At 63.1% G+C, this 57,671-nt stretch carries 42 protein-coding genes, 1 tRNA gene and 1 pseudogene (1 of these 44 running past the window's edge); 21 read left to right on the top strand and 23 right to left on the bottom strand.

The features are described 5' to 3' along the window. Window positions 1–922 carry the final stretch of a TonB-dependent receptor gene (locus B215_RS0101020; RefSeq protein ID WP_019367759.1) on the top strand. 1,259 nt of this gene lie to the left of the window's left edge, so 922 of the gene's 2,181 nt are visible here — the last part of the coding sequence; its start codon lies off the left edge, out of view; the stop codon is at window positions 920–922. Then, on the top strand, window positions 909–2,375 hold the full coding sequence (locus B215_RS0101015; protein ID WP_152997883.1) for a PepSY domain-containing protein: 1,467 nt from the start codon (window positions 909–911) through the stop codon (window positions 2,373–2,375). Before B215_RS0101020 ends, B215_RS0101015 begins: the two co-directional genes overlap by 14 nt. On the opposite strand, the gene dmeF is transcribed toward B215_RS0101015, so the two are convergent. Continuing rightward, the gene (gene dmeF / locus B215_RS0101010; protein WP_026008813.1) at window positions 2,356–3,279 is read right to left on the bottom strand and encodes a CDF family Co(II)/Ni(II) efflux transporter DmeF; all 924 of its coding nucleotides are present in this window, start codon (window positions 3,277–3,279) and stop codon (window positions 2,356–2,358) included. The two genes, B215_RS0101015 and dmeF, sit on opposite strands and share 20 nt — an antisense overlap. A gap of 9 nt (window positions 3,280–3,288) precedes the next feature. After that, on the bottom strand, window positions 3,289–3,564 hold the full coding sequence (locus tag B215_RS0101005) for a metal/formaldehyde-sensitive transcriptional repressor (protein WP_019367756.1): 276 nt from the start codon (window positions 3,562–3,564) through the stop codon (window positions 3,289–3,291). Between the two features lie 138 nt (window positions 3,565–3,702). On the opposite strand from B215_RS0101005, the gene B215_RS0101000 reads away from it, so the two are divergent. Continuing rightward, complete coding sequence (locus tag B215_RS0101000) at window positions 3,703–5,643, top strand: M1 family metallopeptidase (protein WP_019367755.1); 1,941 nt, start codon at window positions 3,703–3,705, stop codon at window positions 5,641–5,643. 21 nt (window positions 5,644–5,664) lie between these two features. Here the strand turns inward: B215_RS0101000 and B215_RS0100995 are convergent, their stop codons facing one another. From B215_RS0100995 to B215_RS0100975, 5 genes are all read right to left on the bottom strand, one after another. After that, window positions 5,665–6,822: a CobW family GTP-binding protein gene (locus tag B215_RS0100995; protein ID WP_037512706.1), complete on the bottom strand. Its 1,158-nt coding sequence runs from the start codon at window positions 6,820–6,822 to the stop codon at window positions 5,665–5,667. Window positions 6,823–7,347: 525 nt separating this feature from the next. Next, on the bottom strand, window positions 7,348–9,513 hold the full coding sequence (locus B215_RS19365) for a CocE/NonD family hydrolase (RefSeq protein ID WP_160327963.1): 2,166 nt from the start codon (window positions 9,511–9,513) through the stop codon (window positions 7,348–7,350). A gap of 138 nt (window positions 9,514–9,651) precedes the next feature. Beyond that, a complete protein-coding gene (locus B215_RS0100985; RefSeq protein ID WP_019367753.1) occupies window positions 9,652–10,407 on the bottom strand; it encodes a LytTR family DNA-binding domain-containing protein in 756 nt (251 codons plus the stop codon). A gap of 707 nt (window positions 10,408–11,114) precedes the next feature. Next, window positions 11,115–12,437, bottom strand: a complete 1,323-nt coding sequence (locus tag B215_RS19360; protein ID WP_082664485.1) for an MFS transporter — start codon at window positions 12,435–12,437, stop codon at window positions 11,115–11,117. 183 nt (window positions 12,438–12,620) lie between these two features. Next, complete coding sequence (locus B215_RS0100975; RefSeq protein WP_037512705.1) at window positions 12,621–13,460, bottom strand: helix-turn-helix transcriptional regulator; 840 nt, start codon at window positions 13,458–13,460, stop codon at window positions 12,621–12,623. Window positions 13,461–13,554: 94 nt separating this feature from the next. On the opposite strand from B215_RS0100975, the gene B215_RS0100970 reads away from it, so the two are divergent. Then, a complete protein-coding gene (locus B215_RS0100970) occupies window positions 13,555–14,460 on the top strand; it encodes an SDR family oxidoreductase (protein ID WP_019367750.1) in 906 nt (301 codons plus the stop codon). Window positions 14,461–14,888: 428 nt separating this feature from the next. Here B215_RS0100970 and B215_RS0100960 read toward each other — a convergent pair whose 3' ends face one another. Next, on the bottom strand, window positions 14,889–15,680 hold the full coding sequence (locus tag B215_RS0100960) for a MipA/OmpV family protein (protein ID WP_019367748.1): 792 nt from the start codon (window positions 15,678–15,680) through the stop codon (window positions 14,889–14,891). 469 nt (window positions 15,681–16,149) lie between these two features. Between B215_RS0100960 and B215_RS0100955 the strand changes: the two genes are divergently transcribed. The 6 genes from B215_RS0100955 (at window position 16,150) to B215_RS0100930 (ending at window position 22,964) form a co-directional block, all read left to right on the top strand. Beyond that, on the top strand, window positions 16,150–17,142 hold the full coding sequence (locus B215_RS0100955; RefSeq protein ID WP_236704513.1) for an AraC family transcriptional regulator: 993 nt from the start codon (window positions 16,150–16,152) through the stop codon (window positions 17,140–17,142). A 133-nt stretch (window positions 17,143–17,275) separates the two neighbouring features. Continuing rightward, window positions 17,276–18,253 carry an SDR family oxidoreductase gene (locus tag B215_RS0100950; protein ID WP_019367746.1) on the top strand — a complete coding sequence of 326 codons (978 nt, stop codon included), beginning with the start codon at window positions 17,276–17,278 and terminating at the stop codon, window positions 18,251–18,253. A gap of 40 nt (window positions 18,254–18,293) precedes the next feature. Further along, on the top strand, window positions 18,294–18,755 hold the full coding sequence (locus B215_RS0100945; protein ID WP_037512691.1) for a DUF2147 domain-containing protein: 462 nt from the start codon (window positions 18,294–18,296) through the stop codon (window positions 18,753–18,755). 60 nt (window positions 18,756–18,815) lie between these two features. Then, window positions 18,816–19,286: a (2Fe-2S)-binding protein gene (locus B215_RS0100940; RefSeq protein ID WP_019367744.1), complete on the top strand. Its 471-nt coding sequence runs from the start codon at window positions 18,816–18,818 to the stop codon at window positions 19,284–19,286. A gap of 51 nt (window positions 19,287–19,337) precedes the next feature. Beyond that, window positions 19,338–21,518, top strand: coding sequence for a xanthine dehydrogenase family protein molybdopterin-binding subunit (locus B215_RS0100935; protein WP_019367743.1), 2,181 nt, complete (start codon window positions 19,338–19,340; stop codon window positions 21,516–21,518). 222 nt (window positions 21,519–21,740) lie between these two features. After that, the gene (locus tag B215_RS0100930) at window positions 21,741–22,964 is read left to right on the top strand and encodes a Gfo/Idh/MocA family protein (RefSeq protein ID WP_019367742.1); all 1,224 of its coding nucleotides are present in this window, start codon (window positions 21,741–21,743) and stop codon (window positions 22,962–22,964) included. Window positions 22,965–23,277: 313 nt separating this feature from the next. On the opposite strand, the gene B215_RS0100925 is transcribed toward B215_RS0100930, so the two are convergent. The 3 genes from B215_RS0100925 to B215_RS21135 form a co-directional block, all read right to left on the bottom strand. Beyond that, the gene (locus tag B215_RS0100925; RefSeq protein ID WP_019367741.1) at window positions 23,278–24,495 is read right to left on the bottom strand and encodes a tyrosine-type recombinase/integrase; all 1,218 of its coding nucleotides are present in this window, start codon (window positions 24,493–24,495) and stop codon (window positions 23,278–23,280) included. Between the two features lie 327 nt (window positions 24,496–24,822). Further along, window positions 24,823–25,701 (bottom strand): hypothetical protein, encoded by an 879-nt coding sequence (locus B215_RS21140; RefSeq protein ID WP_152997699.1) that lies wholly within the window; start codon window positions 25,699–25,701, stop codon window positions 24,823–24,825. A gap of 87 nt (window positions 25,702–25,788) precedes the next feature. Beyond that, a complete protein-coding gene (locus B215_RS21135) occupies window positions 25,789–26,133 on the bottom strand; it encodes a hypothetical protein (RefSeq protein WP_152997700.1) in 345 nt (114 codons plus the stop codon). A gap of 80 nt (window positions 26,134–26,213) precedes the next feature. Here B215_RS21135 and B215_RS0100905 point away from each other — a divergent pair, with 80 nt between their 5' ends. From B215_RS0100905 to B215_RS21710, 7 genes and pseudogenes are all read left to right on the top strand, one after another. Continuing rightward, complete coding sequence (locus B215_RS0100905; RefSeq protein ID WP_019367737.1) at window positions 26,214–27,068, top strand: hypothetical protein; 855 nt, start codon at window positions 26,214–26,216, stop codon at window positions 27,066–27,068. A gap of 190 nt (window positions 27,069–27,258) precedes the next feature. After that, window positions 27,259–27,432 carry a helix-turn-helix domain-containing protein gene (locus tag B215_RS21715; protein WP_019367736.1) on the top strand — a complete coding sequence of 58 codons (174 nt, stop codon included), beginning with the start codon at window positions 27,259–27,261 and terminating at the stop codon, window positions 27,430–27,432. Between the two features lie 44 nt (window positions 27,433–27,476). Next, window positions 27,477–28,004, top strand: coding sequence for a hypothetical protein (locus B215_RS21130; protein ID WP_236704375.1), 528 nt, complete (start codon window positions 27,477–27,479; stop codon window positions 28,002–28,004). 204 nt (window positions 28,005–28,208) lie between these two features. Beyond that, complete coding sequence (locus tag B215_RS0100890; protein WP_019367734.1) at window positions 28,209–28,583, top strand: hypothetical protein; 375 nt, start codon at window positions 28,209–28,211, stop codon at window positions 28,581–28,583. Next, window positions 28,580–30,400 (top strand): type IV secretion system DNA-binding domain-containing protein, encoded by a 1,821-nt coding sequence (locus B215_RS19355; protein WP_019367733.1) that lies wholly within the window; start codon window positions 28,580–28,582, stop codon window positions 30,398–30,400. Before B215_RS0100890 ends, B215_RS19355 begins: the two co-directional genes overlap by 4 nt. Next, window positions 30,400–33,147 carry a MobF family relaxase gene (mobF, locus tag B215_RS0100880; RefSeq protein ID WP_019367732.1) on the top strand — a complete coding sequence of 916 codons (2,748 nt, stop codon included), beginning with the start codon at window positions 30,400–30,402 and terminating at the stop codon, window positions 33,145–33,147. The genes B215_RS19355 and mobF overlap by 1 nt, the downstream gene beginning before the upstream one ends. Before the next feature lie 219 nt (window positions 33,148–33,366). After that, window positions 33,367–34,247: pseudogene (locus B215_RS21710) on the top strand (ArdC family protein). 54 nt (window positions 34,248–34,301) lie between these two features. On the opposite strand, the gene B215_RS0100870 reads toward B215_RS21710, so the two are convergent. From B215_RS0100870 to B215_RS0100845, 6 genes are all read right to left on the bottom strand, one after another. Next, window positions 34,302–34,610: a hypothetical protein gene (locus B215_RS0100870; RefSeq protein WP_026008811.1), complete on the bottom strand. Its 309-nt coding sequence runs from the start codon at window positions 34,608–34,610 to the stop codon at window positions 34,302–34,304. Window positions 34,611–34,621: 11 nt separating this feature from the next. Beyond that, on the bottom strand, window positions 34,622–35,977 hold the full coding sequence (locus tag B215_RS0100865) for a hypothetical protein (protein ID WP_019367730.1): 1,356 nt from the start codon (window positions 35,975–35,977) through the stop codon (window positions 34,622–34,624). Between the two features lie 381 nt (window positions 35,978–36,358). Further along, window positions 36,359–37,069 carry a hypothetical protein gene (locus tag B215_RS21125; protein ID WP_152997701.1) on the bottom strand — a complete coding sequence of 237 codons (711 nt, stop codon included), beginning with the start codon at window positions 37,067–37,069 and terminating at the stop codon, window positions 36,359–36,361. 30 nt (window positions 37,070–37,099) lie between these two features. Further along, the gene (locus tag B215_RS0100855) at window positions 37,100–38,107 is read right to left on the bottom strand and encodes a hypothetical protein (protein ID WP_152997702.1); all 1,008 of its coding nucleotides are present in this window, start codon (window positions 38,105–38,107) and stop codon (window positions 37,100–37,102) included. 4 nt (window positions 38,108–38,111) lie between these two features. After that, on the bottom strand, window positions 38,112–40,001 hold the full coding sequence (locus B215_RS22090; RefSeq protein WP_443209596.1) for a type ISP restriction/modification enzyme: 1,890 nt from the start codon (window positions 39,999–40,001) through the stop codon (window positions 38,112–38,114). A 1,634-nt stretch (window positions 40,002–41,635) separates the two neighbouring features. Then, on the bottom strand, window positions 41,636–44,761 hold the full coding sequence (locus B215_RS0100845; RefSeq protein ID WP_082664384.1) for a helicase-related protein: 3,126 nt from the start codon (window positions 44,759–44,761) through the stop codon (window positions 41,636–41,638). 535 nt (window positions 44,762–45,296) lie between these two features. On the opposite strand from B215_RS0100845, the gene B215_RS0100840 reads away from it, so the two are divergent. After that, a complete protein-coding gene (locus B215_RS0100840) occupies window positions 45,297–45,485 on the top strand; it encodes a hypothetical protein (RefSeq protein ID WP_019367725.1) in 189 nt (62 codons plus the stop codon). A gap of 37 nt (window positions 45,486–45,522) precedes the next feature. Here B215_RS0100840 and B215_RS0100835 read toward each other — a convergent pair whose 3' ends face one another. Further along, complete coding sequence (locus tag B215_RS0100835) at window positions 45,523–46,338, bottom strand: HNH endonuclease (RefSeq protein WP_019367724.1); 816 nt, start codon at window positions 46,336–46,338, stop codon at window positions 45,523–45,525. 250 nt (window positions 46,339–46,588) lie between these two features. On the opposite strand from B215_RS0100835, the gene B215_RS0100830 reads away from it, so the two are divergent. Continuing rightward, window positions 46,589–46,816 carry a hypothetical protein gene (locus B215_RS0100830; protein WP_019367723.1) on the top strand — a complete coding sequence of 76 codons (228 nt, stop codon included), beginning with the start codon at window positions 46,589–46,591 and terminating at the stop codon, window positions 46,814–46,816. Between the two features lie 93 nt (window positions 46,817–46,909). On the opposite strand, the gene B215_RS0100820 is transcribed toward B215_RS0100830, so the two are convergent. The 4 genes from B215_RS0100820 to B215_RS0100805 all read right to left on the bottom strand — a co-directional run bounded on the left by B215_RS0100820 (window position 46,910) and on the right by B215_RS0100805 (window position 49,558). Then, window positions 46,910–47,503, bottom strand: a complete 594-nt coding sequence (locus B215_RS0100820; protein WP_019367722.1) for a mobile mystery protein B — start codon at window positions 47,501–47,503, stop codon at window positions 46,910–46,912. Next, the gene (locus B215_RS0100815; protein WP_019367721.1) at window positions 47,500–47,967 is read right to left on the bottom strand and encodes a mobile mystery protein A; all 468 of its coding nucleotides are present in this window, start codon (window positions 47,965–47,967) and stop codon (window positions 47,500–47,502) included. The genes B215_RS0100820 and B215_RS0100815 overlap by 4 nt, the downstream gene beginning before the upstream one ends. A 150-nt stretch (window positions 47,968–48,117) precedes the next feature. Continuing rightward, window positions 48,118–49,317, bottom strand: coding sequence for a tyrosine-type recombinase/integrase (locus tag B215_RS0100810; RefSeq protein WP_019367720.1), 1,200 nt, complete (start codon window positions 49,315–49,317; stop codon window positions 48,118–48,120). Window positions 49,318–49,482: 165 nt separating this feature from the next. Next, window positions 49,483–49,558: transfer RNA gene (locus tag B215_RS0100805), tRNA-Thr, on the bottom strand. Between the two features lie 210 nt (window positions 49,559–49,768). Here B215_RS0100805 and B215_RS0100800 point away from each other — a divergent pair. Both B215_RS0100800 and B215_RS0100795 read left to right on the top strand, forming a co-directional pair. Further along, on the top strand, window positions 49,769–51,031 hold the full coding sequence (locus B215_RS0100800) for a PAS domain-containing protein (RefSeq protein WP_026008807.1): 1,263 nt from the start codon (window positions 49,769–49,771) through the stop codon (window positions 51,029–51,031). Window positions 51,032–51,122: 91 nt separating this feature from the next. Then, window positions 51,123–55,745 carry an NAD-glutamate dehydrogenase gene (locus B215_RS0100795; protein WP_019367718.1) on the top strand — a complete coding sequence of 1,541 codons (4,623 nt, stop codon included), beginning with the start codon at window positions 51,123–51,125 and terminating at the stop codon, window positions 55,743–55,745. 57 nt (window positions 55,746–55,802) lie between these two features. Here B215_RS0100795 and B215_RS0100790 read toward each other — a convergent pair whose 3' ends face one another. Continuing rightward, window positions 55,803–57,581: an IlvD/Edd family dehydratase gene (locus B215_RS0100790; protein ID WP_269083827.1), complete on the bottom strand. Its 1,779-nt coding sequence runs from the start codon at window positions 57,579–57,581 to the stop codon at window positions 55,803–55,805. Between the last annotated feature and the right edge of the window lie 90 nt (window positions 57,582–57,671).

Here is a 57,671-nt window from a genome sequence, read left to right as displayed (position 1 = left end):
CGCGCTCGATCGGCGGGTGAGCCCGACACGGTGGGACCAGATCGCGCTGTTCGCCGAGGATGCGCTCGATCTCACCGCCAAACTCAAGCTGGTCACCGGCCTGCGGGCCGAGCGGCTGTACCTGACGCGCGAAAACTATAATCTGGATGGCAGCTTCAACGCCGGCTCCAGCTTCCGCCGCGTGTACAAGCCGTTCAACTGGCGCGCCGGCCTCGTCTATGATGTGACGCCCGCGATCACCACCTATGCGTCGTTCAGCACCGGGCAGGATCCGGTCGGCTCCAACATCTTCCTGGTCAATGCCGGCCAGAATTTCGCGCTATCGAACTCGCGGCAAGTCGAAGCCGGGGTGAAGGCGGCGCTGCTGAACGGGCGGGCGTCGCTGACAGCGGCGGTCTATGACATCGAACGGCGCAATATCCTGACCCAGGTGGCGATCGATACGGTCAGCAATATCGGCAGCCAGCGATCGCGCGGGATCGAACTGTCGGGCGAGGCGCGGTTGACACCGCATTGGGCCGTCACCGCCAGCGGCACCTATGTCGATGCCGCCTATGGCAGCTTCACCGATCCGAACTACGGCGTGGCGGCCTCGGGCAACCGGCCGCCGAACGTGCCGGACTGGACGGCCAATGTCTGGACCAGCGTCCAGCAGATCGCGGGCCTGCCGCTGGAGGCGGGCGGGGGCGTGAAATATGTCGACCAGCGCTATGGCAACACCGCCGACACGCTGGTGCTGCGCCCCTATGCGACCGGCGTCGTCTACGCCACCTGGGCGGTGAACCCGCGGCTTTCGCTGACCGGGCGGGTCAACAATGTGTGGAACAAGACATTCGTGCAATGGGCCGACATCTATTATCCGGCGCAGGTGATGCTGGGTGAGCCGCGGCGTGCCGAGGTGAGCCTGCTTGCCCGCTTCTAAGGCGCGCCGGGTGCTGGGCGCGCTGGTCTGGTTCCACCGCTGGCTGGGCGTGGCCACCTGCCTGATCTTCGCTGCCTGGTTTGCCAGCGGCGCGGTGATGCTGTTCCAGCCTTTCCCGTCGCTGCCCCATGCCGCGCAGATGACGTTGCAAGCGCCGGTGCGGGGTGCCGACGTGACGGTCGCACCGGGCCGCGCCGCGGCGGCAGTGCCCGGCGCGGAGACGCTGCGGCTGGTCCAGCGGGCAGGACGTCCGGCCTATCTGGTCGGCGGGGGCGAAGCCCTGCACGCCATCGATTCGCAGACGGGCGCGCCGCTCCCGCCGCTGACGCCCGCACAGGCGCTGGCCGAAGCCCGGCGCGTGTTCGGTCCCGCCGCGACCGTGGCCGGGCCGTTCGACTATGACCAATGGGTGGTCCACAACCGATTCGATTCGGCCCGCCCCTTCTACCGCCTCGATGCGAACGATGCGGAGGGGACCCAACTCTATTTGTCCGCGCGTTCGGGTGAACTGCTCCAGCGCACGACCTGGAGCGCTAGGGCGTGGAACTGGCCGGGAGCGGTGCTCCACTGGGTCTATATGACGCCGCTGCGGAAGGACTGGCGCGCCTGGGATTCCAGCGTCTGGTGGCTGTCGCTGGTCTGCATGCTGGTGGCGATCGCGGGCACGATCCTGGGCGTGGTGCGGATGCTGGCGGCGCGGCGCCTACGCCCGCCGCGTATCAGTTTCTATCGGCGGCGCTGGCTGCGCTGGCACCACCTGCTTGGGCTGGGCAGCGCGGTGTTCGTACTGGGCTGGATCTTCAGCGGGTGGCTGTCGATGGACCATGGCCGTCTGTTTTCGCGCGGCACGGCGACAGACGCGCAGGCGCGGCATTATGCGGGCTGTTCGCTGGCGGATGCCCTGCAGCGTGTGAATCCCACGATATTGGCCGGAGCAAATCTCCGGGAGATCGGGTTCACGCCGCTTGCCTGCACGCCAGTGCTGACCCGCTATTCTGGGGATGGCCGCGCCGATCGCGTCGACGGCGCAGGGCACATCATCGACGAGGCAGCAATGCGCGGGCTGGTACAGTGCGCGGCGCTCGCCGGTTGGCCGGGCGCAGCGCATGGGCGCATCGACCCGATCGAGCCCAGCGCAACCGATGCGCTGGCCGAAGGCTGGCCCGCTTCGGCCTGGCGGGTTCGGCTGGATGCGCGGGGCCGGCCCGATCTGGTTGTGGACGGCGATACCGGCCGGCTGCTGACGGTGATGGATAGCAGCCGGGCCGCCTATGCCTGGGTCTATTACGCGCTGCACACCGGCAATGTGCCCGGCCTGACGACGCGCCCGGTGCTGCGCCGTACACTCTTGCTGCTGCCCCTGACGGCGGGCTTCCTGTTCAGCATCACCGGCGTGGTGCTCGGCTGGCAGCGACTGCGCCGCGCGGGCGGGATTACCGCGTCTCGATCGTGAGATGCGCAAGTTCGTGAACGGCGTTGAGACGCTCTCGGATCAGTTCGCCATCGCGAACCCCGGTGACGCTCACGATCGCGGCGCGCGCCTCCGGCCCCACCCGCCAGACGTGGAGATCGGTGATCCGTGCATCGCCGGCAGTTTCCACCAAAGCGCGCACTTCCTGCGCAACAGAATCGTCTGTGGCGTCCAGCAGGACCGCAGCCGTATCGCGCATCAGGCTCCACGACCACCGCGCAATCACCACCGCACCGACGATCCCCATCGCCGCATCCATCCACAACCAGCCAAGATAGCGCCCCGCCAGCAGGGCCGCGATCGCGAGGACGGAGGTCAGCGCGTCAGCCATGACATGCATATAAGCCGAACGCAGATTATTGTCGTGGTGGTGCCCGTGCGCCCCATGGCCATGGTGCGCCCCGTGATCATGGTGGTGATGGTGATGCCCTCCGCTCAGCAGAATCGCGCTGACGAGGTTCACCACGAGGCCGAGCGCTGCAATCCAGGTGGCGGCGCCGAAATCGACGTCGGTGGGTTCGAACAATCGCCAGACCGATTCGGCGCCGATCGCGGCCGCGACCAAGCCCAGAACCAGCGCCGAGGCGAAACCGGCGAGGTCGCCAACCTTGCCCGTCCCGAAGCTGAATCGCCGGCTGGCGGCATGTTGCCTTGCATAGGCATAGGCCGCCGCCGCGATCGCCAGCGCGCCGGCATGGGTCGCCATATGAAACCCGTCGGCGAGCAGCGCCATCGAGCCGGTAATATAGCCTGCCGCGATCTCGCCCACCATCATCACGGCGGTGAGGGCGACCACCCACAGCGTGCGGCGCGCATTCGCCTCATGCGCCGCGCCGAGGAAATTGTGCGCGTGGGTCAGCGCCATAGCGTTGGAAGCCTGGGGCATCGAAAGATCCTATTTGGAATAGCGGCGGATCACCGCCAACAGTTCGTCAGCACCCTGCGCGCGCGCTTCATCGGTCAGGCCGGCGCGCGCAACATGCGCTTCAAGATGGCCTGCGATGATCTCGTCGACCAGTCCGTTCACCGCGCCTCGCACCGCAGCGACAAGGTGCAGCACCTTCGTGCACGAAGCGTCTGCGGCGAGTTCCCGCTCCACCGCCGCAACCTGGCCGGCGATGCGGCGCACGCGCGCAATCAGCTCGGGTTTACTATCGCTCACATGACTCATAGGGATACCCCCTACCCCTATGTGCTTATGCCTGGCAAGTGTGGTACGAACCTATGCCCTGCGGCACCAACCGGTAGACGGTCCGGCGGATCTTCCTATGCTAACCCTCGAGACAAACGGAGCTGTCCCCTGAAACGCTTGGCCTTCCCTATCGCCGGGGCCGTCGCCCTGCTTGCCCCCGGCGCCGCGCCGGCCGGTGCCCAGACGCGCTACGACCCGGCTGTCACCTTTGCGCCGCTCACCCTTCCCACCACTGCCAACACGATCCGCAGCGCGAACGGCATGCCGGGGCCTGGCTATTGGCAGAACCGGGCGGACTATCAGATCCGGGCGACGCTCGATCCCGGCGCAAAGCGAATCAGCGGCACCGCGACGATCGCCTATACCAACAACAGCCCCGACCGGCTCGACACTCTCTGGCTCCAGCTCGACCAGAATCTCTACCGGCCCGGATCGCGCGGCGGCATGGCGAGCGGGCATGCGCCCGGCGGCACCACCGACGGCATGGTGATCGAGGCGGTCGAGCTGCTGTCCGGCGGCAAGACGATCGCGGTGACGCCGGTGATTTCGGACACGCGCATGCAGGTGCCCTTGCCGGCGGCATTGCCATCGCACGGCAAGCTTTCCCTGCGCATCCGCTATCACTTCACCATTCCCGGCGAATGGGGCGGACGCATGGCCTGGGGCAAGGCCCGCGACGGCGAGGTCTACAACATCGCCCAATGGTATCCGCGCATGGCGGTGTATGACGATCTGCGCGGCTGGGATCCGCTCCCCTATCTCGCCCAGGAATTCTATCTCGACTATGGTGACTTCGACTATTGGGTGACGCTGCCCGCCGGCATGATCGTTGCCGGATCGGGCGAGCTGCAGAATCCGCAGGAGGTGCTGACCGCCGCCCAGCGGGCGCGGCTGGCGGAGGCGCGGACCAGCGATGCTACCGTGGAGGTGATCGCCCCTGGCGAAATCGGCACCCCCGGCTCGCGACCCCAGCAGGGCGGCACGCTCACCTGGCATTTCCGCATGGAGAACAGCCGCGACGTCGCCTTCGCCGCGTCATCGGCCTTCGCCTGGGATGCCGCGCGGATGAACCTGCCCGGCGGTAAGACCGGGCTCGCGATGTCGGTCTATCCGGCGGAAAGTCAGGGCCGCGACAGATGGGGCCGCTCGACCGAATATCTCAAGCATGCGGTCGAGGAATTCTCGCGCCGCTGGTATCCCTATCCCTGGCCCAACGCGGTCAATGTCGCCGGTATCGCGACGGGGATGGAGTATCCCGGCATCGTGTTCGACGGGATCGAGGATATCGGCAAGGAGCTGTTCTGGATCACCGCGCACGAGATCGGCCATAGCTGGTTCCCGATGATCGTCGGCTTCGACGAGCGCCGCGATGCCTGGATGGACGAAGGCTTCAACACCTTCATCGACGTGTACGAATCCGACGCGTTCAACCACGGCGAATATGGCCCCAAGCGCGACAGCGAATATGCCGAAGGCGGCGGCAACCCGGTCGACGAGATCCTGCCGGTCCTCGCCGATCCCAACGCGCCGCCGATCCTGTCGCGCGCCGATACGGTGACGGAAAAGTACCGGCACGCCGTAACCTATTTCAAATCGGCGCTGGGCCTCGTTCTGCTGCGCGAACAGATCCTTGGCCCCGATCGGTTCGATCCGGCCTTCCGCAAGTTCATCGCCGCCTGGGCATTCAAGCATCCCAAGCCCGCCGACTTCTTCCGCGCGATGGAAGATGCCAGCGGCGAGGATCTCAGCTGGTGGTGGCGCGGCTGGTATGTCCACAACTGGACGCTCGACCAGGCGGTCACCCGGATCGGTCCCGCACGGAACGGTGCAGGCTCGCTGGTGACGGTCGAGAATCGCGATCCGATGGTGATGCCGGCGACGCTGCGCGTCACCTTCGCCGACGGATCGAAGCGCGACATCGCGCTACCGGTCGAGACCTGGATCCGCACGGCCAGCACCGACATCTATGTGCCCGGCCCACAACGCGTCGTGCGCGCGGAGATCGATCCCGACCACAAGCTGCCCGACCGCGACCGGAGCAACAACACGGCACGATAGCAGGCCGGGCGGCGGCTGGCGTCAGGCCCAGCCGCCGCCCACCGCCCCACCCGGCACGCCCGGCGCCGGGATGCTCTCCACCAGCCCCTGCAGGCCGAAGCGCTCAAGGCCGATCGTCATCAGCGACAACGTCCCGCGCAGCTGATCGGCGGTAATGTCGCGGGTGATGAACACCAGCCGCGTCCGCCGGTCGCCCGACGGCCACTCGTCCAGCTCCACGGGCCGGTGGAACAGGTGCTGCACGCCATGCACCACCACCGGCTTCGGATGATCGAGCAGATGCACGATCCCCTTCACGCGCAGGATATCTGCGCCCTTCAGGCTGGTGAGGATATCGATCCAGCGCTCGAACGCCTCGGCCCGCAGCGGCGCGCCGAAGGTGAGGCAGGTCGCGCGGATATGGTCGTCGTGACGATCGACGTCGTGGTGATGGTGGTCGTGATCGTGGTGGTGATGCGCGCCATGGCCATGGCCATGGCCGTCCGCATAGGCCTCGGCGTTCAGCCAGCGGCGTACGTCGTTGCTCTTGGTTTCGGGATTGTACAAGCCGGCATCGAACAGCCGATCCGGCTCGATCACGCCCTGGAGCACCGGCAGGATCGGCGCCGCCGGATTGATCGTGCGCAGCCGCGCCGCAATCTCGTGCTGGGCGTCGGTGGAAAGCAGATCGGTCTTGGTCAGCACGATGCGGTCCGCCACCGCCGCCTGGCGCACCGCCTCCTCCTGGGTATCCAGCGTCGCCATGCCGTTGGCCGCGTCTACCGTGGTGATCACGCCGTCCAGCCGATACAGCGTCCGCAGTTGCGGATCGGTCATCAGCGTGTGCAGGATCGGCGCCGGGTCAGCCAGCCCGGTGGTTTCGATCACGACGCGGTCGAACCAGCAGCTGCCCTCCCGCGCGAAGCGCCAGGGGGCGTCGCGCAACGTGGCGCGCAGATCGCCGCGGATGGTGCAGCACAGGCAGCCGCCCATCATCTCCACCACCATGTCCTCGTTCGAACGCGCGATCAGATCATGGTCGAGCCCGACCGCGCCGAACTCGTTGATGATCACCAAGGCGCGGCGCAGCTCCGGCATCCGCACCAGATGGTTGAGCAGCGTGGTCTTGCCGCTGCCCAGAAAGCCCGTGAGCACGCTGACCGGGATCAGCGCCTGCTCTCCCCCAATCAGCGGACTCATTGCGGCGCCCATTCGCTGGGGAGCATGATCGCGGAGAGGGGCGTGCCACGTCGTGACGCAAGGAACATCGGCGCTTCCAATAGGAATGATATGTTGTATCATTTCTATTCGTGCGAGCCACCACGCGCAAGCCGCGTTGCCGGTGCGGACGCATTTTCTACCTCAATCAGGTTGTGCGACGGAGAGGCGCATTGCGAGCGCTTGATGGATGTGCCACTTCTTAAAGCCGCTGATCACACCCGGCTTGTCTAGGTCCGTTCACAACCACATCCCGCCCAGGGACGGCACCAGTCAGGCACCGGTCGACAACAACCGCTTTTGGGAAGCGCATCAATGCTCCGAAGCGGTAGAAAGTCAGCGCGCGGCCGACGGACAAATGCCCGTAGCCCAGCGGCAGGTTTCAGCGGAAGCTGCCGTTCAACAAACGGCGACGAACGACTGAACCTGGTCGGCAGGCGCCGCGGGGCATCCCTGCTTAGGGGAGGTTGGTGATCGGCACCCGGACGAAGCTGTCCGTCAGCCACTCTATTTCCAGCGGCGTAGCGGCGTCGGAGATCGATTCGGCAGCAACATCGACCCCCGTGCGTAGTTGATCTCATGGAAATTATTCTTGAGTACGTCGACAACCAAACGCAGACGGCTGCCTGCCGCCACGCGGCGACTGACGATGCGCGTTCGGTCGAACGGGATGATATTCACCGCGCCAGGAGTCAGTAATTGCCGGGATGAAATGTCGCGAGCAAAGCTCGAGCGCCCGACGTAATAAGACAGGGCGAAGCTGCTGCCGTCGGCGCGAACTTCATACAGCGCAGCCATGAAATCGAAGTCGCGCCTGTTCGTGCGGATGTGGAATTCTCCCGAGAGTCCGCCGTTCACCTCAATAGCGTGGGTTAGCGGACTGGTCTGGAAGACGAGACCGGCTGAGACGTCCGGTCGCGGATCTAAAACCGGGAATGGATAATAGCCAGCACTGCTCGTCGTGCGATCCGCGAAATCGACCTTTTGCGAGATCACACCCACCGTGTCCGGGCGTTTTTCTGACAGTCGATAGCGGCCTTCCGACCGGGAGTCGGTCAGAAAGAAGCGCTGGGAAGTGTCGGCCATCGCGCTGAGCGACGCGGTGTGGCGCCAGACATTGGCACCCATGACCTCGAAGTTGATCCGGTTCGCCAGAATTGGCGGGCGCGGCCGCCCGCGGAAAATGTGGTCGAACCAGGCAAAGGTCAGCGCACTCGTATCGAATTGCGCGACCGGATCGATTGGATAGCCGCGCAAATCCTCGGGTTTGAACGATTGCTGGGTCCCAAAATGGTCATAGGGGCCGACGACGAGATAATGTTCGGCATCCGGCCGGTACCGATAATGTTCCTTTAAATAATGCAGCGCAGAAATCTGGCCGTCGTCATAATAGCCGGTGATTGTGAGGGCCGGGATGTCAATGTGCCGGAAATCTTCGCCATAGGGGACCATCGCCTGCCAATAGGCGTCATAGGACGGGTGCTTGAGCCAGCGTTGAAGCCAAGGGTTCGGGGTCCCGTCGATCTGGTCGATATCGCGATAGGGCCGTCCGCTCTGATACCATTTCTCGTTCAGCGACGACCATCGATCTGGGTCTTTATAGGTCACGCGATCAAGCGTCCGATTGTTCGTGACGTAGAAGATCCAGCCGTAATTGGCGTTCAGGAAGACGTTGTTCTCCATCGGCAGGCCCTGCCCCGGCACGGCAGCGACATACGGGACGATCGTCTTCAGCGCTTTGGGAAGATGTTTCGTCGCCGCCCAGGCCGCGAACCCCGAATAGCTGCCGCCATACATGCCCACCCGGCCGTCGCTCCAGGGCTGGGTGCTCGCCCAGTCGATCGCGGCGGCGGTGTCGTCGACTTCGACTTCGAACGGGCGGACGACGTCCTTGCTGCCGAGCTTGCCGCGCGCATTGACGACCAGTCCGGCATAGCCGTGCGCGGCCGCCTCTGCGGCAATCTCCAAATTGCGTTCGGGATCGGAGTAGATCGTGAACCACATCGTCGTCGGCAACGGCTGCGAAGCAGCGCGCGGACGAACCAGTGTCGCCGATAGCGTCGCGCCTTGGGGCGTGTGGATCACAATCGTCTGATCGATCCGGTAGAGGCGCTCGCGCTGCTGTGCGACGAGAGCGTCGATGGCGTCTCCCCCAGCCCGGGATGCGACCCCGACGAGTGCGGCCATGACGATCTGCACCGCATCGTCGGCGCCGATTGTTTTCGCACCTGCGTACCGCGCCAGCAAGCGATCAAGTCTGAGCCGATCCGCACTGCGCCCGCGCAGCCATGCGAAGATGCGTTCCCTCGCAACTGGCTTCAGCGGTGACAATATCTCGTTCAGCTGATGATGCAGGGCATCGCTGCGCCGCCCGCTCCCGGCCCAAGCGCCCAGAAAGCAGCTACGGCTGCTCGCGGGATCGGCGCCGGGATGGCAGCCCTTCGCCTGGTAGGCGCGTCGTGCGGCGGTATCGTCGCGGGCGGCGAGCAGCAGCGCGGCGCGCTCGGCAGGCAGGTATGGCTTCGCTGGCCTATGGGTGAGAATGCGCGCTGCCAGACCGGCGAGCGCGGTGTCGTCGAGCGACTGGCCGTTGCTCGCGGTCAAACCATAGGGGATAGACTGCGCCGCAGCCCGCGTTGCGCTGATCGAGAGACTGCCGACAACGGCCGCCATGATCATCGCCATCCTCGAAATCGCCACTACCTACCTCGCATCGGATTGCCTTGGCGGCACATCTAGCTTCGGCGTGAGCGGGCTGAGATAAATTCGGCCAATCGCCGCGATAGCCGGCGAGCGGCCGATTGCTTGCGGTCAGAGGATGCGTTCGCGCAGCAGAACCGATCCGGCGCGGCTGGCACTGATCGTGTCGCCATCGTCCATATGGATGAGGAGACGCCCGCTTCCCGCCGGTTCGATGCGCGCGACATGATCGAGATTCACAATTCGCGAGCGATGCACGCGGACGAAGCGCGCAGGATCGAGCAGTTCTTCGAATCTCGCCAGCGTCATGCGCGCCAGATGCTGGCCACCCGCTGTCTTGATTTCGGCATAGTCGTCGGCTCCGGAGATCGAGACGATTGATTCGATTTCGACCGGGACCGCATCGTCGCCGCTGCGGATGAAATAGCGGGACAGCGTCTCGCGCGCCTCGTCCCGACCGGCCACGGCAACGGGAGTCTCGTCCTCCCGGCTGGGCCGATTATGAGCCCATAAAGCGATCATGCCATAGACGGCCACATTCAGGAGCGTCTGCCAAGCCATGGCTCGGCTGACGAACGGCCGGACCTCGAATTGCGTGGCCGAGACGCCGCCGGCCAGCCCGAGCAGTACCAACAGCAGCCAATAGGACAAAAACGCGAAGCAGGTGCAAAGGATCAGATGCGCCGCGACCTGAAAAGCTGGTCCCTTGCGGGCGATGCTCGCGACGAGGATCCAACATGCGGCTGTGCCGAACAGGACGGTCGGAACGGTATTCGCCGCGCCCGCGATCATCGCATCCGGCAGCGAAAGCGTGTTCGCAACGCAAAGCGTGGCGGAATAGGCAACGAAGACGATCCCCGCAGCCAAGCCGAAACGCCGAACGTCGGTCCAACCTTGCTCGCTTGTGGCTTCGGGGCGGGGCTGGCGACTGTCGGGATTGCGCCCGGCCCTCCATCGGACGCGAGACGTGGCGAAAGCGAGTCCCATTCATTTCGTTCCAGATTGCGCTTCATAATCGGTTGCGTGCTCCGGGATTTTGCCCGACCTGGATCAGATCTGCAACGGCAGCTCCTCGCGGGCAGTATTCCATTTGGGCGCTGTTTCATCGTTGCCCGAATGATCGGCCGATGGCCGATGGCCGATGGCAAAACGGGAATGGCAGATACTGTTACGAGCGGACGTTCCGACCGGGTTATCGAACGACTGGAGGTGGTCGACTGTCGCCGCAAGCGAATGCCGGATCGTGGGACTTTGCGGTCGTTTCAACGCAATTTTCGAATGGCAGGTCTCGCCAAAAGCCGACTTCCGGCGCTTTCTCGCTTCTCGGACTAGCGATCGGAGTACGACCGGAGATGGGCCCTCATTTCAGTTGCCTGTAGGTTTCGAACCCCGGCTGCCACAACCGTTCTTCGGTCAGCGTTTGTGCCGATACTATAGCGTCTTGTACGGAACACTGCTCATGGTTCAGAAAGAAATCACCCTCACATCAACGGGGTGGATGAATTACATTTCTCACGCCGCAGGGAATCCCGTTTATGGGTCGCAACCCTAAGATGGACGATACACGACAAGATTTATTGGGAGCCGGCATCCGGCGGCCTTTGGGCCGGCAATGGAGCACGTCGCGAAATGCGCCTGTCCGCCTGGAGACATGTGAGCGCAGCGCCCACATTCGCCATCGGAACGATCAAGAGGCCGATGCCGAGGCCGTTGGGAAGGCCAGCCCGCGTCGCCCAGTCGCTGACAATGCCAACAATCAGCGGGCCGAACGCCGGCCCGATCAAACTGGTACCCATCAGGACGAGGCTGGAAGCCATTGCCTCATTCCCGCTTCTCGCGACGAGGTGTGCGCTGCCGAACGCATTGGGCACTACAAAGGCGAACGCGAACATTGCCGGTGCCATCAGCGTCACGGCGACCCACCCGGTGGGGACCATCAGCGCCCCCAGCATGGTCGCGCTGGCGAGCAGGAACAGTGCGGCGGGCAAGCGCAGATATCCCGTTCCCGCCCTTGCTGCCCGGTCGAAGCTACGCCCCCCGAGCAGGGTGCCCACGATACCCGTCAGGCCCTGCAGCAACCCGAACGCCATCCCTGCTTCAGTGGCGGAGAAGCCATGGGTGCGGATCAGATACGGCGCAGCGAAAGCGTAGAATGGCGCCGCAGCGAGACCCGTCATTACAGCGCCGGCGAACAGCCACCGAAAGGCCGGACACGCGAGCAGGCGCATGCTCGCTGACAGATACGCCGGTGCGCGGGCCGATCCCGCGCCGCGAACGGGCGTGGACCCCACCGCGACCAGCGGGATCAGTCCCACCAGGCCGCCCAGCGCGCCGGCGCCGAGCATGGCAACCCTCCAGCCGAACGCGTCGTTCACGGCTCCCCCGATCCCGAACCCGGCCATCGCGCCCAGCGGGATGCCCAAGGCGAAGATGCCGATCGCCGTTCCCCGCCGCTCCGTCCTGATGCGCCGTGCGATCAGAGCATGGGCCGCAGGCACCGCTCCTGCCTCGCCTATGGCGACGCCCAGCCGAGTCATCGCCAGAACCAGGAAGCCGGTCGCGAGGCCGCCAAGCGCCGTCATCGCGCTCCACAGGAGCGTACAGGCGACCAGTAGCCGACGCGGCGAGCCGCGGTCGGCGACGCGCGCCAGCGGCAGCGAAAGCAGCGCGTAGCAGACCGCGAAAGCAATGCCGGTGACGAGCCCCAGCTGGGTGTCGGAGAGCGACAGTTCGGCCTTGATCGATTCTGCCAGGATGAATGGCAGGATGCGATCGATTTGCGCGAAGACGCTGACCAGGAACAGCGAAGCGAGCAACAGGCCGGCACGCCTTCCGGTGAAGGTGCCGGCCCCTGCCTCCGGCACCGCATTCACCCTCGTCTGCGCGGATGGGGACATTTCACTCGACTCCGGAATCTGAAGACGGCAGCAGCCGAGGCGATGCTAAACGTGGCGCGCGATTGTTGCACAGGACAGCGCCACATCATCCGCATCCTTCGGGTCCGATGGACAAGTTTCGACGTCGATGGAAGCAGGGGCCGACAAGTTCAGACGATCAGACAACAAATTTGGAGGAACCGGCTAGACTGACAATGATCGGTTAGCCTCCGTCATAAGCACGTCGATACGCCGGGCGGACTCCGCGGAGGCGGGATTGTAGACCAGCATCCCCAGATCAGGACGGCCGTCGACGCCGAACATGGAGAATTCGAGCTCGATTAACCCGTGCTCCGGGTGTCGCAGGCGCTTCAATCCGTCCGCATGACCCGCGACATCGTTTTCGCGCCACAACGCTTCGAACTCGGGGCTCAGCCGCGACAGTTCCTCGACGAGCCGCGTGATTTCATTGCCTGCGCCCGCGCGCGCGGCGTCGGCCCGAAACGCACTCACGACATAGCGGGCGACAGTGCGCCAATCGTCCTGCGCTGCTCTGGTGCGTGTGTTGGTGAACATCAGCCGGAGGACGTTTCGCTCCTCGGGCGGGAGCTTGGCATAATCGGTGAGAAGCGCGGCCGCCGCAGCGTTCCACGCCACAACGTCCCACGTCGCCGTCTTGATGATCGCCGGGCTGCGTGGCAACGCGTCCAGCACACGCTGTAGGCGCGGGGTCACGCCGTCGGAGCGCGCATAATGCGTCGCCGGCGGTCGTCCCAGGCCTAGGATGAACAAGTGCTCGCGCTCGGGACCAGTCAGCATGAGGCCCTTGGCAAGCCGGTCGAGTACATCGGCAGAAGGCGCGCCGCCGCGGCCCTGTTCCAGCCAGCTATACCAGGTCGGGGAGATGTTGGCGCGTTGCGCGACTTCCTCGCGACGCAGCCCGGGCGTGCGCCGTCGCCCGCCGCCAAGCCCGAACGCGGCCGGATCCATGCGCGATCGTCTGTCGCGGAGAAAGGCCCCAAGAGGACTGGTCACACCGTTTATCCTGTTGAAGATTATATCAGTATAAGACAACTACTTTAACAGAATAGCAGGTGCAGCGACAAGGTGTCCCCCGAACAACTGTGGAGACACTTTGATGCGTGTATTTCTCACCGGCGCGACTGGCTTTGTCGGCTCGCATATCCTTCCCGAACTGCTGGCAGCGGGCCATCAGGTGCTTGGCCTTACCCGTTCCGATGCCGGCGCGCGAATGCTCGCCGAGCTTGGTGCCGACGCCCATCGCGGCACGCTTGGGGATCTCGATAGCCTGCGTGCCGGCGCCGAGCAGGCCGATGCCGTGATCCACACGGCCTTTGACCATGATTTCGCAAGATACCTGGCAAACTGCGAAGCCGATCGCGGCGTGATCGCAGCCCTCGGCTCCGTGCTGCAAGGGTCGGACCGCCCGCTCTTGATCACCTCGGCGACTGCGATGGGGGAGGCGCGCCCCGGTGATGTCGCCGTGGAGGCGGTGTTCAACGCAGATCACCCCATCCCGCGGGTTGCCACGGAACAGGCGGGCGAGGCGCTGCTGCAGGCGGGGGTGGATGTTCGGGTCGTGCGGCTTCCACAGGTGCACGATCCCGTCAAGCAGGGGCTTATTTCGCCTTATATCGACCATGCGCGGGCAAAAGGCTGTGCGTCCTATGTCGCCGACGGAGGCGACCGTTGGTCGGCCGGGCACGTCCGGGATGTGGCGGACCTGTATGCGCGCGCGCTCGATCGCGGCCAGAAAGGAGCGCGCTATCATGCCGTTGCGGAGGAAGGCGTTCTGTTCCGACGCATTGCCGAAGCCATCGCCACCGGGCTGGGCCTGCCGATCGTCTCGCTCTCGCCCGAGCAGGCTCCGGGCCATTTAGGATGGCTGTCGATCTTCATCGGCAAGGACAGGCCCGCATCGAGCGAATGGACCAGGGATCAGCTCGGCTGGACCCCGACCTGCCCGGGGCTGATCGCCGATCTCGAAGCCATGGACTATTCGGCACCGTCCACCGCCAACTGATCGACGGCAGCATAAAGGGCGTGGCGCTTTCCGCTGAGGCGACGCCACGCCCCTTGTCGTCACGGCAGTGGCATCGGGACGCCAGGAAAGGCTTTCCCCAAATCTCCGATCGACCAGCCGACGTCCTGGGCGGCGGCCATCAGCTCCCGCCCGATCGCTCCGGCACCTCTGGCCAGCGAGGCGCTGATAGCGCGCAGCACTTCAAGGCGCGGGTCAGCCAGCGGGCAGTGTGCTTTCGCCCCAAGGATCAAAGCCCGTAGCGTCCGCCTGGTGGTCGGCCGGAGCACGACATCGGGCTCACCTGGCAAGCGGCCCACGGCGATCGCTGCTGCGACAAGCGGTGCCCACCGGCTTTCGAACGTTTCGGGCTGGGGTGATAGGAGAGCGTAAGCGTGCGTTGCGACGCTGGCACTGGGCACCCGCGCACCTCAGAAGCGGTACGAGAGCGTCAGGCCGCCCAGCGGCTGCCAACGCCGGCCCTGCTCGGTGATCGGGCTGCCGGCAGCATCGCCGACGAGATAGTTTGCGCCCAATCGCCCGATCAGGCCGAGATGGCGATCGAAATAATATCCTGCGCTGATACCCGCGCCCACGTCCCGGAAACCCGCTGCGGGCCGATAGGCGGAAAGGCCGCTGGCCACCGCGCCCTGTGGGGAAACACCGAAATAGGTCCGAGTATAGTCTGCGTCCGCCCAGTTGGTCTGCAGGTCGACCGAGAGGAACCTGTCCGCACTGCGCACCGCCATATAGCTGGCGCTCGCCGTCGCGAGCAGCCCGTTATGCGTGCGCGACACGTCATTGACGACGGAGAGCTCCAGCTGGAGCGCGCCCTGGCCGATCCGGTCGCCGCCCAGACGATACCCCACGAAGCCGCCGGCCTCGATCGCGGTGTCAATCTCGGGGAGGAGCCCCACCGGCCCTTCGGCATCGCTCCGATCGAGCCTGGCGCCGATCACCGGGCCGATTGAAAAGCGCGGGTCGGCGGCGAGGTCGATGCGCCCGCGCAGCCCGCGCGCCTCGAACGTCACGCCGCGCCAGCGGATGTCGGCGAGCACGAACGGAATGACGCGAAGGTCGCCCGAGCCGTCGAACCGAGGCGCCACACCCGCGCCTAGCGCGATCTGGCCGTGTGGCGAGGTATCTGGGGGCACCTCCTGCGCGGTGGCGATGGTCGACGGGAAGACGGTGCACGCGAGTATCATTGCAACGGAATAGCGCATCGGATCATCCTTATGCTTGGGGTGTGCAGCAACTGCGGGCGACCGGAGCGACGGCCGATCGCCCGCGGCAGCGCTTCGGCCGCCCGTCGGGGAGTTTTCAGGCGGCCGATTCAACAAGGGCGCGAAAGGGGGAGCCCGCGCCTTGTCGAAATTCAGCCTTTTCGTAGCGGTAGGTCGGGCATGGCTTGCCGCTTTCGATACGGCATCCGATACCGATTGAACGGAGGTAATATCGGAAGTATTTCTATCATAGTGCAGTATTGATTATCTTATGATCAATGATATACTTCACACGAAGTTTAGCTCTCCGATAATATCAAAAGATCATCGCATTTTGTTCGGGTGATAATTTGCAGGGGGAAGGAATCTTTTGAATCAATTGTGTGCTTTATGTTGACGAGGGCCTTGAAACGTTCATAGTCTGGTCATCTACCTTGATCTGGCACGCTCAAGTTAGAAGGATCCACCGATGACCAGAATGCCGAAAAGCGCGGAAATCTTGCCTTTTCCTACAAGCGAGGTGCGAATCGGCGAACCCGCCTCCCTGGCCCGTCGAACACCGTCGACGCTCTTGAGCGCCGTAATGGACTTCATCGATGCCAAGGGCGGTGGCCAAGGCCGGTTCCAGACACCGATGCCGGCCATCCACATCGTCCGCTCGTTCCAGGATATAGTGCCCGTCCAGAACCTGTACCGGCCGTCGCTCTGCGTGGTGCTGAAGGGTGCAAAGGAAATCCTGTTCGGCGATACGACGCTTCGGTATGCGGAGATGGAGTGCTTGGTCGTGAGCCTTGAAGTTCCGGCCAGCGGACGCATGGTCGGCGCCACGCCGGCAGACCCCTATGTCGGGATCATGATCGACTTCGACATAGCCGTGCTGCGCGAGGTGCTGCAGCAGCTTGCCAACCCGCCGGTTCCGAATGCCGGCTCGGGCCCATGCGTCTTCGTCGGGAAAGTCGATGATATGCTCGCCGAATGCATCACCCGCCTGGCCCGCCTGGCGCAGATGCCGGAGGCTGTGCCGGTTCTGTTTCCCGCGGCGATGCGGGAGCTTTATTATTGGCTGCTCACCGGCCCCTATGGCAGCGAAGTCGCGAAGCTCGCACTCCCCGAAACGCAGGCCGAACGCGTCGCGCGGGCTATCCACTATTTGCGGGATCATTTCAGCGAGCCATTGCGCGTCGAGCAACTCGCCGAGGTGGCGCACATGAGCGTGTCGTCCTTCCATCAGCATTTCAAGGCGATGACCGCGATGTCGCCGGTGCAATATCAGAAGCAACTGCGCCTGCTCGAGGCGCGGCGGCTGATGGTCTCGGAAAACACGAACGTGTCGGACGCCGCCTACCAGGTCGGCTATGAAAGTCCGTCGCAGTTCAGCCGGGAGTATACCCGGTCCTTCGGCACGGCACCGAAGCGCGACGTGATGAACTTCCGGGCGCTGCTCGCGGCGGGGACGCGGTAAGCGGCCACGTCGCAATTCGCCGTTGGCCTGGAGGATCGGGCAAAAAACTCGCGGGTTTCGGCATGGGGTATCGCCCCGGCCGCGCGTAGTTGTTTCGAACGACGCCACGACGTCCCTTCGAAAGGTGAGCGCAATGACCCGCTGGACTACCTCCAACATCCCCTCCCAGCACGGCCGCACCGCGGTCGTCACCGGCACCGGCGGCCTCGGTCTCGCGGACGCGCTGGCACTCGCCCATGCCGGCGCGCGCGTGATCGTCGCCGGCCGGAATGCGGCCAAAGGTGCCGATGCGGTTCGCCGCATCCACAGCGAGGCGCCGCGCGCCGACATCCGGTTCGAGATGCTCGATCTTGCAGACCTCGCATCCGTCGCTGCCTTTGCAGAGCGGTTGCGCGAGGATCAGGAATGCCTCGACCTGCTCGTGAACAACGCCGGCGTGATGGTCCCGCCGCGGCGGCAGGTCACGGCGGACGGCTTCGAACTGCAGTTCGGCACCAACTATCTGGGCCATTTCGCGCTCACCGCGCATCTTCTGCCGCTGCTCCGCAAGGGCAAGCAGGCCCGCGTGGTCTCGGTATCGAGCATCGTGGCAGCACGGGGTGCGATCGACTTCGACGACCTTGATGCACAGCAGCGCTACCGGCCGATGGCGGTCTATGCCCAGTCGAAAATCGCCTGCCTGATCTTTGCCTTCGAGCTTCAGCGGCGAAGCGACGCCGCGGGCTGGGGCATTGCCAGCATCGCCGCGCATCCGGGCGTGGCGCGTACCGATCTGCTGCACAACGGCCCCGGCCGCGGCAGCGTGCAGGGACGCATCCGATCCTTCCTGCCGTTTCTGTTCCAGCCGGTGGAGCGTGGCGCCTTGCCGACGCTGTTTGCCGCGACGTCCGCGCAGGCACGGCCCGGCGGTTATTACGGCCCCGATGGTCTTGCCGAGGTGCGCGGTTATCCGACGGTCGCGAAGGTGCCGCCACTGGCGCTCGACGCCGCCACCGCTACCCGCCTCTGGGAAGTTTCCGAAGCGCTTGCCGGGGTCACGTTCGAACAGGCCATCGGCGCCTCTGCTCCGCTGCGCCACACCGGGGAAACGGCTTCCTCCCCGGCCGCCTAGCAGCGTCGAAAGACGGCACCATTCACGGAAAGGATCGTTCATGTTTGTAGCCATTCGAGCAATGCTGCTCGTTGCCCTGCCGATTTCGCCGGCAACGTTGCTCCCGGTCGCCGCGCAGACGGTCGCGCCGACGATCGCCGGCATCTGGCAGGCGGAGAACGGTCAGATGAAGATCGAGATGTTCGAACGCGATGGCGGCTATGCTGGTCGGTTGCTGTGGGGCCAGCGCGCAGTCGAGGCCGATGGCAAGACCTTCAAGCGCGATGTCCACAATCCCGATCCGTCGCTTCGAACCCGTTCGCTCCAGGGCATTACCATCCTCCAGAACTTGAAATGGAACGCGCATGCCGGTCGGTGGGAAGGCGGCACGCTCTACGATGGAACGTCGGGCCGGCGTGCTTCCGCTAGGCTCACGCTGGCCGACGGCAAGCTGGAGATGCGGGCCTATATGGGCTCGCCGATGTTGGGCCGCACGATCCGCTTCAACCGCGTCTCGAACTAACGCCAAGACCGCCCCCGGGAGCCAAGGCGCCCCAACCCTTCCACAGTGCGAGGCAGCAAGATGGCCTATTCACTAACGGTCAATGGACAGGTGCGTCGGGTCGACGACGATGGCAGCACGCCGCTTCTCTGGGTGTTGCGCGATACGCTGCGGCTCACCGGCACCAAATACGGGTGCGGCAAGGCCCAGTGCGGTGCATGCACGGTCCACCTCGATGGCCAGCCGGTGCGATCCTGCTCGATCGCGCTTGCCGACGCGACGTCTGCGCAGATCGAGACGATCGAAGGCGTGCACGGCCCGGAAGCACAGGCGATTCTTGCCGCTTGGCTGGCGCGCGGGGTGCCGCAATGCGGCTTCTGCCAGTCCGGGCAGATCATGAGCGCGGTGGCGCTGCTGCGTGCGATCCCGTCGCCGAGCGACGAGGACATCGACGGGGCGATGAGCGGCAATCTTTGCCGCTGTGCGACCTACACGCGGATTCGCGCCGCCATCCACGACGCGGCGGCCGCGAACGCGAAGAATCGATCATGAGGCTGCGCATCCTGCGCCCCGACAGCCTGAGCCACCGAAAAGGAGAAGGTCGTGAACGACGAATCCAAGCCGCGCTTTCAGCTCACGCGCCGCAAGATGATCCTTGGCGGTGGCTTGGTGGGCGGCGCGATGGTCGTCGGCTACACCGCCACCCATCCGATGCAGGCCGCAGGTGCGTTGCTCACGGCCGGCGGCCCGGACATGGAGATTGGCCCGTTCGGGCCCTATATCTGCGTCGCTCCTGACGGCTGGGTTTCGATCGTCAACCCGCAGCAGGAGATGGGCCAGGGCATCCACGCCGCGCTGGCGGCGATGATCGCCGAGGAAATGGACGCGGACTGGGATCGCGTGCGCATCGCGGCCGCACCGGTGAACTTCGCCGCCTATGGGCCGCAGATCACCGCGGGCTCGCGGGCCGTCGCCAGCCATTGGAGCCGGCTGCGCCAGACGGGTGCGGCGGCGCGATCGATGTTCGTCGATGCCGCAGCGCTGCGCTGGCAGGTCCCGCGCGGCGCGATCATGGTGCGCGACGGCATCGTTTCGCATCCTGCGTCCGGTCGCTCGACGCACTTTGCCGATCTGCTGGCCGATGCCGCCCGCCAGACCCCGCCCCAACGGCCGGCGCTCAAGCAGCAGAAGGAGTTTCGGCTGATCGGCACCGATCGGGTGCGCCGCAAGGATTGTCTGCCCAAAAGCACCGGCCGCCAGGTCTACACGCAGGACATCCAGCTGCCCGGCATGCTGGTCGCCATGGTCGCACACAGCCCGCGATTCGGCGGCACGCTCGCCCGCTTCGACGATCGTGCGGCGCGAAAGGTGAAAGGCGTGGTCGACATTTTCGCCATCGAGACCGGTGTCGCAGTCGTTGCGCAGACCAGCTTCGCCGCGCGGTCGGGCCGCGATGCGCTGCGGATCGAATGGGACGACGGCGCGGCGGAGCGGCGGTCCTCCCCGGAACTTGCCGGCTGGTATCGCGACATCGCTGCAGGGCGCGCCCAGGCCGATGCCCATGTCTTCGAGACCAAGGGCGACGTCAGCCGGCCGCCCCAGGGCGATCTTTTCGAGACGACGTTCGACTTCCCCTATCTCGCGCACGCCCCGATGGAGCCGCTCGACTGCGTCGCGCAGGTCGAGGGCTGGGATGTCAACATCTGGTCGGGCAGCCACCTCGCCACCGTCGATCAGGTCCAGGCAGCACTCGCGGCACGCACGATCCCCGGCAAGGTCCGCATCGAGGTGCTGTCCGCCGGCGGCTCGTTCGGGCGGCGCGGAGTTGCATCGGCGGACTATCTGGTCGAATGCGTGCGCATCGCCCGGCGAACCAACGGCCGTCCGGTCAAGCTGGTCTGGACGCGGGAGGACGAGATGGCCGCCGGCCAGTATCGGCCCATGGTGCATCACCGCGCGACGATCGCGCTCGGACCGGATGGCTTTCCCGCCGATTGGCGCCACCACATCGTTTCGCAGCGCCTGGTTCCGTTCGGCGCGAACGAGCAGAATGCCGAAGGCGTGGCGAGATCACCCTATTTCGCGGCGGCCTCGGCAGTCGATTGCCGCATCACCACACCGGAGCTGCCCGTCACCGTCGCCTTCTTCCGATCGGTCGGTCACTCGCATTCAGCGATGGTGATGGAGCATATCGTCGATCAGCTCGCCCGCCGCGCGCGTCGCGACCCTGCAGCGTATCGCCGAGCGCTGTACCGAAGGGCAGGTGCCGCCCGGCGGATCAGGGTGCTCGACACGCTCTGCCGCTTCGCCGGATGGGGCACGCCGATCGAGCAAGGCTGGGCGCGCGGCATGGCCGTGCACGAATGCTTCGGCACCTTCGTCGGCCACGTGGCTGAGGTGCGGCTGGACGGCAACCGGCCCTTTGTCCGTCGGGTGACTGCGGTCGTCGACTGCGGCATCGCGGTCTCGCCCGACCAGATCGCCGCGCAGATGGAAGGCGGCATCGGGTTCGGCCTGTCCGCAGCGCTTCACGGCGCTGTCACGCTGAAAAATGGCATCGTCGAGCAGACCAATTTCGATTCCTATCCCATTGTTCGCTTGAACGAGATGCCGGCGGTCAAGACGCACATCCTGCCTTCGGCAGAACCGCCGACGGGCATGGGCGAGCCCGGCGTCGCCCCGATCGCGCCGGCAGTGGCCAACGCCCTGCTCGCCCTGACCGGCCTACCGACGCGGAGCCTGCCATTCCTGACGGGCGGCTCCGCGCCCGCCATGAGCAGTTAAGGTTCGCCCTGCAGAAGAGGGGTGACAGGGTCTCACGATCTGATGGAATCCTGCTGCGTTGAAGGCGAACGCATGGCGACTTCCGGGACCTCGGGCGGGGGCGCAGCGGCGGATCGCCAGGGCGATACAATCCTCGTCGACTCCCGGTCGACTGGACTGTCAACGGCCGCAATGCTCCGCTATTACAGGTCGATAATGGAAACATAACACCCGAGAGCGCTGATGATCGGTGACAATATGTCGCGGCGAGGATTCATCAAAGTCAGTGGCGTGGCTACTGCTTCGCTTGCAGCAACGGCAAGTTCAAACGCCTCCCACGCGCAGGCAAATGGCGGCGCGCTGGCAAAGGGCCAGCCCTTTCCACAGAACGTCAAGCTTCCGACGGAGCCGCCGCGACGCCGCAGTGCGGACACCATCGGCTTCGCCATCGTCGGTCTCGGCGGCTATGCCCTCAATCAGATGATGCCACGCTTTGGTCAGGCCGAGCGCGCCCACGTTGCCGCGCTGGTTTCGGGCAACCCCGATAAGCTCCGCCATGTCGGCGATGCCTATGGCGTCCCGGAAGACGCCCGATATTCTTACGACACATTCGCAAAGATTGCCGCGGACGACCGCGTCGATGCGGTTTATATCGTCCTGCCGAGCGGCCTCCATGCAGAATGGACGATCCGCGCGTTCGCTGCGGGCAAGCATGTCCTTTGCGAAAAGCCGATGGCGCTTTCGAGCGGGGACTGTGAGCGGATGATTGCCGCGGCACGCCGCGCCAACCGCAAGCTGATGATCGCCTATCGATCGCATTTCGAGCCGTACAACCTCGAAGCCATGAAGCTCATGCGACGAAAGGCAGTCGGCGATATCCGACTTGTCCGGACCGAGCAGGCCTATCGGATGGGTCCGACCGATCCGGCGCAGAACTGGCGCGTCAGCCGTTTGCTGGCGGGAGGCGGCCCGCTGGAGGACTATGGGATTTATGGCCTGCAATCGGCCCTGTATCTGACCGGCGAGATGCCTGAGAGCATCAGTGCAACCACCTTTCGGCCCGCGGGCGATCCGCGCTTTGCCGAGATTTTCGCGCATGTTTCCGCGCAGCTGCGATTTCCTTCGGGCGCAGTCGCGCAGATGGTCACCTCCTATGACTCAGCGGGAGGCAACAGCGCGGTCGTCCGCGGCACCAGTGGCTCGCTGATCATGGATCCGGCGACCAGCTATGCCGGACAGACGATGCGGATCGAAGGGCTGAACGAGGGCGAGTTCACTCCAGGCGACCCGATGGTGCAGTTTGCGGGCCAGCTCGATAACCTGGCGGATGCGATCCGTGACAACGCGCAGATAAGGACGCCCGGCGAGATGGGGCTGCGTGACGTTCGACTGATAGAAGCGATTTATGCGTCTGCCCAGGCGAGGCAAATTGTGAAGGTGGCTCCGGACGGACGATTGCGGCGCTGATTGGCCATCAGAACGCCGTCCTTCAGGAGGCACCCACAAAGCCGACGAATGGCGGGTTTCGCCAGAAGCAGCAATTCGATCTCAGGTCCGATAACGTCATGAGCTGGTCGCCAGCTGCCGATCGATCGTGGGACATCTCCGGCGTTCGTAGTTGCCCAACCCGATCGCGTTTGTGCTTCGAACCCGATTTACGAAAAGGGGAGTGGGGCCTGACCCCTGGGGCTCCATTTTTGCTGCAGTGCGGTAAATATTTATTTTGACGAGCGTATTTCGATCGGTTGGTTTCCCTTCACCGCAGGCGATCAGAGCAACTCTACCCGCGCTTTCGGAATTTCGCCTTGATCACCGCACCGCCGACCCGAAGCTGGTCAAGGTAGTCAGACCACCATTGCGCCATGCGAACCCGCTCGTCCCAATGGGGGCCACGGTGATAGGCTGCCCGAACCCGATCCCTTTCGCCATGGGCCAACGCGCGCTCGATCGCATCGGGATGCCAGAGACCTGATTCATTGAGCAGCGTGCTCGCTATGGCGCGAAAGCCATGGCTGGTCATTTCGTCATGTTCGAAGCCCAGGCGTCGAAGTGCGACATTCAACGTGTTGTCGGAGATCGGACGCAACGTCGTATGCAGCGCGGGGAACAGGAAATCGCTGGATCGCGCAAGTGACCGCAGATCCTGGAGAAGATACAGCACCTGCCGGGAAAGTGGCACAGCGTGCGGCTGCTTCATCTTCATGCGCTCCGCGGGCACGCGCCAGACCTTCTCGGCGAAGTCGATCTCGCTCCATTTCGCCTGCCGGAGCTCGCCCGGCCTCAGGAACACATGCGGCGCGATCCGCAGCGCGTAGAGCGTTTCGGGGCGCCCTTTATAGTCCTCGATGGCGCGAAGCAGTTCCCCGACCTTCTTCGGCTGAACGATCGCCGCGTGATGTTTCACGCGTGGAACGGTGAGCGCACCCCGGAGAATGTCCGCCGGGTTCTTCTCGGTACGCAGGGTCGCGAAGCCATAGCGAAACACGCGACCTGCGAAGGAGCGCAGCCGCACCGCCGTTTCGTGATGCCCGCGACGTTCAACGCGCTTCAGGACATCTAGCAACTCGTGCGGCGTGATGGCCGCGATGGGCCGGCGGGCGACCCCACTCAGCAGTTCGAGAAACCAGCGCGCCTTCTTGAGGGTCGTCGCCGATTTCCCCTCGCGCTCCATCTTCTCGATATATTCATTGGCGACCAGCTCGAAGGTGGTCTTCGCCGCCAGTTCCGCCTCAAGCTGCTTCTGGCGCTTCTGCTCGACCGGGTCGAAGCCGTCTGCAAGTTCAGCGCGCGCCTCGTCTCTTTTGTGGCGCGCCTGCTGGAGAGTCACCTCGGGGAAGCTGCCAAGCGACAATTTCCGCTCGACACCAAACACCTTGTAGCGAAATCGCCACAACAATGCCCCGGAGGGCTGGACGAGAAGATACAAGCCATCGCCATCCGGAACCTTGAACGGGCGCGCTGCCGGCTTGAGGGCGCGAATCTCGACATTCGTAAGCATGGTGGGCCACGCCTTCCTGCGATCTCCGTGGCCCACCGATTCGTGGCCCACTTTGGGTGGGCCACGGTGGAACAAAATGGGGAACCACGAGACCCGCAGGAGAGATTTTACCGGAGATTTCTGCGGTTTTCTACAATGTTCTCAATATGTACTGGTGCGCTTACATGACTCGAAAAGTACCGGCAAGCCGCTGAAATCCTGAATTTTTGGAGAGTAATAAAATTTCAAGGCCCCCGAAAAGGCCCCCAGTTATCCACTGCTGCAATTTGGGCATGTGGGGAACAAACGCGTGACTCGAATAGCCGCTTCGATCAGCCACAACAAGCATCATTGCATCTCTTCAGCTGGAGGCACCGGAGGATAGAGGTGCGACATGATCTGGCCTGACATGATCGGATCGAGTTTGTCGGCTTCACCCAACGCCCACTCTTCCCAGGCCGATAGGCTCTGCGTGGCTACATCAGCGCGTTGCTGCATGGCGAGACGGACGGCCACGACCAGTGCACGGAGATCTTGCGATTGGCGCAGCAACTCACCGCTCATCCGTAAGTCGGCGATCCGCTGCTCGTTCTGCTTCCGAATGTGTTCGAGGCGCTGTCGCTCTCGCTCCTTTCTGGTCTCCTCTTCGCGGCGCAGTCGTTCGATCCGTTCCTGTTCGTCCCTGATCTCAGCTTCCTTCAGGCGGCGTCGGAACGCAGCTTCACCGGCAACGATCAATGCAACGGCAATCTCCCCTATTCTCGATTCCAGCCTGCTTCCCGCTTCGTCCTGCCAGGAGCAACCGTCGCCACCTGAACACCTGAGGAACAACGGGGTGCTTGCTGGGAGGTTGGGGTCTGCGATGCGCTCACCAGCGCGCCAGACCGTTGCATGCTTGCCAAGGATTCCAATCTCAAGGCTGAGGCTGGTATCGCCAATGCACGCGCTTGGGCGAAACTCGCGCGGGCGGTCATTCACATAGACCGATGCCGTATGCCCGCGCTTGGCGAGCGCCAGGAACAGACCATTCAGCAGTCGCAATTGCCGCAGATCGACGGGATTGTCGAACTGAGGGCCATCGCCAAACCAGCGGTATTCCGAGACCTTTTCGCGGCGTCGCTGTTCTTTGCGAAGGATGTCGGCGAGCGCCGGATGGTGGGTTTCGAGCGTCTTGGGCACCGACACCTTGCCGAGCAGCTTCGTTTCGCGGGCCCGCAGATCGTCCAAGTCTTCAGGCACCTCCTTGCTGGCGAATGGACCAGACGAAGGCATCGGATTTGCCTTGGCGACAAACTGCTCGAAACGATGGTCGATCTACAGCCGACCGATCTCACCAGGGCGTCGCGGTTGCGGCTTTGGCGGTCCGGGAACCGTGCGACCAGCATGGACGCGATTCCAGTGTCCCTGTGGAGGGGTGACCACGCCGTACTTCTTCAGCAGCTTGCGCAGGGCGACGTCGCTGGTGCCAAATTTTTGCGCGAGGTCGCGCATGGGGGCAGACCATGCGAAGGCAATAAGATCTTCGGGCAAGGCAAGAAAATCGCGGTGTCGGGACCAGTATGACATTTGGGTACTCGGCGCAGTCGAGCGGATGACAAAAAGTGCGCCGATGCCCTCTTCTGAAGAGGCGTTTCCAGTCAAGCGGTTGACAAGCCGCATGCTTTTGGATCGACTTCACCGCCATGAAGGGTGGTCCAAAACCAGCTCCGATAGCACCCAGGCCCGAATTGGGGCCTCTCATGCCTGTTCTGCTGGAAGAACATATCCCTCTGCGCCGCGCCCTGGCGATTTGCTACGACACCGATATCGAAGACGGGCTGGCCAGGATCAATCGGGCTGTCGATTTCGCTCTGGGCCAAGTGAGGCGCACCCTTGATCGCAAATCAAGGTTTCTGAAGTTTTCCATACCCCTCGCCCTTATCGCCGGGGTGGCCATGCTGAGTGACGTCCTCGGGATTTGGCGACAGTCCGCCTGGGTTTTCGGGATCGAGGTCCTGACGTTTGCCTTGCCCGCCATCGGACTGCTGGCTTGGCACCTCTGGCAATACGGGGCCAGCTTCCCGAAGGTCCCGGCAGCGCTGCCGCATGATCCGGATCAGCGCATTGAGACGACCCTGACCGAGCTCCAGAAGGAGTCCGGCCCCCGGGTCTATGCTCGGTCGCTGCTACACGGGAGATATGTGCCGCTCGACAGGAGATTGTTCTTCGGGCGGCTACGCTATCTGGTTCTGTCAGAAGATGTGGGCGAGCGCTCCCATGTGCTGGGTTACCCGGCCCCGATCCCGCTCCTTGGCGACCTCTATGTCACCCGAAACGACGCAGAACGGCTGCTCGCGATGAGCAAGCCAAAGCGCAAGGCAGGCCCAGGCCGCGATCCCAAATATGCCTACCTCGACGCCGTCATTGCCATCATGGCCAGTCCCGAATTGCGTTCAATCGACCTTGCCGATCAGGCAGAAGCGGGGCGTAAAATCGAGAAGCTCCTGCTCGACTGGTTCGAAGATCATGCCGATGCATCTGCGGACATGCCACGGACGGACATGGTTCGCCCCTATGCCAGCAGGATTCTCGCAGCCCTGATCGATCAAGGCTGAACTTTCGCGCTCGTCGCAAAAATTTTTTGCCCGATTTCCGGCTCGCTTCATTTCCGATCAGGCGATGCTGTTTTCCGGGTCGCCGGAAGTTCGCAGAAATCCGCCACTTTCCTCAACCGAGCGACGCACCGGCAGATGTGTGCAACCTGAATTGTCTCCCGCCGCGATTCGGCAAACACAGGAGACGACATTGGAACAGCTTACCGTATCCGTCATGGCAGCAGCCAAGGCGTTAGGCCTCGGTCGAACCTCGATCTACATGCTCATCCGGCAGAACCGGATCGAGACAATCAAGATCGGTAGGCGGACCTTGCTCACGACCTCATCCTTGCGCCGATTGCTCGACGAAAACGCGCAGCGCTGACCCGCGCAGCCACTAACCCAATCCTCTTCCCAAAGGAAATTGCCATGTCTCTTGTCCAGAGACTGCGGGATGCTTTTGCCCGCTCATCGTGCCTCAACTTCGACAATGTCTCGCTGCGGATCGATCGCGGCGTTGCCTATCACCTTGTTCCCATAGCCGAGCGAATGTCGTCCGGGACACATGAAGCCTGGTCGCAGCTGAACGCTATCCGTCCCTTCTTCCTCAGCGAGCGCCCACTGATTTCGATCGTCAGAGGTGACGATATCTGGGTGCATATCGAAGGACCGGAATATGATTGCGGCGGGACGATCTATCCGCTCGGCGCGCAGATGTTCATCGACAAGGCAGGGTGGCTCAATCTCGGCCCCGCCGAAGCAATCGACCTGCACCAGGCAATCCGTCGCGCTGTCGATGCAGCGGCCTATCGCTGGCTGAGCGAGAGGCAAAAGCTGGAACAGGCTTCGCCTTGCAGATCACCTCGGGATCGCTCCGTCGATGACGAGATCGCCCTTCGCCAAATGGCCGCCGCCGCGGGCCAGGATCACCTGGAAATGGAGCCGAGCCATGCTTGACCGTGTGCAGAAAGACACTGGATCGATGGGCTTCGGTTCTGCGAACCGAAGCAGTTATTTGGTTACACACCCCACGCACGCGTGCAGCGAGCATTTCCGCCGGTTTGCGAGCGGGCGGATAGCGCGCCCGCACCCGGCTTCGCCCAAAATTGACGTATTTGCGCCAATTTCAGAGCGCGCCAAGCGCGCGCACGGGAGGCGGCCATGTTGACCGCGACCAAGCGCGCCGTTCGCCTCACGCCGTCGCAGGCCCGCACCCTCACCAGCATCGCCGAAAGGCGCGGTCTAACGGACTATGCGATGCTCCAGCGGATCATCGAAGCAGGCTTTCTGGCCGTCATGCACGGCACCGACAGGGACACCGACACCCGCGAAATTGCTACCGGCGTGGGGGTGATCTCGGAGCGCCTCGCAGAGGTGGAGCGAGTGCTCGACCGCGCCCTGTTCACCGCCTGTGCGGCTTATGCCTACGCCCGCCATTCGGCGCTTGGAACCAAGAAACCCGACGAGGTCATTGCCGCCGATGCCAAGGCCGCATTCGAGCGCCAGCGTTCGCTTGCCCTGGAGATCGAACCATGACCAAGAGCCACGATTTCACCTCCCGTTCGCACTCGCTGTGGCGGATGCGGATGGCCCATTTGCAGCAACGCTTCCGCTTCTTCTGGCAACTAGTCCTGGCCTGCACGCTGTGCGGTTCGGCTCTGGCTGCCCAGATGATTATGCCGCCGCGCGGCACCATGCTGGCGATCCAATGCCTAGGTGCCAGAGGGCTGGTCTTGCTTGGCGACATGGCCGGGCGCGACCTGCAGATGAACGTCACCGTCGGGGTATACAAGACGACGCTCTATGCCCGCACCGTCGCCTATTCGGCGTACTGGTTGCAGCCTTACGACCTCCTGCTTGATTGCCTGTTCTGCGGGGCATTGGCGGGGCTTATCTTGGGCCTGCTAGTCATCTGGCTGATCCAGCAGAACATGTCTTCGCAGGGCGAGCAAACCTTGAGCGACAAGCTTCTGGGCGGCACCCGTGTAATCGGTGAAACGCAGCTTGCCGCGCACACCGCGCCGCGCGCCGATCCTGCCTCGCTGGCCATCGGTCCGGTGCCGATCCCGCGCGGGATCGAGACCCGGCATTTCGCCTTCCTCGGCACCACCGGCAGCGGCAAGACGACCGCGCTTCGCCAGATGCTCGACCGCATCGAGGCGCGCGGCGAACCCGCCCTGGTCTACGACACCAGCGGCGAATTCATCGCCCACTATTACAATCCCGAGCGCGGCGACGTGATCCTCAATCCGTTCGATGGCCGCTGCGCATTCTGGTCGCCGTTCGACGAGATTTCCCATCCCGCCGACGCCGATCGGATTGCCCGCCAGCTTGTTTCCGAAACCGGCAGCCAGGACGATGATGTCTGGCTGGAAACGAGCCGCATTCTCGTCGCCAACATGCTCCGTTCGCTGTGGGCGGAGAAGAACTGCAATCTCGAAGCGCTGCTCGAAGCCTTGCAGGTCAAAAGCAAGGAGCAGTTGAAGCACTGGCTGGGTCATACATCGTCGGCGCGGACCTTCGCCGATGACGCCGACCGCGCCACCGGCAGCGTGCTGTTCATGCTCGCCAAGGCGGCGAACCTGATCCAGTTCCTGCGGGTCGAGGACGACGGGGCGGAGCGATTTGCCTTCCGCGATTTCATCGCCGGGCTGGACGATCGCGAGGGAGCCAAGCCGTGGATCTTCGTGCCCCGCAAGGAGGACTATTTCGAGGCCGCGAAGCCGCTCATGGCCTGCTGGCTCGAATGTGCGGCGAGCGCCGTGCTCGGACTGTCGCCATCGCCAGACCGACGCATCTGGTTCGTGCTCGACGAGCTGGCCGACCTGCCGCGCGTCGAAAACCTGGCGCGGCTGCTGCCCGAAGGCCGCAAGTTCGGCGCGGCGATCGTGCTGACCTTCCAGGCGCTCGGGCAGATGCGTAACCGCTACGGCGCAAACATCGCCGAAGCCATGCTGGCCTGCTGCAATACCAAGTTGTTCCTGCAGACGGTCGACCGCGAAACCCGCCAATGGGCTAGCCAGACCATCGGCGATTGCGAGATCGAAATGCGCGTTGCCACCGACACGCTATCCATCGGCAGCGATGTTCCGCGCACCACGATTGCCACCCAGCGGGCTTTCCGAGCCGCCGTGCTCGAAAGCGAGCTGCGGCTTGCCCCGCACCAGGGCTATCTGCTGCTGCCCGATGGCCTGCCCGTGGCGCGCATCGCCCTCACCGCCGATCATATCCGGGCGCGTGGAGCCGCCCGCCAGCCTGCCTTTGTCGCTGGCGATCCTGCGGGCACCCTGTGGAGCCGGGTGAGCGAGATCGCCCGCAATGCCGCGCCCGATGCCAAGCCGGGACCGGTCTGATGGTCGCCTCGGTCTCGGCCCTGTCGAGTGCTGGACAGGCCGCGAGCTACTACGAGGCTGATGACTATTATGCCGAAGGCGGTCTCGCCCCCTCCGAATGGTTCGGGGAGGCCGCCTCCGCCCTTGGCCTTGAAGGCGAGGTGGACCGCGAGCAGTTCGCTGCCCTGCTGGAAGGTCGGGTGGATGGCGAGCAACTGGGCACTACCCGCGACGGCAAGGTCGAGCACCGGCCCGGTTGGGACATCACCCTGTCCGCGCCCAAGTCCGTCTCGATCATGGCCGAAGTCGCTGGCGACAAGCGGCTGATCGCGGCCCACCGCGCGGCTGTAAAAGTGGCGCTGGCCCATGTCGAAAACCACATGGCCGCGACCCGCGTGCGGGAGGGCGGCGAGGTGCAGCGCCAGACCACCGGCAATCTTGCCATTGCCACCTTCCACCACGCCACGAGCCGGGCGCAAGACCCCCAACTTCACACCCACGCCGTCGTGATCAACGCCACCCAGGACAAGGACGGCAAGTGGCGCAGTCTGGAGCCCCGAGCATTCTATCAGCTCCAGAAGGAGATCGGCGCCATCTACCGGCAGGAACTGGCGCATAGCGTTGCCGAGCTTGGCTACCGGATCGAGCCGGGCAAGGATGCAATGTTCGAGATAGCCGGAGTGCCGGACAAGGCCATCGAGGCCTTGAGCCAGCGCACGGCAGCGATCGATGCACGGCTTGCCGAGCGGGGCACAAGCCGGGAGGAGGCGAGCGCCGCAGAGAAGCAGATTGCCGCACTCGATACCCGCGAAGCCAAGACCCATGCCGATATCCGCGAATTGCGCGCCAACTGGCAGGTCACCGCCGATGCAAATGGGTTCGATGCAGGAGCGCGGGACAGGCTGGTTTCCGGTGCAAAGGAGCAGGCGAGTCAACTTGGTTCATCGGCCAGCCCTGAATTGCTGGCGCGCCAGGCTGTAGCATTCGCCACAGCCAAGCTCTCCGAGCGCGAGGCGGTGTTCTCGGCAAGCACGCTGGCCAGAGAGGCCGGGGATTTCGCTTTCGGCAAGGTAAGACACGGCGAGATCGGTGCGGCGATTGCCAGTGCCGGTGAGCGCGGCGAACTGGTGCCTCGCACATTTCTCGACCGGCGCGGCGCGGAGTTTGCAGGCTACACGACCCCGCAGGCTATTGCGAAGGAGCGCACCATGTTGCAGCTTGAAATGGCCGGGCGCGGCATGGCCGAGCCTCTGGCCAGTCCCATGGCGGCTGCGCGAACAGTTGAGCGCGCTGCAAGGCAGTCGGGACGATCCGGCTACACCTGGACCGAGGATCAGAAGCGCGCGACCGCCGACCTGCTGACATCCCGTGACCGGATTGCCGCCGTTCAGGGCTATGCCGGGACGGCCAAGACCACGACCGTCTTGGCGACCTATGCCCGCGAGGCGGAGCGCGGCGGCTTGTCGGTGACAGCACTTGCGCCAACCGCAGCGGCAGCAACAGTCCTTGGGGATGCGCTTGGTCTGCGCGGCGATACCGTCGCCCGCCACCTTTTGACGCCCGAGGGGCGCATGAACAGCAAAGGCGCTGTCTGGATTGTCGATGAGGCGTCGATGCTTTCTGCCAGCGATATGGCTAAACTGATGGCCAGCGCCGACAAGGTCGGAGCACGGCTCATTCTGGTCGGTGATGTGAAACAGCTCGGTTCGGTCGGAGCAGGTGCTGCGTTCGCACAGTTGCAGGCGGCAGGCATGACCACGACCAGGCTGGCCGAGGTCGTCAGGCAGACCAATGCCGACACCCGCGAGGCCGTCATGGCATCGATCGAAGGGCATGCCGCAAAGGCGCTTGCCGCGCTGGATCGTGGCGGCGGGAAAGTGCTGGAGGCGGCCACCGCGCATGACCGCTTTGAGGCGATGGCACGGCACTACCTGTCCCTGACATCCACCGAGCGGGCGAAGACGCTGGTTATCGAGCCTTCGCGTGACGGGCGCGACACGCTCACCGGCATGATCCGGGATCAGCTGGCATCGCGCGGTGAACTTTCCGCACCAAAGCTGCAATTTGCCGCTCTCGAGGCCAAGGGCATGACCCGTGCCGAGGCGCGCGAAGCGGCCAGCTATGCCATCGGCGATGTCGTCCGGTTCAATCGTGACTATGCCGCGAAGGCGGTGCACCGGGGGGAAGCCCTGTCCATTGTGGGCATCGATCCGGAGCGGGGCCGCATTGCCCTTGCGGGCCGGGATGGCCGGTCGATTGACTGGCATCCGAGGCAATGGGGTGCTGGTAAGGTCGAGGTGTTCGAGGCCAAACCCTTGGAACTGCGCACGGGTGACCGGGTGCAGTTCACCCGCAACGACCGCGATGCGGGACGGATCAACGGACTTGGCGGGACTGTGACCGGCATTGACCTTGCCGCCAGTCAGGCCACCTTGAAGCTGGCCAGCGGGCGCGAGCAGCGGCTCGACCTCTCCGATCCTCGCGACACCCATTTGCGCCACGCCTATGTCCAGACCGCACACGCTGCCCAAGGCCAGACCGCCGAACGCGTCCTGATCCACGCCGACAGCCGTTCGACCAATCTGGTCGACCAGAAGATGCTCTATGTCGCGCTGTCGCGGGCCAGAGGTGAGGCCGTCGTTGTCACCGACGACCGGGACCGGCTTGTCCGCGCGATCTCTGAGCGGGCGGGCGAGAAGCAGACGGCGATGGCAGCGAACCTTCCGGAGCCGGTCAAGGCGAAGGCGATGGGGGCTGGTTTGGGCTGATCGATCCACGTTGCCTTGGCAGGCCATGGCATCCTTCGTCCTGCCGTTGGCATGAACTGCTCCTCTTCAACAGGCCGTGCCTGGCGGATCAACAGCCTGCCCGCTCCCTTCGGGCTGAAGCCCTCCCGTGTTGGATGTTCCGCGTGCCGCTGACCCGCCCGGCCAATCCGGCCTGTCCCTTCATCCGCGTTCCCAACGACAGGACGAAGGATCTTCACCATGGCCAGCATCCAAACCGCCAGTATCTACGACACCATCACCAACCAGATCATTGCCTCGCTTGAAGCCGGAGCCGGGAAATTCTCGCTCCCCTGGCACCGCAGCACCACGCCGCTGACCCGCCCGGTGAACGCAGTGACCCGGAAATCCTATCGTGGCGTCAACGTGCTCGCCCTCTGGGCCTCCGCCGAGGCGCAGGACTTCGGGCATGGCCTCTGGGCGACCTATCGGCAGTGGCAGTCGCTCGGGGCTCAAGTCCGCAAGGGTGAGAAGGCCTCTCCGATCGTGTTCTACAAGGTCATCGACAAGGTCGATGGCAAAGAGACCGAGGAACGGGACAGCTCGGCGCGCATCTTCGCGCAGTCCTCGCATGGGTTCAACGTCGGCCAGGTGGAGGGCTACGCGATGCCGGAACTCCCGAAAGCCACAGACTTCGATCCGATCCCGAACGCCGATGCCTTCGTTGCTGAAACCGGTGCAGCCTTGCGCATCCAGGGAGACAGCGCGCATTACACCCCGTCTACAGATACCATTACCATGCCTGATAGGCAGCTTTTCTTCGCCACTGGATCCGGCAGCGCCGGGCAGAACTGGTACGCCACACTCCTGCACGAACTTGTGCATTGGTCCGGTGCCGAGCACCGGCTTGCACGGACTTTCGGCAAGCGGTTCGCGACGATGCCTATGCGATGGAGGAATTGGTCGCTGAGCTCGGATCAGCGTTCCTGTGCGGCGACCTTGGCCTGTCGTCGAGTCCGCGCCCCGATCATGCCCGCTACCTCGCCAGCTGGATCAAGGTGCTCAAAACCGACAATCGCGCGATCTTCACGGCCGCGAGCGCGGCGGCGAAGGCGGCAGAGTGGCTTGGAGGCATAGAGTGATGACGGGTTGGGTCAGCGCAGATGGTGCGAGCCATGTGCGCCGACCCGCTCCAATTAGTGCAACTGGGCGCTCACCATTTCTTCAGCCGCGACAATCGCCTGCTTTGCCGCGCGCAGTGCAGCAAGCGCCGCATATGCATCCTTTCCAGCCGGATACGGGCCCGGCGGCGGCAGGTTCGTCAAAGGCGACGATGCGACACCGCTGAACACCTTCCCGGTCGCGATTTCCGCGATCCTTCCGCCGTTGACACCGAACCAAGCTGCAATGTCATGCTGACGATCACCTCGCGCCAGCATCCCCTTGATCGTCGCGGCATCAGCTTCAGTGAGGCGAACGCCACTCGGCCTTGCTCGATACGCCATCGTCGTCTCCCTTAGCCGTTCTGAGCAAGCTTGAGCAGCTCGGTTTCAAAGGCGTCCAGCGCCAGCGTATAGCTGCCGTCGTTCTTGCCGATCTTCTGCGCGTCACCGCCGAAGGCCTGGATCAACACTTTGTACTTACGCACGATCTCATCGAGATGCTTGTCGATGAACTTTGCCGGATCGGTCTTCCACTCCAGCTTCCCATCGGCATCGGACCTGAGCAAAGCGCGCAACCCGACTGCAAGTGGAACAATGAAACCATCCGGATAGCGATAGGCGGAATTCAACTTTCCGTACGGCGTACGGGGCTTGGACTTCAGCTTGTCAGCAGGCGTTACCGCGCGAAGAAGCCCGAAACTCCCCTGGTTGCGGTTGTAGGCGCCGGGAAACGCGGCGTAGAGCTGATCGAACAGCGCCGGCATGTCACCAGCGACTTTCAGCGCGCTGGCGATAGCCACGTTGTGCAGTTCGAAAGTGCCGTCTGCAGTCTGCTTGGATACTTCCGGATGTTCCATGAGGGCATCAAAGGCCATCGAACACTTGCCCTTGCCGCTGTAGATATCTGCGGTGCGCGGCGCAGAGATCCCTTCGGGAAGGGCAGCAACGGCCAGCGGAATCCACGACAGAGCGACAATGTCGCGAACCTTCACATCGCCGCCATCGTTCGACTTCCACTCGACGCGCTTGGAAATGTCCGCCGGAACCTGGTCACGAAGGTAATCGTACAGGCCTTTCTTGTTGGCCTTGGCTTCATCGGCGAGCTGGCGGTTGTTGTTCCGTGCCGCACAGATCTCAAAGAGCGAACTCGTGAAGGCTTCGAGAGCGATCTCGTCTTCTGGATCGGCCGGAATCAGCACTTCAAGCGGAACGAGGAAATCCAATGGGCCTCCCTCCCCAGAGGCAGCCGAGCCCTTGAGCGCCTTGACCTTGTCATGGTGTGCCTCCCAGGCCACCTTGAATTCGGGCCAGCTCTTGACCCTTTTGACCTCCTTGGCCTCGACCCCGGCAGCGCCAAGAATGTGCAGGCCGATCGCAAGGGTATTGTGGCCGCCGTCAAGGATGCCCTCGATCGCCGGGTTGTCGAAAGTCATGTGATAGCGCCGCCGTTCCAGCTCCCGGCAATTTGCCGAGGCGACGAGGATGCCTTTGGTCTTGAAGGGGAACAGTTCCGGCGTCGTCTGGATCGACTCCATGATATCGGCGGTAATCGGACCAACCTTCGCAGTGCGGGGGTTGGCTTCCAGATCGGCGGCGTCCAGCAGGGGCAGCAGATTCCGCGCACGCGCAAAGCCGATTAGCCGCGTAACAGGCCCTTCGGTCTGGCGGTCAACGGTTTCAAAGCGAATGAGAAGTTCGTTCGGGTTCATGTGTAGTCTTCCTATCCAGGAGGACTGGCGCTGAACGGCGTTGGCAAATTCAAACCAACGGAATGAGCAGGCGGGTAACCCGGCTCAACCGCCACCATCCGGTGACAACCCCATCCAGAACCAATCCAGGTTCATTTTCAGCCCACCATCTCGGCAAGCCACATGAATATGGCACGATCCGAAAAATTTGCAAGCCCACGCGAACTCGCCAATATTCCTCGCCAATTACACCCTACAAGGGTGGCATCGGTACAATCGATTCGAACACTTCGACTCCGAGGCTGTTGCGCAACGGGACCAACTGGGCAGGCAGAGGCCCGCCAAGTGCCAGACAAGCAGTAATTGGACGATCATCATGTTCATAGGCTGCCCGCGCCATCATCACGGCACGATATTTGACGCATTGGAACAGGCCGCGCGTAATATCGTCTGGCACCAACCAGCGGGTTTGACCTCAACAGCGTGAATGCGGCGTTTCTGCGCAAAAACCACATCGACACAATCCCCAGATGGTAGCCGATACTCCGGCTCTCCAGCTGGATCGCCGAGCTTCAGCCCGACCAGCTGCGGGTTGGCACAAACGTAGTTTTTGAGTGCAAGATGGTCCGGTCCTTCACCGCCCCCGCCTCTTCCCGCGTTGGCGATGACCGGGGCTAGATCGGTGGCGGTGGGCGCGAGTTTCAGCGCCTCAAGAACGTCATCCCAGTAAGGATATGCTGCAATCTTTGCCCAATAGCTCTCAATAATAGCTCGGCGCTCTTTGGCATTGCTCCACTTCTCGCCTTTCTGTTCAAGAAAGCCATCGAACCCAGGTCCCGGCAAGTTGGTGTGCTGATTTTTGACCAACGCTTGTATATGCGGAATCTCGTCTTCCCATTCATCGCTCAGGTCGTTGAGCGCATCCCCGATGCAACCGAGTGGATAGTTCAGATTTCGAGGATTGGGCATACTGACTTCGTCAGCAAGGTCCTCGTAAAATATCGGCGTTCCAGCCTTAGCTTGACGAACAAGGATCGGAAGAACCAGGCGTGCGCGCCTCTGGTAAAGCTTTTCACCATGGAAGCCGGTCGCTGTTTCTGAGGTCTTCGCCATCCTAACCCGCCCCTTTAACCATCGCCACGGCTACGCCCTGGCCAACTGGTACATGTAAGCCATCGGGTTCTTGTTCATCGCTTTGCGCTGCTTTTCATTGAAGCCGATCCCGGCGCTGAACATGTCAGTCAGGCCTTTCAGGGCCGGCCCAGCAGTGAGCCCCGCCAAACCGCCAAAAGGGCCAGCCGCAAGGAAACCACCGATACCGACAACGGCGCTGACCACGACGGGCTTCAGCACCATCTCGGCCTTTGCCAGCCCGATTGCCCGCTTTAACTCATTCAAATACCGAGCCATTTCATCCTGAAACTCAACGTTAAGCTGATCGCGATGATTTCGGCTCTGAACGTCGCGAAGCCTGGCAACATGGCTTTGCACCGCATCTGCGTATGCATGGCGCAAGGCCTTGTAATCCCCACCTCGCTGCTCCCGCTCCTCGCGACGCCGGAAATCGATCAGCTTTTCGAGCGACATCGCGTTCGCGTCTATCAGCTCAAGCGTAAGCGGAACCACATGCGATTGGGCCAGAACCGGTTCATCGCGATCACCGATCAGGCCGTATGCGAGCATCTTGTCGGTCACCCGCGCAAAAGTCGTTCCAGCGCAAGCATCGGCCAGCTTTGACATGATCGTGATGCCTGCTTCGTGATCGAACGGATAGTCACCGTTCGCCACCGGGCCAGCGGTCATGCGGTGTTCTTGAAGCAGGCACCATGTCTCGTAGTGCAGCTTTTGCGGCCAGATTTCGTATGGGCGGTCGAGTTGCAAATCCTCCCGATATTGAATTTGCCGGGGGACGCCTGCTGCCAGCATCGACTCAATGCTCTTGTGCGCTTGGCGCTTGTTCTCGTCGTCCGGAACCAGCGGCTTGCCGATCAGCTCCCACGCCTCGGCCATGTCATAATTGTTGTATTCGATCCGGTAGTCATCAAACGGAACGATGACCCTCAGCTTGTCCCAGAGCAGCATGGCGGAAGCCATAGCCTGCGGAGACTGGAGGTGCGTGTCCGGATAGTGAACCGCTGAACGCATCGCCATCGGCCTATTCCTCCCCGCCCACCTTGAACGCCCCCGGCCAGCCGTCGTGGCTTTCGATCACTTTGTCGATCTCGGCCATGATGCGGCGGGTTTCGGTGAGGGCTACGACCATGCGGCGATAGTGGAGCACGTCTTCGTCGGTCAGGACGCGGCCATCGGATTGCTTCTTGCCACCCTTGGCGGCGCGGTCTTTCAGCCATTTTTCGCAGGGCTGATAGCCGCCGACGTGGAATTCCCAGGTGGCTTTGGGCACGTCTTCGAACCAGCGGGAGGCGTTGATCATCACCTTGCCGTTTGTGTATTGGGGATAGCCCTTGCCGACCCGCGCCTCGCCAGTGCCGCAGAAGCGGATTTCGGGGGTCTTGAGCGCCGGGGCCTCATCGGACTTGAGCAGGTGCAGCGCGACCAGTTCGCGGCCCAGCGGCACGAGATCGGCGAACAGCGCGCGCGATCCCGGCGTGGGGATGCGCGGGAAGTCCGATTTCAGGAATTCGGCATAGCGGCTGCGATAGGTGGGCGCGTGCAACACGGCATAGATATAGTCGAACAGGTCGCGCGGGCCGAAAGTCTTGGCCAGATCGCCGCGCCCATCCCACGGTGTGTCGAGCAGGCCGATTTGTTCGGGCTTGGGCTGGATGAAGTCCTTGCCCAAGCTGCCCTGTTGGCCACGCGGGATGCCATCGTTGTATGTTAGACCAGCATGCTGGGAGAGCACCTTAACTGACTTGTCGCAAAAGTTTGGTCGCCGCTTCGATCTGTCGGCGTCAGAGTCTAGCCAAAGCGGCAGAACATAGGTGTTTGTAGAAGTTTTTGATGAAAGGAATATCTTATCTGTACGCATTTCAGAGACAAATGAATGCGCGTAAATCTGATCATTACAAATCCTTGATGTAAGGAGAGCAACATTTTCAATATCGAGATTTCTCTGAACCGCATCTTTCAGAATCGTCAGAACTCGAGAATCCAAAATGGCTGATCGAAAATCAAATGGACGATAGGCAACATTTGTTATGTCATTCTTCCAATTTCCCGAAATTGCAAATGCTTTAGCATTTTCATAATTCCATTGATTTGTTGAGCACATTCGATATTTCTCGGATATCTCTTTGCGAGAGGTAGACTTTGCTAAGTCGCTCATTCTTTGATCAAACGATCCTACTTCGAAGGAAATCGCAAACTCATCTTGTTGCGAGGCGAAACCTGTCGACCAATAAATTTCCTTGTCAGCCGACCGGTCACCTGTTCCAAACAGTGTGGGCAAATCGAGGAATTCATTGAACTCTTGCACGAGTTCGCCTTCTCTCCAAAAGAGAAAGTTTGGTGGCGACGGTCTGACAGGATCGCAATCAACCGGACTTACCTTGCTCGTGAGCAATCGGTCCATCTTTGCTTCAAAGGTTCCCTCCCAGCTCTCGTAAGTCGCTTGCCCTTCAATCTTGTTTGGAGCGGCGGAATACAGACCAATCCCGACGCCAGTCATAATTTCGAACACGGGTTCATCGACACCTGCAACATCGTTGCGGCGCACACTGCCATTGAGGTTGATTGCTCTCAGACGAGTAAACGAGCGGAAGAGAGATCTCCTCATATCACGAGGCTGGCTGCCGAGCATGTATCCGTGCCCGGTGATCATGCCTAAGACACCAATCTTTGATCTATCAATTGTAACTTGTCCCAATCTCAAGAATTTTATGTAATCATTTGAAAGTGACTGTATCTGGCTTTCTTCCTTCCTTACCTGCTCTTTATATGGCTCGCAAAGTTCCGTGATCCACGGTCCCATGTTAAAAGATTTCACAGAATACGGCGGATTGCCGATGACGATGGTAACGGGAACACGGTCCTTTGCTTGATTTGCTTGGTCTGCTTCGTGAGCAAGAGCCTGTGATTGCATTCTTTCTTCAAGATCGATATCTCGTCTCGGCTCCAGCGCATTTGTCAAGAATATGCGCGCGCGCTCATCGGAGCCGAACTTGTAGCCAGTTTCGACCAGCTTCAGACCGACCTTCATATGCGCGATTGCATAGGGTGCCATCATCAGCTCGAAGGCGGTCAGGCGCGGCAGAAGGTGCTCAGGCACATAGGCGTTCCACGCCGCCTTGATGTCCGCTGCCGACTTGCCGTCTGCCTTCCAAGTTTCGACCATCCGCTTGTGGATCAGGTCGATCACCTCGACCAGAAAGGTGCCTGTGCCGGTGGCGGGATCGAGTATCTGAACGAAGGGCGCGTCGGGATCGACATGATCAGGGATGGCGATCTTGTCATTCCGCGCGGCGAGCTGCGCCCAGGTGCTGGTATCTGCCAATCCCAGCGGCAGATCAAATTCGGTGCGCAGGATTTCGTCCACTCCGCGCACGATGAAATTCACCACCGGGCGCGGCGTATAGAAGACGCCGCGCTGCATCCGCTTCTGCGGATCGTACTCCTTCAGGAACAGCTCGTAGAAGTGGATGACCGGGTCTTCCTTGGGGTTCTTGTCTCCGAAATCCCGCAGCACCGCTTCCATATTGGCGCTGTTGATCATGTCCACGACGTCACGGACGCCCAACTCGTCGAAGTCCATGCCACTTCGCTTGTCGCGTCCGCCGATCTGGAGGAAATTGGCGAACAGCTCCTTCAGAAACGGATTTGTCTTGGGCACCATGTCGGCCAGATTGTCCGCAATGATCCCGACCGGCCGTGAAATCCGCGCCGCCAGCATGCCGTAGCAAATGGTCTGGGCGAACATGTCGGCAAAGCCGTCATCGTCCAGATCGTGGATCAAATTCTTGCGGAACGCCTCCAGCATGGTCCGCATCGGGCCCTTGTCGGTTTCGGCGGCAAGCAGTTGATTGGCACGGGCGCGAATATCCCCGGCCAGCGCGGCAAGGCGCTTGGCAAGTTCCTGCGAGGTGGTGATGACCTCGCGGTGGCCCACTTCGAACGCGCCAGCCCACTGGCCGCGCCAACCAGTCTGATCGGCCGGATCGTCGGGCCAGGTCAGCCGCTGGGACAGCAAGTCCGCCGCATGGCGATTGTGCAAGACCGTATCCCGCGCATTCCAGCCGAGCACCTTCATCACCGGCAAATCGCCGGTCGATGCCGCATCGCTGAAATGAACGAAGGCAAGCTCACGCTCGCCAGATTTGCCGAAATTGGCGGCGAAGATCAGGTCGCTCTTGTCCCAGGCGGCGCGTTCGGCACCCTTGCTCTCACCGCGCTTGCTCACCACCAACGCGCGCAGGATACGGCGCAGGACGGTGACCGACATGGTCTTGTCTTCGAATGAGAGGAAGAAGATGCCCCAGGGCTGATTGGTGACGAGAGGGCGGAGCTGGTGGATTTCGCGCAGCTTGGCCGCATCCTCGTCCTTCAGGCCGAGTTCGCGCGGCTCGTATTCGAAGACCACGTCTTCCAACCCGTAATCGTCCGGGATCGGCCATTCGAGCTTGTCGCGCAGCAGTTCGACCAGGCGCGGGAAGCTGTTGACCTTGGCCAGCTCTTCGGCGGTGATGTCCGTCATTGTGTTTTTGGCCCCAATCGATCGCGCTAATTCAATTCCATCCAGGCCTTCAGCACCGGCTTGACGCCGAGCGGGGCCTGGACCTTGCGCAGGAAGGTCTTCGCAATGTGCTTTTCGACCGCGATGCGGATGTCGGAGAGTTTGACCTCCTCCATCTGCGTGACACGCGGAGCTTCTGGCGTGGAGCGGATGGCGCCGACGATCATCGGCGCGTCCTCGCGGATTTCCTGTGATGCGACATCGTAGAGATACCACTGCACGTCGCCCGCCTCAGCAGTCCACATGTCTTCGCCGCTCGCTTCGCTCGCTGCTTTGTCGTGTGCCGGGCGAGCGTAGCAGAAGAACACCTGCTGAGTGCCGGGCTTGAGGTTCTGTTTGCCCGAGAAGATACCGTTGGGATAGGCGCTGACTGTCTCATCCAACCCCGGATTGGCTTTCAGTAGATCCTGCCATTCGAGATGCAGGTCCTCATCCGGGCTGCGCTGGCCTTCGTATTGCTCGCTGAAGTTGCGCAGGTCTTCGTAGTCGTCATCCTCGCGAAGAAGCTGACGACCTTCGATCCCCAGCGTCTTGGAGATGCGCAGGGTCTTATGCGCGACTTTGCCGTAGAGGCGCAGCAGCTCGTCGAGATCGTCGGGTGGCAGGAAATTCCAATAGGCAACGGTGCCGCGCAGTTCCTTCTGGTCCGGGTGGTCGGCAACGATCCGTGCCTCGATATCCGGGTTCATGCGCCGATCGACACGGCCAATGCGCTGCATCAGTCGCACCGGATTCCAATGCAGATCATAGTTGATCAGGCGCGTAGCATCCTGAAGGTTGAGGCCTTCCGACAGGACATCGGTCGAGACCAGGACGCGGATTTCTTTTCCGCCCTGCTCTGCGCTGGAGCTTTCATTGTAATAGGGAGCGAACCGCTGGATGATTGTGGCGCGATCGCCCTTGGTTCCGCTGTCGATCTGATCGACGCCCTCGATCCCCGCTTCCTTCAACTGCTCGGCAACGTAGCGAGCGGTGTCGCCAAATTCCGAGAAGATCAGGACCTTGTGCTTGGACAGCACCGGGTCCTTGGTCAGCATTTGGATCAGCTTCTTGAGCTTGAGATCCTGGCTGGGTTTGAACTTCTCCAGCTCATAAAGGAAATCGGCGACCTGCTCGAGATCGGCCAGGGTATGGTCGATGATTTCGTCAACCTTGAATTCGTCGCGCGGGAGTTTGTTGACGGTTTCAAGCAGTTCGGGCGGGATGAGGTCGTCCTCAGCCTCGTCATCATCGAACAGTCCCCTATCGAGGTTATGATCGAGCAGTTTGGCGTGCTTGCGCTTCCAACGATTGAGTTGTGCCTTCTCATGGTCAGTCTCGCAGTGGACCTCCATCCAAGCGAGCATCTTCATCAGCAGTCGCCAGCAGGATTGCTTGAACGCTTCGGCCGAGCTTTCGAACCGCTTCAGGAAGCTGGTCCGGATGAGGGCGACGACCTGCTTGAGGCGGCCGCGTTCCAGCGCGGTGGCGACATTTTCGCTGTCACCCTTGTAGTAGGCGTAGGGGTTATAGATGCCGAGGACGAACAGCGGATCACGCTTGTGGAATGCCTCGGCGACCATATCAAGCAGCTTGCCGTAGGTTTGCCGCACGGAATACTCAGCCACGGTCGGCTTGCGCGGTTCAGGGAACATCACTTCCCCGTCGCCCTCGCGCTTCATGCTTTCCTTCACGTAGCTGCGGCTCCGCTGGACGACCAGCGCGTCAAACAGCGGATCAGCGGACAGCCGGAGAGCAACGTCTGGCGTATTGAGTTCAAGCTCCTCCTGATCGGGACGATGACCGAAGATCTCGGCTTCGATCTTCTTTTCGAGCTGGCGGATATAGCCGGGCAGCGAATGGATTCCGAGGGTGCCACCGGAAAAGTGGTCCGCCTGATGCTGCGTGAACAGCTCGACCATGTGCTGGAAGTCGGTCAGGCGGTTGTTGATCGGCGTCGCGGTAAGCAGAAACATCTGCTTGCCCTTTGCGAGATCATACAGCCGCCAGTAGCGCGACTTTCGACCTTCGCCCTCGTCACCCTTGGTTCCGGTGTTCCGGAAATGATGGGCTTCGTCGATGATGATGACATCGGCCTCTTCCGCTACGCGATCGAGCTCTTCCTGCTCGCTCTTTCGCATCAGGTCAGTGTGGCTGAAGATCTTGAGACGGCTGTAGCCTTTGAACACGTCAGGAAGCCGCTTCCGGAGTTCGCGTTCCCAGACCGGCTTTTTTGCCGACTTGGGGACGAAAAGGGCGACGTTCTTCTTCTCATGAACCGCGAACCGTTCGATCAGCATCAAGCCGATGAAGGTCTTGCCCAAACCCACGCCATCACAGAGGAAGGCGCCGCCATACTTTTCGGCGCGTTTGAGCAGACCTCCGTATCCGTCTTGTTGGTAACGAGCGAGTACAGGGAAGATCCGGGAGCTGTCCTTCTCCCATTCGCTGGCTGTCTCCTCGTGCCCGAGGAAATATTGTTGCAGGGATCGGGTATAGACTTCGAACGGGAGATAAGCCCGGACGTGACGCTCGAAGGTCTTCAGGATCTCGGGCGTAACGTCTTCCGCCTCATCCCAATGCTCTTCATACCATTCTTGCAGGACCGAAACCGGGGTGCCGGTGATCTGGACGTTGAGCTCGATGTTTTCGGTAAGCCCAGGGAAGGTGAAATTGGATGAGCCGACCAGCGCGCTCGATCCCACAACCTCCATGCGAGCATGAGTAATGTAGGCCTTCGCGTGGAACTTGTCCTTGCGATAGACCCGGCATTTGATTTTGCCGCTTTGCAGCGCTTCGACGATCGCCGACACACCGCGAAGGAAATGGTTCTTCTGCTTTTCTGATTCCAGGCTGCCATCCAGAACCGAGGTTGCCGACGATAGTGCGGCTTCGAATGCACGCTTGGTTCGCCGAGATACCTCGTCGCCCATGAGGATGCGGATGCCGTCGAGCTTTTGCCATTCGCCATCGAGCGCAAGCAACGCACCGACTTCAAAGAAACCCGACGCAATGTCGATGCTGCTGGATAGTTCGCACCAATCTTTAAGATAACGCAGTGCCTTCCAATCGTCTTCACTGTTGTCGACGATGAATAGTTCACTTCCAGTTCGGGCACTGCTTCGTTTTGGCATTAAATCACCTCTATCGAAAGCTTAGGCGACAGGTTGGCGAAGCGCAACGTGATTGGAGCTACCCTACCGGGCGACCTGCTCTATCCGCTGTCGCGGACCGGGCCTGTAGTCTCGGCCCATCCGGGTGACGATCAGGAGCAGGAGAAGTTGAGCGGGAAGCTTGGCAGACGCACTCTGTCCCGCGCTGCGCGCTCCTGAGGGTGCGGCGTTTCCTGTGCTGACCCGCTGGCACTCTTGCCTCTCTCATTGCCGGACGCCCGCTGGCGCACTTGCGCGCGCGCAGGGCGTCCTGCTGCTTCGCGCCGTTGCAAGGGTGCCGATTCTGGCTGGATCGCGGGGCGATCCCTGAGCTGGAACGCCAAGGGCTTTGCCCTCTCTTTCCCCAAACCGGAATAGACACCCCCGAGTGGCGGGCGGTGCCCGCTGGCCCGCGCCAGGGCATCGATTCCGGTTTTCCCTCCCCCTTCCATCCTCGCCGGAAGGCAGGCCGCATGCCGCGTGTCGGATGCGGTTTTGCCGGAAAGGAGTTGGGCCGATGGGCGATCAGATCTTGAACTACCGAGCTTGCGGAGCGGAATGCCGTGAGGACTGGCTGCGGATGCTGGCTTGCGACGATGGCTTGCCGTTCGAGTCCGTGCGGGATGCCGCCGAGCGGTTTGGCGAAGCGGAGGATTTTGAGCAGCTCATTGACTATTGCGAAGGGGGCGGATCGGCTTTGCAATGAAGTCGTGATAGCGGCTTGCGGCGCGCCGCCTGACACGTCAGGCGGCGATGCTGTCTGCGAACCAGTGCGTGTTGTGCCAGTCCAGAAAGGCCGGGTCGGGATCGAAGCGTTTAGCCGGGCGCAAGCTGGCTTGTTCGAACTGCTGGAAGAATTCGCGCGTCTCGCGGCTCTGGCTTTCGCGCAGCTGCCGCGAGACGTGGATGCGGCGGCTCTGGTCGACCGTGATCAGGCCCCGGTCAAAGGCGCGGTCCAGCGTTGCCGACAGCAATAGGCCGTTGGCAGGGTTGTGCCGGTTCTCGATGTCCTTGCCCCATGGCTTGATATGGCTGGCAGTCAGCAGGCGCGGATCGGCGATGCCGGTGATGCAGCAGGTGTCCTCATAGTTGGCCAGGACTGCGCGGCGAAAAAAGTCCTGGCCGACGCGCTGGTTGACCAACGCCTGCGTTGTTGATGCTCCCTGGTAGGGTTCGAACCGGAACTCGCTGACTTTGTCCTTGAGCCGGGTAGAGGCTGGTGCAGGTTCGCCATGTTCGACTTGCGCCGTCCACATGCTTTCCGCGCGCGCAACCAGGCCGGTCCAATCCTGGCCGAATTCGGCATAGGTCGCCCGGTCGAGTTTGGACGCGCCATCGAGGCCCTTGCGCCCACTGTCGGTGATCTTGGGATCGAGGCTGGCGAAATTGCAGAGCTTCATCGCAACCGAGCTGCTTGACCGGTCCAGCGCGGCGGCGAGCTGCTGGATTTCTGGATTGCCCGAATGCAGCTTCCCGAACGGCAGCTGGAAATAGAGATAGAGCGCGAGAACCGTCTCCTCTTCGCTCCAGCGTTTCCTTAGGCTGCCTTCGTCCCCCATGGCAGTGTTGTGAGCGAGGCCGCCCAGGGGCGCAAGTGGCTTGGAGTGCTATGGTTTCTCCGGCGGGCACAAAGTCCCTTCGATCTGGGCGTCCGTTCTAAGCACCGGACCTGGTCGCACGCGTTCAGCCATCAATGCCCGGCCCGCGCCGGTTCGCGGGCGCTCACCCGTGTTGGGCATGACGTCTGCCCTTGGCCGTGCGGCCTGTCGGTTTGGTGCAACGAGTCATCAGATACGAAAGGACAAATCCATGGCCCGCAACAATTCCGCACCGGCAGCCGAAGCAAAGGCCCCGGACTTCATCGCCTGGCACGTCGCCAACAGAGGCGACAAGGCATTCTGGACCAAGGTCGGTGCAGCGTGGTTTCACCGCGACCGGAAGGGCGTTTCGCTTCAGCTGGAGGTCGTGCCGATCAATGGCCGCATCGTTCTGCGTACACCGCTCGACGACGAGACCAAGGAGCAGCCGGGCGCTTAGCGCCCGGCCTCGATCGCGAATACGACGCTGCGATTGGCGCAGCGCTTGCGCTGATCGACGACTATAATTGGCTCTGGCATTTCGCGAGCCAGGCTATGACCTTGCGAAAGCAAGCAGCGGCTCGATCTCGCCACCATCCGCTGCCCTCAGCGCCGTGACATAAGCTCGTCTGGTTTCACCCGGAGCGACCAGGTTGGCTCTGCCCCAAGTGAAGCGGGGCTGGCCGAGCTCCATCGCGAGCAGGTCGGCGACCAGGCGGGAGTGCCGACCATTGCCGTTGGGGAATGGGTGTATCGAAACCAGCCGGTGGGAGAAGCGGATCGCAATCTCGTCCGGCGGGTAGGTGCCGTTGTCTACCCAGTACCGCGCATCTTGGACGAGCTCTCGCACCGCCATGGGAATGCGGTAGGCGTCGATGCCGATATTGCGCGGCGTCCTGCGATACTGACCTGCCCACTTCCAGACTTCACCAAACATCCGTTTGTGCAGATCACGCAGGAATGCATCTTCGAGCACGTCAACATTGCGGGCGCGCCTGAGCCAGAGGCTGGCCCGGGTGATGTTGACCTGCTCGGCTTCGTTCAGTTCAGCCCTGGTGGTGATGTAAGTCGGAATAAGCTGTTCGCGTTCCTCCGCTTCGAGCGGCGTATTGGCTTCGTCTTCACCGGCATAGAGAGGATCGGTCATTCATCCTCCCAAAGGTAGCGCAGCGGCTCATTCAGGATCTCGGCAGTCAGGCGCTCAAGTTCCTCATGCATCTGTCCAGTAGTTAGAGACTGGTTCTCCAGCATCATGCCCTGTGCAACGGGGCCGAACTGATCGAGAGCTTTGGCTGCCGCGCGATCGCGCACGATCTCGTCGAGCGGTGCCTTGGGCACCAGCGCGTAAACAAGCTGGCAGTTTAGCGCCTCGGCAGCCTCACGCAGGGATTTGAGGGTGGTGGCATCGGTCGCCTCGGCCTTTTCCAGTGCGACGATACGCGACTGCACCACGCCCATGCGCTTGGCGAGCTGGCGCGAGGTCATGCCCAGTGAATCGCGAATAGCGCGCACCCAGCCACCGCGCGGACGCGGGAGGCTTTGTTCCCGCAGAAAGGCGAGCTTCCTGTCGAGGTTTTTTCGGGCCAGTTCGGCTTGCCGGTCCTTGATCATCGCAGTCCTCCACTGTCTATATGATCATTTCTATGTGATCGTATCAATGGATTTTGATCTATTAAAAATGATCTAAACGAGGCATTTTAATCATCTTTATATGATCGATAATTGAGGGTTTCGCCCAGCGCTTGGCGCCGAAAAACACGCCTAATTGCGGGAAGTGCCTTTTAGCTGATCAAGGTAATCGGCCCACCATTGCGCCATCTCGACGCGTTCGGCCCAATGCGCACCACGATGGTAAGCTGCCCGAACGGCATCCTTGTCCTTGTGCGCCAATGCCCTTTCAATGGCATCGGGCGACCACTTGCCCGACTCGTTGAGCAAAGTGCTCGCCATGGCCCGGAAGCCATGGGCGGTCATTTCATCGCCGGAATAGCCGAGCCGCCGCAGCGCTGCATTGACCGTGTTCTCGGACATCGGTGATTTCGGCGTCCTGATCGACGGGAAAACATACTTCCCGCCGCCGGTGAAGGCCTTTGCGTTCTTCAGCACTGCGATTGCCTGCCTGGACAAGGGCACCGCGTGCTCAACGCGTGTCTTCATTTTTGCGGGAGGGATGCGCCACACCGCTTCGTCGAGATCGATCTCCCGCCACTCCGCGTGACGCAGTTCGCCTGGCCGGACAAATACCAGCGGCGAGAACAGGAGCGCATACTTGGTTGTTGGATATCCCTCATAGCCATCGATCGCGCGCAGCAGCTCGCCTACGCGCCGGGAGTCGAGGATCGCAGCGAAGTGCTTCGGCTTGCGACTGGCGAGCGCGCCGCGCAGATCGCGGGTCGGATCGACCTTGGCCAATTGGTTGGCGACCGCGAACCGGAACACTTGGCCAGCGAACTGGAGCGTCCGGTGAGCCTTCTCGTCGTTCTTGGACGCTTCGTAAGGCCGGACAGCCTCCAGAACCTCGACTGGCTCGATCTCGACAATCGGACGGTTGCCCAGCTTCTTTTGCAGCAGGCTCAGGAACCACTCGCGCTTGCGGACCGTCGCTGCCGCCAGCCCATCCCGGCGATTCTTCTCGATGTAGGCTTTGGCGACCGCGCTGAAGGTGTTCAGCGCACTGATCTTGGCAGCAATCTTGTCGCGGCGTTTCTGATCAGCCGGATCGATGCCTTTGGCCAGGCTCCCCCGGGCCGTATCGCGGGCATCGCGAGCGTCACGGAGCTTCAATTCTGGATAGGAACCCAGGGCAAGCTTCTTCTCGACCCCGGCACCATTGCGGAATTTCATTCGCCAAAGCCGTCCGCCCGAGGGGGTCACGAGCAGATAAAGGCCCTTCTCGTCGGCAACCTTGTAAGCCTTGGCTTTGGGCTTGAGGGCGCGGATCGCAGTCTCTGTCAGAGCCATTTGGGGGCCTTTCCAATTTGGGGTTGGCGAAGGCCCCCACAAAAGGCCCCCAAATCGTCGCGGCTGCAGGCGAATTTCAGCGAACCTTGGCGGCCAAGCCAAGGCAATTTATCGCAGATTTCCGGGGTCTTAGCAACCTTCAGCGGTCAATGGCGAAGGTGGAGGTGGTGCCGCTTACAGGACTCGAACCTGTGACCCCCGCATTACGAATGCGATGCTCTACCAGCTGAGCTAAAGCGGCGCTCTGCCGGGCGCTGGCTTGCCCGGAGGAGGGCGCGCTTACCAGTGGATGTCGCGGATGGCAAGCGGCGCGTTGGCGGGACGTGGAAATTCTGAAGGCTCCGGTAAACTCCCGGGTCTCCTCGCCCTGCTCCTTTACCCTCGCTTTACCATGGAGCGAGCAAAAGCGGTCGATCAGCGTTCCGGGCATCGCCCGCAGTGGAGCACGGCAATGAACATGGCGCGTGGCATCAATCGGCCTTCGGGGGCGAGGTCCGCCTCCGCGCCGGAGGGGATGATCGACGAGCGTCCGATCGCCTTTGCCGGCCAGGACCGGCGGATGCAGGTACGCGCCTATAATCATTGGGTTTCGCTGCTACGCGGCCGCCCCTGCCCCACCCTTGCGGACCTGGATCCCGCCAGCATCGCGGATTTTGGGCCGAACAGCGTGCTGCTCGATTTCGGCACGGGCACGGCTGATCCTGCGATCCGATTTCTAGGAGCTGCGCTGGCCGCAGAATGCGGCGTGACGGCTAGTATCGCCCAGGTGAGCGATGCGCCGGAAACGTCCCTGCTCTCACGGCTAGCCGAGCCTTATGCGCAGATCATCGAAAACCGCGCCCCGATCGGATTCGAGACGGAATTTGTCGGCCCGCGCGGCAACCAGCTCTTCTATAGGGGCCTGCTGATGCCCTTTGCCGACGATCAGGGGGCAATCACCTGCATCTATGGCGTGATCAACTGGAAGGAGGCCGTGGACGTCGAGACGCAGACGCTGCTCGCCGCGGAGATCGACGCATCCCAATATGCAGCGTCCGCAGCGCGCCCGACGTCGCCGCCCTGGCCCAAGGGAACCGCCGACAGCAGCGCCGCACCACCCCGGGCTGCACAGACGCATCGCCTGTCTCCCCTTGCCGACCAGTTGCTGCTCGCGCAGGAATCGGCGGCGACGGTACGGGCGTCGGATCTGCGCCGGCGCGCGGCGCTCTATCGCACGTTGAACCGCGCCTATGGTTTCGCGCTGGCGGCGGAGGCCCATCCTGCCGCCTATGCCGCGCTTCTGGAAGATGCGGGGCTTACGCCGCAGTCGCGCGCGCCGATGACGCCGATCGTGAAGCTGATCTTCGGCGCGGACTACGACAAGACGCGCCTTGCCGAATTTGCCGCCGTTCTGGCCCATGCACGCCGCCTTGCGGTGCCGGAGGGAGGGCTGGACGCGCTGCTCGAAAGGACGCCCGGCGGCGTCAAGGGCATCGTCCAGGCCGAGCGCAAGCACCGCGCCGATCTGCCCCACGGGCCGCGGTCGATTGCCTCGGATCGAGCCGCCGAAGCCCTGCGCAGCCGCCCGCCGCTGGGCCGCGTGCAGATCCCCGCCGGTGAGGCCGAATTCGTGCTGCTGCTGGCGCGGGCGGGCGCTGGAGGCCTGGATATCGTCGCCAAAGTGGAAGGCGATGCGGCACTGACCGACCGCGCCATGCGCCGCGCGGGCGCCTGAGTCCACAAGGCGTGCGAGGGGCGCTTATGCCCGCCTCCTAGCGGCTTTTCCAGACTTGAGGTGGCAACCGGGCAGGCGCATAGCCGCCTATATGAAGAACATGACCAAAGAGATCATGCAGGCATTCGAGGAGCGGATCTTCGAAGGCGCCCTGCCCGGAGAGCTGGAAGGACTGGACGAAAGCGAACGCGCGGATATCGCGCGCTTCGTTGCGGAGACGGCGGCAGATCGTCCTCCCCAAACCGTCCGGCTGAACCTGGAAACCTATCACGACGACAATAGCCGCAGGATGCGGCTGGCCGTGATCAACGACGACATGCCGTTCCTGGTCGATTCGATCGCCGGCGCGATCGCCGCCTTCGATCTTGGCACGTTCCGCATCATCCACCCCATTCTGCCGGTGGAACGCGACGCCAAGGGCGCGATTACGGCCGTCGGCGAAAAAGCGGCGGATGCGCAGGCCGAATCGATGATCTACATCGAGATCGAGCGCGCCGACGCCCGTACCCGCCGCGCGCTTACCAGCGAAATCGAACGCGTGCTGGAGCATGTTCGCGACGTCGTTTCCGATTGGCGCCCGCTGCAACAGGCGATGGGCCTGGATGCCGCCCGTGTCCCTTCGCGCGAAGGCGAAGCGCTGCTGCGGTGGTTCGCCGACGATGCAATGACGCTGCTGGGCCATGAGAAATGGTCCGTCGAGGGTGAAACTACCGACCAGATCGGCCTGGCACGCTACACGCATGACGTGCCGCTGCTGGCGGATGCCTCCCGCAACCTCGCGGTCGATTACTTCCAAATGGGCGGAGAGATCCCGCTCCTGTTGAAATCCAACGCCATTTCGACCGTCCACCGGCGCGTGCCGCTGGATATCGTCGCCACGCCGATCATGCGCGATCAGGATGTGGTGGGGCTTTCCATCCATTACGGCCTGTGGACCAGCCAGGCGCTGAATACCCCGCCCGCCATGGTCCCGATGCTGCGCAATCGGCTGGAGATGCTGGAATCGAAGTTCGGCTTTGATCCCGCAGGCCATACCGGCAAGGCGATGACGCACGCGCTTACCGGCCTGCCGCACGATCTGACCACTGCCTTCGATCTCGAAGCGCTGGAAAGCCTCGTGCTCACGGCAATGTCCGTGTCGGATCGGCCGCGTTCCAAGCTGGTGCTGGTGCGCAGCCCGCTGGGGCGCCATCTGTTCGGGTTCGTCTGGTTGCCGCGCGAACAGGTTGCGGCGGGCCATCGCGAAACAATCGGCAACATGCTGGTCGAAGCGGCGCATGCCAAGATGATCAACTGGTCGATCGCGCTGGAAGACGGCGTGCTGGCGCAGCTGCGCTACACGCTGGATCTTCGCGGCGATACGGTGATGCCCGACGAGGCGGAGCTCGACGAGCGGATCGCCCGGATCGTGCGCGGCTGGGCGCCGGCCGTCGATGCCTGCCTCGCCGAAATCGCGGGGAGCGGCGCCGCGCGCCTTTCGCTGCGCCTCGCCAATACCTTCCCCGATGTCTATCGCCTTACGCACACGCCCGAAGAAGCCGCGCAGGATCTGGTGCGGATCGGCGGGCTGGAAGACGAACATGCGCGATCGGTCCGCATCTTCCCGGTGCGGGACGAAGCGGGCGCCTACCGCATCAAGCTATACCGCCTTGGCGGTGCCCTGGCGTTGTCGGACGCGGTACCGGCGTTCGAGAATTTCGGCTTCCGCGTTCTGGAGGAAGTCCCGACCGAGCTCACCAACGGCGCCTTCATCCACGATTTCAAGGTCGAGCCTGCCACGCGCAGCGAGATACTGGACCGCGATCCTGCGGTTGTGGAAGCAGCCATCGCAGCGGTGCTGGAAGGCCGAGCGGAAAACGATCTGTTCAACCGGCTGATCGTCGAGGCCGGTCTTACCCCTTCGGCCGTTGTCCTGCTGCGCGCCTGGTTCCGTTATTTGCGCCAGGCGGGGATGCTGTACGGCATGGGCACGGTGGTCGATGCGCTGCGCCGGGCACCGATCGTGGCGATGGCGCTGGTTGATCGCTTCGAAGCGGCACACAACCCGGCGCGCGGCGGCGATGCGGAGGCGGTGGAACTCGCCGAGAAGGCGATCGATGCCGGCCTGGCCCAGGTTAACGCCATCGACGACGATCGCATCCTGCGCCTGTTCAAGGGCGTGGTGCTGGCGACGCTGCGCACCAACGCCTATGCGCCCGCCGGCGAGGAGGCGCTCGCGTTCAAGCTGGATTCCGCCAGGGTCCCCGGCCTGCCCGCACCACTCCCCTGGCGCGAGATCTGGGTGTATAGCCCACGCGTCGAGGGCATTCACCTGCGCGCCGGCCCGGTTGCCCGCGGCGGCCTGCGCTGGTCCGATCGCCGCGACGATTTCCGCACCGAGATCCTGGGCCTGATGAAGGCGCAGCGCGTGAAGAACGCCGTGATCGTGCCGACCGGGGCAAAGGGCGGCTTCTATCCCAAGCAGCTACCCTCCCCCGCCGTGGATCGCGACGCCTGGCTGGCCGAGGGTACCGAAAGCTACCGCATTTTCATCCGCGCGCTGCTGTCGATCACCGACAACATCGTGTCGGGCGAGGTGGTGCACCCCGAAGGCGTGACGGTGCTCGACGGTCAGGACCCCTATTTCGTCGTTGCGGCGGACAAGGGCACTGCGACATTCTCCGACGTGGCCAACAAGCTGGCGATGGAGCGCAATTTCTGGCTGGGCGATGCGTTCGCATCGGGCGGCAGCGTCGGCTATGACCATAAGGCGATGGGCATCACTGCCAAGGGCGCCTGGGTCTCGGTTCGCCGCCACTTCCTGGAAATGGGCACCGACATCCAGTCGGAGCCGGTGACCGTGGCGGGCGTGGGCGACATGTCGGGCGACGTGTTCGGCAACGGCATGCTCCTGTCCAAGGCGATTCGGCTGGTCGCGGCGTTCGACCATCGCCACATCTTCCTCGATCCCGATCCGGACCCGTCGAAGAGCTGGGAAGAGCGCGCCCGCATGTTCGCGCTGCCGCGCTCCAGTTGGGCAGACTACAACCCCGACCTCATCTCCGAAGGCGGCGGCGTATTCCCGCGCACCGAAAAGTCGATCCCGCTCAGCCCGCAGGTCAAGGCACTGCTCGACCTCGACGTGGACAGCATCGACCCCAACGGACTGATGATCGCGATCCTCAAGGCCCGCGTCGGGCTGCTGTGGTTCGGCGGCATCGGCACCTATCTGAAGGCGGCGAGCGAGAGTAACGGCGAGGTGGGCGATCCCGCCAACGACCGCATCCGCATCAATGCCGAGCAGGTCCGCGCGCAGGTGGTGGGCGAAGGCGCCAATCTCGGCGTGACGCAGGCGGCGCGCATTGCGTTCGCGCGGAACGGCGGCCGTATCAACACCGACTTCATCGACAATTCGGCCGGCGTCGACTGCTCGGACAATGAGGTCAACATCAAGATCGCGCTCAACCGCGAGATGGTCGAAGGTCGGCTGGGCTTCGAGGATCGCAACGCGCTGCTCGCCTCGATGACGGATGACGTCGCGCACCTGGTGCTGGAGGACAACCGCCTGCAGACGCTTGCGCTCTCCTTCATGGAGAATGACGGCGCGCTCGATCTGCCCAGCTATGTGCGAGTGATCGAGATACTCGAAGCCAAGGGTCGGCTCGACCGCGCAGTGGAAGGGCTCGACACCAATGAGGAGCTGATGCGCCGGGCGCAGGACGGGCGCGGCCTTACCCGGCCAGAGCTGGCCGTGCTGCTCGCCTCCGCCAAGCTCGCGCTGCAGGATGCGATCGAGCAGGGCGATCTCGGCCATGATCCGGCGCTCGTCGGCGATCTCCATGCCGCCTTCCCCAAGGCCATGCAGGAGCGGTTCAGCACCGCCATCGACGAGCATCGCCTGCGCAACGAGATTGTCGCGACGAAGCTCGCCAATCGCGTGGTCAACCGTCTGGGCGTGCTCCACCCGTTCGAGCTGGCAGAAGAGGAAGGCGCGGCGATGCGCGACATCGCGGCGATGTTCGTCGCCGCCGAACGCCTGTTCGATCTGCCGTCGCTATGGGCGGAGATCGAAAGCGCGGCGATCAGCGAGAATGCGCGCGTCGCCCTGCTTGATCAGCTCGCGCTGGCGGTGCGTGGCCAGATCGCCGATCTTCTGCGGGTCACGCGCCCCGGCGCGAGCCCGGCCGAGGTGATCGATCGGCTGCGCTCGGGCATCGACGTGCTCGGCACCAAAGCGCGTTCGCTACTGCTCGACGAGGCCCGCGCCCATTCGGATCGCATCTCCGCCACGCTGGAGGCGGCGGGTGCACCCGCCGAACTGGCGGACAGGGTGGTGCGCATCGTCGAGATGGACGGCGGCGTCGGCCTGGCCGAACTAGGCCAGCGGCTGGAGATCGACGAAGTGGTGCTGGCACGCGCCTTCACCGCGCTGGGCCAGACGCTCGGCCTCGATTGGGCTCAGGGCGCGGCGGCGCGGATCACCACCGGCGATGTCTGGGAACGCCTGCTGATCGCCAGCCTCGCGCGCGATTTCCAGCAGTTGCGGCTCGAATTCCTAGGCCGCATTGATGGCGCCGATCCGCAGGCGGCGGTGGAAGCCTGGCTCGCCGAGCATCAGGCGCGGGTCGACCAGTTCGTGGCCGTCGTGCGCCGTGCCCGGCAATCGGCCGCTCCGAATGCCGCAATGCTGGCGCAGATCGCCGGCCAGGCGCGCGTCCTTCTGGGCCGCGAATAGGCTGCACGCGAAAACGGCGCCGGTGGTTGCCGGCGCCGTTTGCTTTTCCATCGTCCATTAGTGGTTGTGCCGGGGGACCTTCAGCCCGGTGCCGCGATATTTCGTGGCGAACTCCAGCACACCGCCTTCGTGCAGCTGGCCTGACTTTTCGCGGTACAGCTCTTCCCACGGCGTGTTGCTCGGCGGGATGGGCGGCGCAGGCTCGCCCTTGCGCCGGGCGATCTCATCCTCGGCGACCAATGCGTCCACCCGGCCTTGGTTAAGATCGATCCGAATCACGTCGCCGGTGCGCAGCCACGAAAGCCCGCCGCCTGCCGCGCTCTCCGGCGAGGCGTTGAGGATCGAGGGGCTGTCCGACGTGCCCGACTGGCGGCCGTCGCCCAGCGTCGGCAGGCTCTGGATGCCCTTTTGCAGGATCGCGTCGGGCGGCTGCATGTTGACGACTTCCGCCGAGCCCGGCCAGCCGAGCACGCCAGCGCCGCGAATCACCAGGATGCAGTTATCGTCGATGCCGAGCGCCGGATCGTTGATCCGGTGGTGATAGTCGTCCGATCCGTCGAACACCACCGCGCGCACCTCGAATACGCCCTCCTGCCCCGGGGTGGAGAGATAGCGCGCGCGGAACTGCTCGGAGATCACGCTGGTCTTCATGATCGCCATGTCGAACAGGTTGCCGGTGAGCACCAGGAACCCGGCCTTCTCCATCAGCGGCTTGTCGAGCGGGAAGATGACGTCGGCATCGAGCACGCGCGCCTCGGCGACATTCTCCGCCATGGTGCGGCCGGTGCAGGTTGCGACGCTGCCGTCCAGGATGCCCGCATCGACCAGCAGCTTGAGCACCGCCGGGATGCCGCCGGCACGGTGGAAGCGTTCGGACAGATACTGCCCCGCCGGCTGCATGTTGACGATCAGCGGCAGGTCATAACCGGTCTGCCAGTCCTCGGGCGTGATGGTGATGCCGGCATGCGCGGCCATCGCATTGAGGTGCGGCTGGGCGTTGGTAGAGCCGCCGATCGCGGTGAGCAGCTTGATCGCGTTGAGGAAGCTCTGCTTGGTCAGGATCTTCGACGGGCGCAGGTCCTCATAGGCCATCTCGACGATGCGCTTGCCGGTCTCGTAGGCGATCTGGCCGCGCTCACGGTACGGCGCCGGGATCATCGCGCAGCCGGGGAGCGACATGCCCAGCCCCTCGGCCATGCTGTTCATCGTCGAGGCGGTGCCCATCGTGTTGCAGTGCCCCGAGGAGGGCGCGCTCTCCATCGCGCGGCGGAGGAACTCGGCCTCGTCGATCTCGCCCGCCGCCATCTTGCGGCGCGAGCGCCAGATCACCGTGCCCGAGCCGACCAACTCGCCTTCATGCCAGCCGTCGAGCATCGGCCCGCCCGACAGGACGATCGCCGGGATGTCGACGGTGGAGGCGGCCATCAGCGAGGACGGCGTGGTTTTGTCGCAGCCGGTGGTGAGGATCACCGCGTCGATCGGATAGCCGTTAAGGATCTCGACCAGCCCGAGATAGGCGAGGTTGCGATCGAGCGCGGCGGTCGGCCGCCGGCAATTCTCGAAGATCGGGTGGAGCGGAAACTCCATCGGGATGCCGCCCGCCGCGAGGATGCCTTCGCGGGCGCGCTTCACCGTCTCGAGGTGGATGCGGTTGCACGGCGCGATGTCGCTGCCCGACTGGGCGATGCCGATGATCGGCTTGCCCGAGGTCAGCTCCGCCGGCGTGATGCCGTAGTTCATGAAGCGCTCAAGATAGAGCGCGGCCATGTCGGCGCGGCCGGGGGCGGCGAACCATTCGCGCGATCGGAACGGACGGACGGGCGTGCGGGTCACGATTCAAACTCCCGAAACAAACTCCCCTCCCGCTTGCGGGAGGGGTCGGGGGAGGGGCTGGAACAACCCCGCCCGCCAAGATCAAAACTCCCC

The organism is Sphingomonas sp. ATCC 31555, assembly GCF_000282895.1.
Classification (GTDB): Bacteria; Pseudomonadota; Alphaproteobacteria; order Sphingomonadales; family Sphingomonadaceae; genus Sphingomonas.
This window is presented reverse-complemented; position numbering and strand designations above follow the sequence as displayed.

Bases quoted from the DNA above. Each gene is read 5' to 3' on its own strand.
- dmeF (WP_026008813.1), bottom strand. From the start codon at position 3,279: ATGCCCCAGGCTTCCAACGCTATGGCGCTGACCCACGCGCACAATTTC.
- B215_RS0101005 (WP_019367756.1), bottom strand. From the start codon at position 3,564: ATGAGTCATGTGAGCGATAGTAAACCCGAGCTGATTGCGCGCGTGCGC.
- B215_RS0100995 (WP_037512706.1), bottom strand. From the start codon at position 6,822: ATGAGTCCGCTGATTGGGGGAGAGCAGGCGCTGATCCCGGTCAGCGTG.
- B215_RS19365 (WP_160327963.1), bottom strand. From the start codon at position 9,513: ATGGCGGCCGTTGTCGGCAGTCTCTCGATCAGCGCAACGCGGGCTGCG.
- B215_RS19360 (WP_082664485.1), bottom strand. From the start codon at position 12,437: ATGTCCCCATCCGCGCAGACGAGGGTGAATGCGGTGCCGGAGGCAGGG.
- B215_RS0100970 (WP_019367750.1), top strand. From the start codon at position 13,555: ATGCGTGTATTTCTCACCGGCGCGACTGGCTTTGTCGGCTCGCATATC.
- B215_RS0100960 (WP_019367748.1), bottom strand. From the start codon at position 15,680: ATGCGCTATTCCGTTGCAATGATACTCGCGTGCACCGTCTTCCCGTCG.
- B215_RS0100955 (WP_236704513.1), top strand. From the start codon at position 16,150: ATGACCAGAATGCCGAAAAGCGCGGAAATCTTGCCTTTTCCTACAAGC.
- B215_RS0100950 (WP_019367746.1), top strand. From the start codon at position 17,276: ATGACCCGCTGGACTACCTCCAACATCCCCTCCCAGCACGGCCGCACC.
- B215_RS0100945 (WP_037512691.1), top strand. From the start codon at position 18,294: ATGTTTGTAGCCATTCGAGCAATGCTGCTCGTTGCCCTGCCGATTTCG.
- B215_RS0100940 (WP_019367744.1), top strand. From the start codon at position 18,816: ATGGCCTATTCACTAACGGTCAATGGACAGGTGCGTCGGGTCGACGAC.
- B215_RS0100930 (WP_019367742.1), top strand. From the start codon at position 21,741: ATGATCGGTGACAATATGTCGCGGCGAGGATTCATCAAAGTCAGTGGC.
- B215_RS0100925 (WP_019367741.1), bottom strand. From the start codon at position 24,495: ATGCTTACGAATGTCGAGATTCGCGCCCTCAAGCCGGCAGCGCGCCCG.
- B215_RS21135 (WP_152997700.1), bottom strand. From the start codon at position 26,133: ATGCGGCTTGTCAACCGCTTGACTGGAAACGCCTCTTCAGAAGAGGGC.
- B215_RS0100905 (WP_019367737.1), top strand. From the start codon at position 26,214: ATGCCTGTTCTGCTGGAAGAACATATCCCTCTGCGCCGCGCCCTGGCG.
- B215_RS21130 (WP_236704375.1), top strand. From the start codon at position 27,477: ATGTCTCTTGTCCAGAGACTGCGGGATGCTTTTGCCCGCTCATCGTGC.
- B215_RS0100890 (WP_019367734.1), top strand. From the start codon at position 28,209: ATGTTGACCGCGACCAAGCGCGCCGTTCGCCTCACGCCGTCGCAGGCC.
- B215_RS19355 (WP_019367733.1), top strand. From the start codon at position 28,580: ATGACCAAGAGCCACGATTTCACCTCCCGTTCGCACTCGCTGTGGCGG.
- mobF (WP_019367732.1), top strand. From the start codon at position 30,400: ATGGTCGCCTCGGTCTCGGCCCTGTCGAGTGCTGGACAGGCCGCGAGC.
- B215_RS0100870 (WP_026008811.1), bottom strand. From the start codon at position 34,610: ATGGCGTATCGAGCAAGGCCGAGTGGCGTTCGCCTCACTGAAGCTGAT.
- B215_RS0100865 (WP_019367730.1), bottom strand. From the start codon at position 35,977: ATGAACCCGAACGAACTTCTCATTCGCTTTGAAACCGTTGACCGCCAG.
- B215_RS21125 (WP_152997701.1), bottom strand. From the start codon at position 37,069: ATGGCGAAGACCTCAGAAACAGCGACCGGCTTCCATGGTGAAAAGCTT.
- B215_RS0100855 (WP_152997702.1), bottom strand. From the start codon at position 38,107: ATGGCGATGCGTTCAGCGGTTCACTATCCGGACACGCACCTCCAGTCT.
- B215_RS22090 (WP_443209596.1), bottom strand. From the start codon at position 40,001: ATGCAATCACAGGCTCTTGCTCACGAAGCAGACCAAGCAAATCAAGCA.
- B215_RS0100845 (WP_082664384.1), bottom strand. From the start codon at position 44,761: ATGCCAAAACGAAGCAGTGCCCGAACTGGAAGTGAACTATTCATCGTC.
- B215_RS0100840 (WP_019367725.1), top strand. From the start codon at position 45,297: ATGGGCGATCAGATCTTGAACTACCGAGCTTGCGGAGCGGAATGCCGT.
- B215_RS0100835 (WP_019367724.1), bottom strand. From the start codon at position 46,338: ATGGGGGACGAAGGCAGCCTAAGGAAACGCTGGAGCGAAGAGGAGACG.
- B215_RS0100830 (WP_019367723.1), top strand. From the start codon at position 46,589: ATGGCCCGCAACAATTCCGCACCGGCAGCCGAAGCAAAGGCCCCGGAC.
- B215_RS0100820 (WP_019367722.1), bottom strand. From the start codon at position 47,503: ATGACCGATCCTCTCTATGCCGGTGAAGACGAAGCCAATACGCCGCTC.
- B215_RS0100815 (WP_019367721.1), bottom strand. From the start codon at position 47,967: ATGATCAAGGACCGGCAAGCCGAACTGGCCCGAAAAAACCTCGACAGG.
- B215_RS0100810 (WP_019367720.1), bottom strand. From the start codon at position 49,317: ATGGCTCTGACAGAGACTGCGATCCGCGCCCTCAAGCCCAAAGCCAAG.
- B215_RS0100800 (WP_026008807.1), top strand. From the start codon at position 49,769: ATGAACATGGCGCGTGGCATCAATCGGCCTTCGGGGGCGAGGTCCGCC.
- B215_RS0100795 (WP_019367718.1), top strand. From the start codon at position 51,123: ATGAAGAACATGACCAAAGAGATCATGCAGGCATTCGAGGAGCGGATC.